Raw genomic sequence first — 57553 nt, 5'->3', positions numbered from 1 at the left:
GTAAACTATCGAATGCTCTGCTAAAAATACGTTCCATCACAATCGTTTCAATCTCAGTTAAAGCATTAATTTTGGTTGGGGTCGTACCCGCACCGCCTAACAAACGATCCAACATAGCAAATGCGACATTGGGATGAACCTCAAGCACCATTCGACCCTCTAAAGGCTCCGCTTCAAAGATGTTCAAAATGGTCATTTTCGGGATCGAACGAATAAATTCGTCGTAGGGCAGTTGTTCAACCTGGACAACACTAATCTGTACGAACGTACGGAGCTGAGCAGAAAAATACGTTGTTAAAAATCGTGCAAAGTTTTCGTGAATCCGGGTTAAGCTACGAATATGATCCTTTGAGAAACGTACTGCTCTCTTAAAGTCATAAGCCCTTACCTTCTTCTGCGTTTCCTCTTTCTTAAGTTCATCCGCATCCATTTCGCCTGAGGACAAAGCAGCTAGCAAGGCATCGATCTCATTTTGCGACAGAACATCAACCATTCGAGTCACCTCCTTTAAGCAAAATCAAAAGCGAGTTATTGAAGTACTTTATCGGTTATCCAAATTTGCTTGATTTTACCCTCATGTAACAATGGGTTAAGCTTGTTCATTAACGTAGAAGTTAAACTATCTGAACCTTTACTGCCTTCAATTTGTTCCTTTGTCAAATCCCCTAGCGCTTGTACTATTGTGCCTTTAACAGCAGATTCAAGCAAACTATCAAATTCCGTTTTTGACTTCGAGTTCTCTAACTCAAAAGCGAAGCTGATTTTAATAAAATTCTGACTGCCAGATAAGTTAGTCAAAATGTCTTTAATAATAGCTGTGTTTGCCTTTACAGCCTCAGCTGATGGCGCTTTCGTTGGCTTCACGCTTGCAACAGCTTCCTGAGCTTGTACCGCAGGGTCTTTGGATTGATTATTTTTCTCCATAAAATTCCACAAAACAAAGGCAGCCGTCAAAATCAAAGTAATTGCAATTAATATGGAGACAATGAGTATAAAAATTTTGTTCTTAAACACTTACGAACCCTCCGCATCCCTGGACTTTATTGTCGCTCGTACTGAGCCAATCTCCTGCATGTAGGTCCGCACTAAGCTTACCACAACCTCTGCTTTTTCGAGTACTGTGATTTTCTTGCCTGTTGTCAACGTGATCATTGTGTCTGGAGTCTCTTCAATAAGTTCGATCAGTATAGCATTCAGGATAATAGCTTTACCGTTTAAACGAGTGAGAGAAATCATGTTTCTCCTCCTGTATCAGGATAAGGGGAGTCTAGCTCCCCGCTTTCACATCAACTTAAGATTAACGTTTAAGATTAACGACTTCTTGAAGCACTTCATCTGAAGTTGTGATAATCCGCGAATTCGCTTGGAATCCACGTTGAGCAATAATCATTTCGGTGAATTCACCCGTTAAGTCAACGTTCGACATTTCCAGTTGTCCTGAGATCAGTGTCCCTGTACCCGTTTCTGGATTACCTGGTGCACCAACTTCAATTGCACCTTCTGGGTTCGCATTAGCTGTCATGCGATACAAATTCCCACCAATTTTCTCAAGACCTGCGGGGTTAATTACTTTAACAACTCCAACTTTTTGACCTGTAGCAACCGTTTCACCAACCGTGTTAACACCAATGATATCACCGTTTTGTGCAATCGAGAATGAAACAATATCATCTGGAAGCACAATCGGACCCGCACCTTCAGCACCCATGACATGCAGTCCTTCAGCATTTACAAGGTTTCTGGTTGGATCTAAGGTAAAGTTACCTGATCTTGTCAAATAAGGTGCATCTACCTGCTCAGTAGTCCCTACGGCAAAAAATCCATCCCCGTTAACACGCAAATCAGTTGGGACATTCGTTGTCATCGCACTTCCTGCTGTATGTACAGTATCAATGGCAGCCAAACTAACTCCTAAACCTACTTGCTGAGCATTCACACCACCGCGGTTCTCATCGGCAGCACTAACTCCTGCAACGGTTTGACTAAGAATATCTTTAAACATAACGCGACTGCCTTTGAATCCGATGGTATTTACGTTTGCGATATTATTACCAATAACATCCAATTTTGTTTGAAAACCACGCATACCTGAAACGCCTGAGTACAAAGATCTTAACATCTAATAGGCCTCCTAATCGGATTATAAATAAAGTGAGCTGCTTCAATCGCTCCACAGCCCCAGGCTTCCTTCACGGTCGAGCCTGATGGTCAAGAAATAATAATGGCACTATCTATTTGTGTAAAAACATGTTCATTCATTGCGTTTCCATCAAGCGCCGTCACAACAGTTCGGTTAGGAACATTAACAATTAAGGCATTGCCACCCAGAATCATAAGCGCATCCTTCGCACCTTTAGCAGCAGCTTTGTCGATTGCTTTGTTGAGCTTATCCAATTGCTCTGGCTTTAATTGAATGTCTCTCTCTTTCAGTCTAACCTCTGCATGATGACTGAAACGAACAAATTGCTCCTGAAGAAGTTTCTGAAAAGTTGGAATACCGGGATTGGATGCCGGTTGCTGTACAGGTGTTCGTCTCGTAGACGCAGGAGAAACCGCATTAGGATAAAGCTGCCCTATGGATATTCTCTCTGTCATTTGGTTTCTCCAACATTCTCAATTTTCTTGAGCTTGTCAAGAGAAATTTCCACTCCCTTCACATTGGCGTATTGATTTCCGTCTTTAAATGTAATGGAATCAATAACACCAGACTTTTCGACAGATGCTCCAGATGAGTCAATATCCGTCCATGTGATCGATTTCCCAATCAAGCCTGAAACAAAACCAAGAGATTGACGCATTAGCTTCATTTCACCGGCCATGTTCGTAAGTTGCTCTACGGATGTGAATTGCGCCATTTGTGCAATAAACTCTTTATCTTGTAAAGGTTGTGTCGGATCTTGATTTTGAAGTTGTGTAATCAAGATTTTAAGGAAATCATCTTTGCCTAATGTATTGTTGTCTTTATCTTTGCTTTTTGTATTTTTGCCAGCATTGATCAGATCAGCAACATTACCTGATATCGGGCTTGTAGCCACACCTTCACCTCCAACTACTTCATATTCATTGCTTTTTAAGCAATAACATCGAAGGAGTTTCCATTAACTGCAGTTCGTATTTGAGCTACATTTTCTATTTCTTGATTAAAATCAAGTGAATCTTCATCGTAGTTACTTGAACCATTTTTGCTTTGACGCTGAGATTGACCAAATGTTTGCTGCTGACGTTGATCTTGGAACATACTGGATTGCATGTTTTGATTTTGAGTAACCTCAAGCTTCTCAACTTGCAAACCTTGTGTTTGAAGAGCTTGTCTTAACTGTGGAAGCTGACTTTCCAGCATCTGTTTACCTGCCAAGGAATCAGCTGCAAACTGAGCAATCAATTGACCATCCTGCATCGAGATTCTTACATCAATGTGACCGAGATTTTTAGGGAATAAAGATAGCTTAGCTTCGGAAATACCTTCAGCCATCGTAATCTTCATGTTCTTCAATACATGCTCTGTCATTTCTTCAGTAAAATTCGCTGCATTGATCGTTGTTGTTGGCACTTTATCAACTGGGATAGTAGCCTGTTGTGCTTTCTGCAGATCACCGATCGTAACGATTGTATTTGTTGCTGTAGCGGTTTCAGTTGGCAAATCAACAAGATCTACAAATGATTCTTCGGATTTTGAAGTAGACTCGATTACTGGTGCGTGAAGTACATTCTTAATTGCTAAAAGCTCAAGTTTTGACTTTGTAGGTTGCACGATTGTCAATAAATCTCCATCACTCTTCTGCTCAACACCAAGCTTTTTCGCCTGTTTAACGTGACTAGCTCTGTCAACAGATGAGGTGTCAGTTTTACTTCCATCTACTAAACCTTCAATGGTCTTAGGCATATTCGTTGTTGCAGCAGTTATTGATGTTGGTCCCTTCAGAGTCGCCATTAGTTCTGGAAGCAAAGGCCCAATAGTACTAAGTAAGTCCTGGTTCAAAAACTTCAAAATTGCGTTGTCTGGCTGCTGTTTAGTCAAAGTTGTCAGGGTAAGCAAAGTATTCTGAGCCTGTAAGTTTAATGTATCTGCGTGCTGAAGATTCAATCCATTCGGTAATGTGAAAGCCGCGTTAGATTGTGAATCGCCAAGTGTATTTAACAACTGCTCAGCATCTTCGAACCACTTCTTTACATTGGGATCTTGTAATATTTGTTCAGCAAGCGCAGGATTACTGTTCATTGCCTCCAAGAGCATTTCTGATAGAGGTTGATCTTCCGTCCCCTGTTCGACCTCCTGTACAGCGGCACCTTGAAGGGGTAATACCAAGCTTTGAAGCATTTGAAGCAGCATGTTCAGAGAAAGAGCTGGATCGGAAACATTTACATCACCAGAAGCACTCTCTTGTACAATTTGACCATCTAATACTTGATTAAAAAAAGTATCTTTGGTTGCCGAACTTGCTTTGCCTGTTGCTGTTGAAGCAGCATTATTTCCTGTAGGTACTATTGGCATTTGTACGTCCATTTTTTTCACCTCCCTTCGTGAAATCAATGACATTACTGAACAAGTTTAGCTGTAATTGAAGCTGCGATTTCTTTATTTGCGTCTGACAAAGAAGACATGACTTTAGAACGAGAAGCGTTATCCATTCCACTGAGAATAGCTAACACTTTATCAGGATTAGATTTATTCATTTCCAGTAGAACATTTGAAGCACTTTTCGGCGTCATGTTGGCAAAAGTTTGCCCAAGATCTGTTTTACTTACGGATGTTCCGGTCTTGGTCGAGTCTTTCGCTCCATTCGTTGCCAATCTCTCTTGCAAAGCAGCGATTTGTTTATCTCGAGCTGGAACAACATCCTTAACCCCAATTGAAGCCTCAGCTGCTTTAATCGGATCCATTTTCTCAAGAATTGCTCCACGACTATCTGCTTTCATCATTGAAAAAACTAGTACCATTTCCTTAGGTGTCAATGCTTCAATGATAGGGGCAGCTTTACTTGGATTCATTTTTGCATACATACTCGCAAGTTGAGTAATTTGATTGTTGTATTCTTCTTCAGTTTGTGTCTTATTCTTCAGCTTCTCTTCCAGTTCGGTTAACTTCGCCTGAGCATCTTTCAGTGATAGATCCTTCTGCTCAGTTGTTGAATCAGCTTTCTGCAAAGCCGATTGAAGTTCAGCAATTCTTGCGTTTAGCTTAGTAATCTCTTCATCTTTATTCTTGATGCTTTGCTCAGAAGTCGGCACTTTACCATCGCTGGTAACTACTGCTTTTTCTTTGGGAGCAGGGACGATTGCCCCAATGATCGGTGTATTGTGCAGCGCCTTCTGTATACTGCTCTTGATATCATAATCAAATATTGACAACAGTACGAAGAGCAAAACTGCCGTAAACACAAAGGGGATGACAAACCATATCAGAAATCGTTCCAGTGCACTATAAGATGCACCCTCTATGCTTGTATCGGCCATCTCCTCTTCCCTCCTTTACCTTCCTCAATACGTGAGTCGTCTGAAACGGTTGGTGGCCATTTCATCTAGAGCTTCTTGCTCTTTTTTCGCGACAAAAGATTGAAATTGGTTGTAAGCCTTCTCTCTTGCTTTCGACCATACCTTCTCATCAATCATTCTTTCTGAAAGATGTTCCTGCTTTTTGAGCACGACATGCTGTGCTTGCTGCACATCCAAGTGCTTGCGGGCGATCTGATGATCAACATGATTCATGTAATTTTGCATCAACAGCATCTTGGAGATGGATACCGAACTGCTAGATACACTTGCCATTTCGTTATGAAGGCTATCTTTTTGCTCAAACAATCCATGCAAACTCGTTTCTTCGTTCCTTAGTTGCCCCATTGCCTCAGACAGTATCCACTCTGCCTGTGTTCGTTCATTGTTTTTCAAATCGACAATTTGCTGGAAAGAATAACGAAAATTCATTCAGGAGCCTCATCCCTTATAAAATTCATGAATCAAACGTTCTTGAGCTTCTTCAAACGTTAACTTTTCAGAGGTTTTTTGCTTCGTGAAATCCCATATTGCCTCGATATTATCCATTGCGATATCAATATTTGGGTTAGAACCTTTTTGGTATGCCCCTATATTGATAAGATCTTCCGAATCTTTATATATAGAAAGAAGTCGTTTCAATTGATCAGCTGCTTCCATGTGTTCAGTAGGAACAATTTCTTTCATGACTCGGCTTACGCTGGATAAAACATCGATGGCTGGGTAATGACCCTTATTAGCAATGCTGCGATTTAGGACAATATGTCCGTCCAAAATACCTCGTACAGCATCAGCGATAGGTTCATTCATGTCATCCCCATCTACAAGCACGGTATAAAATGCGGTAATGGAGCCCTTTGGCCCCGTACCTGAACGCTCTAGAAGCCGTGGAAGCATTGCAAAAACCGATGGCGTATAACCACGTGTAGCTGGAGGTTCTCCAACGGCAAGTCCGACTTCACGCTGTGCCATAGCAAAACGAGTGACTGAATCCATCATCATCATGACATTTAAGCCGCGATCTCGAAAATACTCGGCAATACTAGTTGCAATCATCGCACCTTTGATTCGGATCAAAGCGGGTTGATCCGACGTTGCAACAATCACAACGGATCTAGCAAGTCCTTCAGGACCTAAATCTCTTTCGATAAAGTCTAGAACCTCTCTACCACGCTCACCAATAAGAGCAATAACGTTGACATCAGCGGATGTATTACGGGCAATCATTCCCATCAACGTACTTTTACCTACACCAGAACCTGCGAAAATACCGACACGTTGTCCCTTACCAATTGTTAGTAAACCATCAATACAGCGAACACCAACCGAAATTGGATTCAGAACGCGTGGACGTGTTAGCGGGTTACCAGGTACATTATTCGTTGAATATTGGGCCATTCTAGAGGGCAGGAATGAACCATCTAAGGGTTGTCCCAAACCATCTAATACCTTACCAAGCAGCTCATGGCCAACTTGAACAGTAAGCGGCTTTCCGGTACCTACGACATCGCATCCAGGACCTATGGCATCCAAATCACCGAGTGGCATCAGGACCACTCTATTGCTGCGAAATCCAACGACTTCAGCCTTTAGCGGCTTGTTAGACTTGTGCGGATATATGTAGCAAAGATCACCAATGCTCACATCAGGACCTTCTGACTCAACTGTCAGCCCGATCACCTGCGTCACTTTACCGTTCACTCGAATTGGATCAATCGTATGCAGATGCTCCTTGTACTTATCAGCATTTGGCAGCTTGCTGCTCATAACTCGGATACCTCACTTTGAGTTGCCAATTGTCTTAGCGCCGACTTGATCTCTTTTAACTGAGTATCAATTCTCGCATCAATGCTTCCAAATGAGGAACGTATCACACAGCCTCGGTCTTGTACCGTAGAGTCCGGGATAATTTGTAATTCCGCTTGTGAATCAATGGAAGTTAGTAACTCTTCGCGTGCATCTTGAATGTACGCAAACTGTGAAGGTGCTACACAAAGCGCGATAATCCCTTTTTCTCGTCTACGTGAAAGAACCATCTGAATTAAATCAATTACCCATTCTGGGTTTAAAGTTAACTGACGCCCAATTACTTTCTCAGCAATCGAAGTGCTAAGCTCAATTAAGAAGGGTTCTGATTCTTGAATGATTTGCTGCTTAAGCTTGTAAGCTTGTTCCAAAATGGCTCGAGCTTCTGATAACATCTCACCGTATTCTTGTCGGAGATTATCTTCGGCTTGAACAATTCCTTGTTCGTACCCTTCTTCAAATCCTGATTGTCTGGATTGCGCGATGTGCTCTTTATCTTCAGCACGGCGGCTCTCCCACCAACTCGTGATTTCTGCATGCGTTTGTTCTCGAAGTGCAGTACACTCCTGCATAGCCTGATCGATTTGTTCATGGGCAAAAGTCTCAGCGTCTTGAAGGATCTGCTCCTTCATACTTGTAGCTTCTGTCAGTTCCTGCTGCTGTTCAGGAGTCAATTGATTGGCTTCATCCGTTAACATACCTGAGCGTAATAATTCAAGTGGTGAAATCGTTTCTACTAATTTCTTATCATCTAACGGAAAATAAGCAAATGATTTAATGACATTAGACAATAATATCATCTCCTCCACCACGTGCGATGATGATTTCACCAGATTCTTCTAAGCGGCGAATCGTTGCAACAATCCGGGTCTGAGCTTCTTCAACATCACGTAAACGTACGGGTCCCATAAATTCCATTTCTTCCTTAAAGGTATCCGCCATACGTTTGGACATATTCTTGAACAAGGCATCGCGAACTTCTTCGCTTGCAACTTTAAGGGCAAGCTGTAAATCAGCATTCTCAATGTCGCGAATAATTCGCTGAATGGAACGATTGTCAATATTGACAATATCTTCGAAGACAAACATCCGTTTCTTAATTTCTTCCGCAAGTTCCGGATCCTGAATTTCTAGGGAATCGAGAATGGTACGCTCTGTACCCCGATCGACACCATTCAGAATTTGAACAATAGAAGCAATACCACCTGCATTTGTGTAATCCTGAGTTACAGTTGAAGATAGCTTTTGTTCAAGAACGCGTTCTACCTGACTAATGACTTCAGGAGAGGTGCTGTCCATGAGTGCAATACGCTTAGCAACATCAGCTTGCTTTTCCTGTGGTAGCGACGACAAGATGATCGAAGCTTGATCAGCTTGCAAATAAGACAATACCAAAGCGATTGTCTGAGAATTCTCATTTTGAATGAAGTTAAGAATTTGAGCAGGATCTGCTTTTCTTGCAAAATCGAAAGGTCTCACTTGCAGAGTTGCTGTCAGACGATTGATAATATCAAGCGCTTTTTGTGATCCCAATGCCTTTTCCAAGATATCCTTGGCGTAAGCAATACCACCTTGAGAAATAAACTCTTGGGCTAAGCAGATCTGATGAAATTCAGATAAAATGGCTTCTTTTTCATAAGAATCTACTTTTCTAACATTCGCAATCTCTAGCGTTAACTGCTCAATTTCTTCTTCTCGCAAGTGTTTAAATATTTGAGCAGACACCTCAGGGCCTAAACTGATCAAAAGAATGGCTGCCTTTTGTCGTCCGGTTAACCCTTGCAGAGCAGCTTTGGCCATACAAGTGCACCTCTATTCGTCTACTAACCAAGTACGAAGCAAATTGACAAAGTCTTCTGGTCGCTTTTTGGCAAGAGTCTCTAGCTGCTTGCGTACTTGATTGTCATTAGTAACATTTTCGATATCAATCGTTGGAAGCTCTGCTTTGCCTGCTGCAATATTCATTTCTTGTTCCAATTGTTGTTGTGCAGCTTTTCTTCGTTTTCTAATTGCAAACCCTGCAATTAGTCCAATTGCTAGCGCCGCTAAAGCTAAACCTGCATACGTTAAGTATGTTGTTGTTTTCGAAGCGAGTGTGTCCGTTGGTCTTGCAAAAGAATGTGCGAATACAGTAACTTTTTTCTGTAAATCTTCGTCTGTATATGTAACCTTATTATCCGCTAAAGCAGTTCTTACAATGTTTACTAGTGCACTTTGCACCGCAGCCTTGGTCTCAGCCGTCAATGAGTTGGGATCATCTTTAACCGGAGGCTCAATTCCTACATTAATACTTAAGTCTTTCACAACATAAGGCGTAGAGATAATATCATTCGTAATTCGATTGACTTCATAATTGACAGTCTTATTATTTTTCTCTGAGTTAGAATTGCCTGAACTGGCCGCCCCAGGATATCCTGGAACATCTGTAGTCCCTGTACCTGGTACACCACCTGTATCAGCACCATTGTTCTGATAAGACTCGCTTGCTTCCTGCAGGGAAATTTCCAGCCCTTTTTGATCCACTTGATTCGGAGCGCTGACAAGCTGCTCTTTGCTTTTCTTTTGATCAAAATTCATGGTTGAGAATACACTTACATTCACTTTGTCACGGCCAAACATCGTACCCAGCATCGTATTGATATTCTTCTGTAAATCATTTCGGAACTGGTTATTAATATCCGCTTGACTAGTGACTAAACTCGAGGATGAGGTTCCGCCGACCTTCGAAGATACAAGACTCTGTCCATATTGGTCTGAGATCGTAATATTCTCTAGAGGGAGATTCTTAACACTGTGAGATACTAAATTATAAATCGTATCAACCTTTGCTTGATCTAATGTATAGCCCTGTTTCGTTTGCACGACGACAGACGCCGTTGCTTTCTCTTGCTGTTGCTGTAAGAAGGGTCCTTCTTCTGGAAGTGAGATGAGAACTTTAGAACTAGCGATTGCTTGATTAGCGTTAATCAACTGTTGAAGCTCGCCTTGTATCGCGTTCAAGTATTTCACTTTGAATTCGTTGTCTGTAATGCCAAATGAACTGCTGTCGCTAAATGCACCAAAGCCTAAAGAGCCGTTCTTATTTAAACCTTGGGACTCTACACCAAGCTTTACATTTGCTACTTCGCTTGTTGGTACTTCGATACTTTTACCATCAGCACTAAGATGATACGGAATCTTTGCGGTATCTAGATAGGACTTGATGGCTGAAGCATCACTTGGCTGTAACTCCGTAAATGCGAGTGAATACTCCGTTTTTGATAGATTAATACTTATTATTGCAGCAGTAAGAATCAGTAGGACAATCGTTGCTATAAAAGTGATTTTCGTAGTTCTACTATATCGATTCCAATATTGCTTCACCTTTTCCCAGTACTGGAGCAGGTTCTCGTTCACTCTGTCACCTCATCGAACCAAAATTTAGCAGCATCTAAGTCAATCACAGCTGCATTCTCATCATTTCTTGGTAAGCTTCAAGGACTTTGTTTCTGACTTGTACAGTCAACTCAAGTCCTAGCGATGCTTTCTCAGAGGCTATTGTCAGTTGATGAACATCGGAAAGCTCACCTTTGATGAAACTCTGATTCAAATTATCCACTTGCTTTTGTTGCGTGTTTAAGTTTGTCATGGCGTCATTCAGGAACGAACCGAATCTTTTACCAAGATCAGCAGCCCCTTCACCGGAGTTATCCTTTGGTTGAATGGAACTCATGATGTTTAGTGGACTGTAACTTATTTTGTCAATCATGATGCAACCTCCTGTAGTGGTTATCTACCAATCTCCAATGCTTTGGTTATCATTGATTTACTTGCATTAAGGGCGGTTACATTCGCTTCATAAGATCTAGTAGCTGAGATCATATCGACCATTTCTTTAAGCACATCGACATTGGGCATATAAACAAATCCATTCCCATCCGCATCTGGATGAGTTGGGTTATATACTTGCTTCAATGGTGACTTATCTTCAAAAATTTTATTCACCCGCACACCTTCACCTGTACCATCAGCCATTGCTGAATTAAGCGACTGCGCAAAGCTGGGTTGTGACTTCGTTTCAAAAGCAACTAACTTCCTTGTATAGGGAACCCATTTCCCATCTACGAACTTTGCACGTGTTGTATCCGCATTCGCTATATTAGAAGAGACAACATCCATTCTTAATCGCTGAGCAGTCAGTGCCGATGAACTGATGTCAAATCCATTGGTTAACCTCATTGGTTATTACTTCCCTCCTAGTACTGTGCGCATTTTTTTGAATTCGCTGTTCATTTGCTGAATCATTGCATTGTATTTAAGTTGGTTTTTTGCCATTAACGACATTTCATAATCCATATCGACATTGTTCATATTATTGTTAATTGCTGTCGATTCATCTGTTTTTAATTCTGAATTTGGCAGATTTGTGGATTTCCCTATTAAGAAATGCCTAGGGTCTGTCCGATAACCTTCTATAGAGGGTGTTGAAGAATTCATCTGACCTTGTAAAAGTTCTTCGAACACAACATCCGAACGCTTAAAGAAGGGTGTATCCGCATTGGCTACGTTGTTTGCTACAACCTTTTGTCTTAGAGTCGATGCATCAAGCGATCGCTCCATCAAGTTCCAACTTGGTTTGTCTAACAAAGACATTTCGATACCCCCCGTCTATAGAATATTTGACATATACTTCAACATTGTATTTATCGATTCCTTCTTATTTCGACATTATTTTCATAAAATAATTCGAAATGGTCCTTATTGTAGAAATATGTAAAACATTCGTTGACCTTTCTTATCATCTAAGATATTACGATAACTTACAATAAGAAAAAAGCCCTATCTTTTACAAGACAGGGCTTTTCTATATGTTTATCTATAATTTTGTTTTTAATTGCTCGATACTTTGTATTAATTGCTCATTTAAAATACGGATATAAGTGCCCTTCATACCAAGCGAACGAGTTTCAATAACTCCGGCACTTTCCAGTTTGCGAAGTGCATTTACAATAACTGATCGAGTAATGCCTACCCGATCGGCAATTTTGCTAGCTACCAAAAGACCTTCCTTACCATCTAATTCTTCAAAAATGTGTTCCACTGCTTCCATTTCACTGAAAGATAAGGAACCGATCGCAACTTGAACGACTGCTTTGCTTCTAGCTTCTTCCTCTATTTCTTCAGCACGTTCTCTTAATATTTCCATCGCGATTACTGTAGATCCATATTCCGCCAGAACTAAGTCATCATCAATGAAAGTTCCTTCACTACGACTTAAAATAAGCGTTCCCAAACGAGAGCCACCACCAATAATTGGTACTAAAGTAGTATGCGTATATGGAAACATATCTTTCATTTGCTCCGTGTAATAGAAATATGGACTATCCGGCTCTGCTGTTGAAGATGTTTCCTCAATCTTTAACAGCAGATTATTGGACTCCATCGGAAATCTGCGTTCAATTAATATCGTTTGATTCATTTCTGGAGAAACAGGATCATTCGTTACCGCATATCCTAAAATTTTGCCTTTGCGGCTAACGACGTAGATATTCGCAATAACAATATCACGCAGCACCTCGGCCATATCCATAAAGCTAACTGCATTGCCAGCTTCTTTTTGCAGCAAGCGATTTAGCCTTCTTGTTTTATTTAATAAACTCATTTAAATGCCTCCTACTTACTTAACCATGCGGTAGTTCTTTATTATAAGATATATTGACTTAAATCTCGGTTTTGTACAATATCACCAAGCTTCTCACGGACATATTCCGGGTTAATGACAATGGACTCCAATGTAATCTCAGGCGCTTCAAAGGATAAATCCTCCAGCAATTTTTCTAAAATGGTGTGTAATCGCCGAGCACCAATATTCTCCGTATTCTGATTAACCTCAACCGCGATACGTGCAATTTCATAAATAGCTTCGTCTGCAAACTCAACCGTTATACCTTCCGTTTGCAATAATGCTGTATATTGTTTTGTTAATGCATTTTTAGGTTCTTTTAAAATAGAAACAAAGTCTTCTAAGGTCAAGTTACTTAATTCTACTCGAATCGGGAATCTTCCCTGAAGCTCTGGGATTAAATCAGAAGGCTTAGCAATATGGAAAGCACCTGCACCAATAAATAAGACATAGTCCGTCTTCACAGGCCCATATTTGGTCACAACTGTTGAACCCTCTACTATCGGTAAAATGTCTCGCTGAACACCTTCCCGAGAGATGTCCGGTCCGCTTCCGCCGCGGCTATTGCTAGCGATCTTATCGATTTCATCAATAAAAATAATACCGGACTGTTCGGCACGGTTAACAGATTCCTGGATCACTTCATCCATGTCAATCAATCTTTGCGCTTCTTCTTGAGCTAACACTTTCCTAGCTTCCTTTACAAGCAGCTTACGTTTCTTCATTTTTTTCGGAAGAAGATTGCCGAACATCTCCTGCATATTCATACCAGCCTGTTCATTGCCTTGACCAGCCAGCATATCCATCATTGATGGTGAAGAGTCTTCCACTTCGATTTCTACAACTTCATTCTCTAATTTACCATTAGTCAATTGCTCAGCGATTTGAGCCCTTTTGGCGGCAAGTGAAGGATCTGGAGCACTTTCTTCTTGATCTGGTTGGTTTTGCCCTCCAAACAGCATCTCAAGAGGATTACGCTGTGTTTTGGAACGCGTAGGACTTGGCGCAAGCAAGTTAACAAGACGCTCGTTAGCGAGCTTCTCAGCACGGTCTTTCACTTTTTCCATCCGCTCAGCCTTAACCATACGCACGGAAGTTTCGATCAGATCACGTACCATTGACTCCACGTCGCGACCAACATAGCCGACTTCTGTGAATTTGGTGGCCTCTATCTTAATAAATGGTGCGCCTACCAATTTAGCTAATCTGCGCGCAATTTCAGTCTTTCCAACGCCGGTAGGCCCGATCATGAGTATATTCTTCGGAACAATTTCATCCCGCATAGCCTCGTCCACGAGGTTTCTCCGATAACGGTTTCGCAGAGCAATAGCAACCGATTTCTTCGCTTTCTTCTGACCTACTATGTATCGATCCAATTCTTGGACAATTTGTTTAGGTGTAAGGGAGCTGTTTGCCATTTTGTACCCTCCTAAAAGTTTTGCTTTAGCAAAACTAACATCGTAAGCATTAACTATTCAATCGTTAACTATTCAATCTCTTCCACAATAATATTATGATTCGTAAAGACACATATTTCAGCTGCAGTTGTTAGCGCAGCGTGGGCTATTTCCTTAGCACTAAGCGACGACGCATGGCGGTGCAGCGCTCTTCCTGCAGCTAATGCGAAGCTGCCGCCAGACCCAATAGCCAATATACCGTCATCAGGCTCAATCACTTCACCATTTCCTGAAAGCAGTAGTAAACCGGTTGAATCCATAACGATCATCATTGCTTCAAGCCTCCGCAGAACGCGATCTTGACGCCAATCCTTCGTAAGCTCTACCGCAGCACGCTGCAAATTACCGTGGTGTTCCTCCAGCTTACCTTCGAATTTCTCAAAAAGTGTAATCGCATCGGCAACAGAACCAGCAAAACCAGCGATGACTTTCCCTCTATGTAAACGCCGAACTTTTTTGGCCGTGCTTTTCATAATCATGCTGTTGCCAAATGTCACTTGCCCATCTCCAGCAATAGCTCCCTTGCCTTGATGACGAATGGCAAAGATTGTTGTCGCATGAAACGTAGCTTGATTAGGATCCATCTCTTCTCACCTCTCAAATGGAATCATACACCATGAAAGTTACTCTGTACGTTGGTTTCGGTCTCATAAATGAGATAAACCTCTAGCGAGGTCAATTCGAGATATGACCGCATCTAGAGGTAAATGTATGAGGAAACGAATGAAAAATGCTACAAAACATAATTATAGTAACATAGCAAAGAGTCCAATTACAACCTACTCTGCATATGTTTTCTTAAAATTCTGAATACTTTCCAAAGCACGGTTAGCCAGCTTCTCGTATTTCTCTTTTTTATTGCGAATTCGTTCGGGTAATTGTGGAAGCAAACCAAAATTAGCATTCATCGGTTGAAAATGTTTGAAATCAGCTGTTGTAATGTAATGTGCCATGCTGCCGAGAGTCGTTTCCTCCGGTACAACCAAACAAGGCTGCCCTTTAGCTAATCGCCCCGCATTGATACCAGCTATCAGACCGGAAGCCGCTGATTCCACATATCCTTCTACACCCGTCATTTGACCTGCAAAAAACAGATTCTCACGACGTTTAAATTGATAAGTAGGGTCAAGAAGCTTCGGAGAGTTTATAAACGTGTTACGATGCATAACACCATAGCGTACGAACTCTGCTTGCTCTAACCCTGGAATCAGGGACAACACCCGTTTCTGCTCTCCCCATTTCAAATGGGTTTGGAAACCGACTAAGTTATACAAAGTTCCGGCTGCATTATCTTGACGGAGTTGAACGACAGCATGCGGCATCTTGCCTGTATGTGGATTTATTAAGCCGACTGGTTTCATTGGCCCGAACAGTACTGTTTGTCTACCGCGTTTCGCCATGACTTCTAAGGGCATGCAGCCTTCGAAATAAATTTCTTTCTCGAATTCTTTCAGTTCAGCAACCTCAGCAGTTATTAAAGCTTCATAGAAAACATTGAACTCTTCTTCTGTCATAGGACAGTTAAGGTAAGCTGCTTCCCCTTTATCATAACGAGAAGCCAAGTACACCTTATTCATATCAATGGAGTCCTTCTCCACAATCGGAGCTGCTGCATCATAAAAATACAAGTACTCCTCACCCATTAGCTCTTTAAGTCCTGCAGAAAGAGCAGGTGAAGTTAATGGACCTGAGGCAACAACTGTAATGCCTTCAGGCAAGGTTTGAACTTCCTCATTGCGAACCTCTATGAGCGGATGGTTACGGAGCGTCGATGTAACAGCTTGAGAGAACCCGTCACGGTCAACAGCTAATGCGCCTCCTGCTGGTACAGCATGCTCATCGGCACAAGATAGAATGAGCGAATCCATACGTCTCATTTCTTCCTTCAGTACTCCTACCGCGTTGGTAAGTCCATTCGAACGTAGTGAGTTACTACAGACTAGTTCAGCAAATTGATCAGTTATATGTGCTGGGGTTTTACGGACATTACGCATTTCGTATAAAGTAACAGGCACGCCCTGACGGGCAATTTGCCAGGCGGCTTCACTTCCAGCCAATCCTGCACCGATGACTGTCACTCTTGGATATTCTGGCAAAATCGGACACCTCTAATCTTTCATATCATCTGAATTATCTTCACTAACTTCTTCTTTATGATCACACCCGGTACATTGAATATTCACGCCGTTCTTGCTTCTTTTCTCGATCATCATCGAGCTGCAAACAGGACATGGCTTATTGACCGGTTTATCCCATGAGACGAAGTCACAGGTTGGATACTGATCGCAACCATAGAAAACTCGCCCCTTTTTGCTTCTGCGTTCGACAATTTTCCCGGTATGGCAAGTTGGACATGTAACACCAATATCTTTAATGATCGGTTTCGTATTGCGGCAATCCGGGAATCCTGAACACGCCAAGAACTTACCGAAACGCCCCATTTTATAGACAAGATGTTTACCGCACTTCTCGCAAATCTCATCCGAAATTTCATCCTGGATTTCGATTTCCTTCATTTCCTCTTCTGCGAATATAAGCCGCTTCTCAAAGGATGTGTAGAACGTATCCAGAACTCGAACCCAGTCCTCTTTTCCCTCTTCTACGAAGTCAAGCTCTTCTTCCATATGAGCCGTGAACTCGATATCAAGAATTTCAGGAAAAAACTCCTCCATCAATTGGATAACTAATTCACCAAGCTCCGTAGGCATGAATTTCTTCTCTTCGATTGCAACATACCCACGCTTCTGAATCGTCTCCAGTGTCGGTGCGTACGTACTCGGACGCCCAATGCCCATTTCCTCTAACGCCCTAACTAAACGCGCTTCCGTATACCTTGGAGGCGGTTGAGTAAAGTGCTGCTTCGGATCCACGCTTTGCTTCTGCAAGGAATCACCCTTAGTCAGAGGCGGCAGCAATTTGTCCTCTTCTGTCGTCCCGTCGTCATTGCTCTCGACATAAACCTTCATAAATCCAGCAAATTTCATCTTAGAACCATTCGCTCTAAATAAGGTTTCACCAGCTGTTAAATCAATGGTCATCGTATCCAAGACGGCTGAAGCCATTTGACTTGCTACAAAACGATCCCAGACTAGCTTGTACAGACGATATTGATCTTTACTGAGAAACGCCTTCATTTGATCAGGTTCTCGAAGAACTGATGTTGGTCGAATACCTTCATGCGCGTCCTGCGCGTTAGCATTTTTCTTCGTGTACTGGCGTGGTGTCTCCGGGTAGAAGGCAGGACCATATTTATTAATGATAAAATCCTTGGCTTCTTCTTGAGCAACCGGCGAAATACGGGTTGAATCGGTACGCATGTAGGTAATTAAACCAACCGTGCCTTCTTTTCCTAAGTCTATTCCTTCATATAACTGCTGTGCCACAGACATGGTCTTCGACGCACGGAAATTAAGTTTCCTCGCGGCTTCCTGCTGCATAGAACTTGTAATGAAAGGAGGAGAAGGATTACGTTGGCGTTCTTTCTCTTTTACTTCTTTCACTGTAAAAGCATCACTGCCCATAGCAGCTAGAATCAGATCAACATCCTCTTGCGAGTGCAGTTCCTTTTTCTCACCGTTAATGCTGTGATATTTTGCTTCGAACATGGTTTTACCAGCATCCAAAACAACGGTAATGGACCAATATTCTTCAGGTTCGAAGGCCTTAATCTCATTCTCTCTGTCATGTATCAATTTAACCGCAACCGATTGAACTCGGCCTGCAGATAATCCTTTTTTTACTTTCTTCCAAAGTAAAGGACTGATTTTATAACCAACGAGTCGGTCCAATATGCGTCGAGCTTGCTGTGCATTAACGAGATCTTGATTAATTCGACGCGGCGTTTTGAAGGCATCCTTAACCGCATCCTTCGTTATTTCGTTAAATACAACACGGCAGAGCTCTTCGGGACCTACATCCAAATAATGAGCTAAGTGCCAGGCAATTGCTTCGCCTTCACGATCCGGATCCGCCGCCAGATATATTTTTTTCACTTTTTTACTCGCATCTTTTAATTCTTTAAGTATAGAACCCTTACCGCGGATTGTTATGTATTTAGGCTCAAAGTTACGATCCACTTCTACGCCAATTTGGCTTTTCGGAAGGTCGCGAATATGACCCATCGAGGCTTTTACGATAAATTTACTTCCCAAATATTTGCCAATGGTTTTGGCTTTTGCTGGTGACTCAACTATGACTAAAGAATCCGCCATGGATCGTCCTTCCTCCCCTCTTGGTTTCAAGGTAAAGTCATTGGCGAGAAGAAAAGCTTCGTATTAGCCTATGCTAGTATGTAAGTAGAACCCGGAAGCTGTTTAATCGCCTTTTTCATTACCAAAGATAACAGAACTGCATGCAAATGTCCAAACGTAAATTGACCGTCCTCTAACAGAGCATCAATCGAGACGGGCTCATTCGACAACTTTCGAACGATTTCGCCTTCCTCATCCGTAAGCGAAAATGTCGGCAAAGGCTTCTTCATGGCACCCTGATCTCCCTCGCTCAACATATGTTTATAATCTTCTACAATCTCCTCAACACGGGTAACCAATTTAGCGCCATCCTTTAGTAGCTTGTGGACACCACTACTCTGGTTAGAGTCAATAGGACCGGGAACGGCGAATACATCTCTTGATTCATCCACCGCAAACTCAACTGTAATCAGTGATCCACTATCTTCTGCTGCTTCCACAACCGTAACGCCTAATGACAATCCTGCTATGATTCGATTTCGCTGCGGAAACATTCCTGGCCGCATGCCCGTGCCTATAGGATATTCAGAAATGATGACACCCTCTTGTTCTATATTTCGATATAATAATGCATTTTCACGCGGATAAATTTGATTAATCGCACATCCAAGAACTGCAACCGTTTTGGATTTACCTTGCAATGCACCAATATGTGCCTTGCTGTCAATCCCCCTTGCCAGTCCACTTACGATACCAAATCCTGCTCTTGAAAGGGCAGCTGCCCACTCCTCAGCAATCTTCTTTCCATAAAGCGTAGGAGTACGTGTTCCCACTATACCGAGGAGTCGCCCATTCAATAATGAAACATTCCCTTTCACATATAACACCCAGGGAGGCTGCGCAATTTCTTTAAGAATCGGAGGGTAGTCCTCATCTAAAAGTGTGAGAATTTGAATGGAGTGCTTCTTATATAACAGAAGCTTTTGCTCAATAAATGTCGGTGTAAGACACGTGGCAATTTGTTCAGCAATGGAAGTTCGGATACCTTTTGAGGCAATCGCTGCAGCTGAAAGCTCAAACAGCACATGCGGATCAGGGAAACGGCTCAGGAGCTGAAGAATGGTTTTCCAACCAACGCCCTCGAGCTCGTGAAGGCCAAACAAAATGAAACGATTATCCATAAGTATATACACTCCCTTCTTGAATAACAAATAATTGCAAAGTCAAGAAAAACAAAAAACCTCCCAAATCCCTGAATCAGGGAGATGGAAGGTTGCTTACCTTCGTTAGAAAAAACTATTTTTTTGTAATAACTTTATCCAGCATGCCTTTTTCTTCAAGCACGCTAACAAGTGTGGATCCCATCTCGGATGGTGTAGCCGCTACACGGATACCACATCTTTCCATTGTTGCAACTTTCTCAGCTGCTGTTCCTTTACCACCGGAAATAATCGCGCCAGCATGGCCCATGCGTTTTCCTGGAGGAGCTGTTTTACCGCCGATAAAGCCTACAACTGGCTTCGTCATGTTTGCAGCAACCCACTCAGCCGCTTCTTCTTCTGCCGTACCGCCGATTTCACCAATCATGATGACAGCATACGTATCTGGATCATCGTTAAAGCGTTTAAGGATATCGATGAACTCGGAGCCTTTAACAGGATCTCCACCGATACCTACAGCAGAGGATTGTCCAATGCCGCGAGTTGTCAATTGATGAACGGCTTCATAAGTTAGTGTCCCGGAACGGGACACTACACCTACGTGCCCTGGCGTATGAATGTAACCCGGCATAATACCGATTTTGCACTCGCCTGGTGTGATAACGCCCGGACAGTTAGGTCCGATTAGAACGGTTTTCTTGCCTTCCAGGTAACGTTTCACGTTAACCATGTCAAGAACAGGAATACCTTCTGTGATACAGATAACCAGATCAAGTTCAGCTTCGATAGCTTCAATGATTGACTCTGCAGCGAAAGCTGGTGGTACATAGATAACGGATGCCGTAGCACCAGTTGCATTTTTAGCTTCGATAACGGTGTTGAAAACTGGAAGCTGAACTAGCTCACCGTTTTCTAATGTGATATCTACTTTTGTTCCGCCTTTACCTGGGGTTACGCCACCAACCATTTGTGTGCCGTATTCTAGACCGCCTTTGGTATGAAACAAACCCGTAGCGCCGGTAATCCCTTGAGTAATGACTTTTGTATGTTTATTAACCAAAATACTCATGATCTTTTGTTCACATCCCCTATATTATTTGAAACCGCTCGGGTTTAATTATTTAACTAAAGCAACGATTTTTTGTGCGCCATCTGCCATGGAGTCAGCAGCAACAATGTTCAAGCCGGATTCATTAAGAATCTTTTTACCAAGTTCAACGTTTGTTCCTTCAAGTCGAACAACAAGCGGACGAGAAAGTCCAAGCTCTCTGGCAGCAGCTACAACACCATCAGCAATTACATCACAACGCATGATCCCACCGAAGATGTTAACGAAGATCCCTTTAACTTGCTCATCGGACAAGATGATTTTGAAAGCTTCTGTTACTTTCTCTTTCGTAGCACCGCCCCCTACGTCTAGGAAGTTAGCCGGGTCTCCGCCGTAGTGCTTGATAATGTCCATAGTGGCCATAGCAAGTCCTGCGCCGTTAACCATACAACCGATGTTACCGTCAAGAGCAATGTAGCTCAGGTCATACTTAGAAGCTTGAATTTCTTTCGCATCTTCTTCTTCGAGGTCACGAAGTTCTACGATATCTTTGTGACGGAAAAGAGCGTTGGAATCAAAGTTCAATTTGGCATCAAGAGCCATAACGTCGCCAGAACCAGTAACAACCAAAGGGTTGATTTCGGCAATGGATGCGTCTTTCTCTACGAATGCTTTATAAAGAGCAAGCATGAATTTAACTGCTTTGTTAACAAGTTCGTTAGGAATATTGATGGAGTAAGCAAGTCTGCGTGCTTGGAAAGCTTGAAGACCGATCGCAGGATCCACAACTTCTTTGAAGATTTTCTCAGGAGAATGCTCAGCAACCTCTTCAATCTCCGTACCGCCCTCTTCAGATGCCATCAAAACGACGCTACCTGTTGTACGGTCAACAACCACACCAACATAATATTCTTTCTTAATGTCACAGCCTTCTTCAATCAACAGGCGTTTAACTTCTTTGCCTTCAGGACCTGTTTGGTGAGTGACAAGAACTTTACCAAGAATTTCGCTTGCATATGTACGAACTTCATCGAGGCTTTTGGCTACCTTAACGCCGCCTGCTTTCCCGCGACCTCCGGCATGAATTTGCGCCTTTACAACGACGACGGATGTTCCGAGTTCTTTCGCTGCTTCAACAGCTTCGTCAACGGTAAAAGCAACTTTTCCGTTAGGAACGTTGACTCCGTACTGTCTCAGGACTTCTTTGCCTTGATACTCATGGATATTCATTTCCTAAAATCCTCCTATCAGTATGGACTTTCTAAACGTGCTATACAGGGAAAAAGTGTAATTTCCTATTTGTGTAGTGCACGAAATAAATCTTGCTGCCGGAATTAGTATCACACTTCTTCACAAGCCCTAACCATTGTATCACTAATTTTCGACAGTTTCCTTATTTTTTTCGTTAATGCGTTAGAAGTTTCCTTTCACACTGAAAAACTTTAGCTATCACTTCAACATAAAAAAAAGACGTATTTTCAATAACTGAAAAATACGTCTAGCTTCGACTTTTTAGTAGAGCGGCGTTGTCGGTGTATTTATTCGCGGTTCACGCTCCGCTTGTTTAATGAAGCGAAGCTCATTACCCGTGAAACTGCACACCAAGCATTGAATCGTAGGTTCTGGCTCTGGTATTGCGTCAGGATCCTTGAATTCTGTAATATTTCCTGATAAAGCGTCCTTCAAAAACGACTGAGAATAGCTTGTAATTACACTAAACTTGATACGATTGGAACGACAATTGGGACAAAAATATGGTTTCTCCTGCATATCATCACCTCTAGTTCCAGTATGTGCAAGCCGTGCATTTTTAAAACGTACGCGGTGATCATTTCCGGATTGCGTAATTTTACCATTATCGTATACAATAAGGGCAAAGTATAAAATGGATCAATAAGGAAGCACCTTTTATCCCACTTTATGACAGCTCGATATAGCTGCGTAACTATGGAGAGGAAGGTGTTTTTATTATGTATGGCAAAGTCATGAGCGCTTGCTTGCAGGGAATAGAAGGACAAACGATAGAAGTAGAAGTCGATATCTCAAATGGCTTACCACAAATTAACTTGGTTGGTCTCCCCGACTCGGCAATTCGGGAATCGGTTGAAAGAGTTCGCTCCTCCATCAAAAATTGTGGGTACACATTCCCCATGGATCGAATTACAGTCAATCTCGCACCAGCAGATTTACGCAAAGAAGGCTCATCATTTGATTTAGCCATTGCGGTAGGAATTCTGATTACAACCGGTCAAGTGCCAATGGACAGCTTTCTGCACACTTTGTTTCTAGGTGAACTTGCTTTGGATGGTTCTCTTCGCCCCATACCGGGCGTTCTTTCTATGGCGCATGCCGCGAAAAAGATAGGGATAAAACGCGTCTGTCTTCCTTTCGCGAATGCTCCTGAAGCTGCTTTAATTGAAGGTATTGAGGTGTGCGCGATAACTAACCTTTCTGATTTCAAGTCCTGGAACAAGCAATCTCATCACGAATTTATATTTAATGGCATTAATTATAAAGGTAGTGAATTTTCGACAATTTCTGCCGAAGAACACAACTTTGTCGAAGATTATGCCGATGTCAACGGACAGCATCAAGTGAAGCGTGCCATGATGATCGCTGCAGCTGGGATGCATAATATTCTATTAATCGGTCCTCCTGGAACGGGGAAAACGATGCTTGTTAAGCGCATGCCCTCGATTCTGCCACCTATGTCTGACCAAGAAGCATTAGAAGTCACGAAGATATACAGTGCCTCAGGAAAGCTCATTGATCGCTCATCTCTCATGCGTACAAGATCCTTTAGAGCCCCGCATCATACAATTTCACCCGCCGGACTTGTCGGAGGTGGAACAATACCCAAACCGGGAGAAGTTAGCTTATCTCATCGCGGCATTCTTTTTCTAGATGAACTGCCGGAATTCACGAGAACTGCCCTCGAAGTACTTAGACAGCCGCTTGAGGATCGTCATGTTACAATTGCAAGAGCAAGAGCGGTTTACACTTTCCCCTCTCACTTTATATTGGCTGCCACCATGAATCCATGTCCTTGCGGGTATTATGGAGCCGAAACAGAAGCTAATGCTTGCATCTGTAGTCCTGCTAAAATTGTTCATTATCGTTCTAAGATATCAGGCCCCTTGCTTGATCGCATCGATCTTCATGTCGAAGTACCTAAACCAAGTTACACACAACTAAAGGAACGAACCAATCACTTGTCCTCAAAAGAAATGTTAATGCAAATTATGCGGGCACATCAAAGACAACAACAACGCTATGCAGGATCTGGCATCCAATATAATAATGAATTGAGCGGTAAGCAGATGAGACAAATTTGTCATCTCACACCAGAAGGTGATCAACTGCTAAGTGCCTCTTTTGAAGCTTTGGGACTTAGTGCAAGAGCTCATGATCGCATCCTCCGGCTAGCCCTAACCATTGCTGATCTTGAGGAATGTGACAGCATCCAGCCGCAGCATCTGGCGGAGGCGATCCAATACCGTAATTTGGATAAAAAACAGCGGATTGAAGAGATTGAAATCTGATGTTATTAAAGATTGAAAACATCTAAACATGTTTATACTAAAAAAAAGAGCCTTTCGACCCGTTGTCATATCGACAAACGACTTCAAAACGCTCCTTCTATGTGTTCAATATGAGGTGCTGCGCCATCCACGGATAGCTCTACAGTGATCACATCAAATTGAATGGATTGCTCGTATTTTTGAAATCGATGCAAGTAAAATTGTGCTGTCTCTTTGACTTTCAATTGCTTGCGATAGTCGACGGATTCTTTGGCTGAGCCAAAACGGCCTGAAGGGCGCCTCGTTCTGACCTCAACAAAAATTAACTTATTGGCTTTCTCTGCAATAATATCAAGCTCGCCAGTACGGCAGCGCCAATTACGTGCCACAATTCGGTATTCACGCTCACTTAGAAATGCTTCTGCCAACTCTTCACCAAGCTTCCCCAACTGCTTCCGGTCATCTTTACGAAGTTCCGTCATCCATTATTCCTCGACGATCTCATTCGGTTATCTGAACGATAGATAAAACTTAATACCTCAGCGACCAATTGATACAGTTCCGGGGGGATTTCTTGATCCAAATCCAGCTTAGACAACACTTCAACCAAAGAGGAATCCTCTTGAATAGGGATCCCATTCTCCTTGGCTTTCTGAAGAATGGCTTCTGCCATGTGCCCTTTCCCTTTCGCAATGAGGGTTGGGGCTTTTTGCGCTTCAGGTGAGTAGCGAAGCGCTACAGCCTTCTTAAGAGGAGTCGGTTGCGGATCCTCGGATGCATTCCTTTGCTTAGTCATGCTCGGAAATCCACCCCTTTGTAGACCTTTGGCTGATAGAGCGCTCGAAGATCTACTCTACCATCAGATGCCCCTTGCTTGGAAGCTTCATTCTCCACAACAGGCGGCAGCGGATATGGCGAGCATTTTAATGAGATAAATTGATAACCCGCTTTATGCATGGCTGCTGTAATTTCTTCTTTGGACTCCTCCATTAAGGGAGCTAAGGCAGGATGATCGTTGTGGATGTTCAAAGATACGATTTTATTTATGACATGCACATCGAGTAGTGTATTGCCCATCACTTTCATTTGGAGGTCGAACAGCAAACGACAATTGCTCGCGTCTACTTCCCCGCGCTTCCCTTTGCGGGATTGGATGTGAATGGCGGCAGATTGCTGGCCAGTGCCATCCATGAAGGGGACAAACAATGTCATATGTGCAAACATAGAGCTCTTGTCACCTGTCAACATGAGTTGTTGCCCTGTGATTTGCCCAAGCGCTTGCTGCGCCGCCTCTTTGAGCGGCGCTGGCGTGTCATCAGAGGCTGTAAGCTGCAGCAGCAGACTCTTCAGTGTGTCAGCAGCAGGCTTGACGGGGTCGTCCTGCTGGGATGCTGTGGCGATCAGATTAGGCAGCTGATCGTCCGAGTTATTGCGCCCCCGTAGCATAGCGTCTGAGCGCTCATCTAGCTTCACCGCTAGATGAGACTCGTGCTCCACGCCTACAGCTTTGAGCATGCGGCTGATCCAGTTTGGCTCTGGATCAGCCTCGACCTCTTGAGGCGCGCTATTATGCGCCTCTATTGTTGCCGCCTTCTGCTTCGCAGGCGGCTCTGGTTGTACCTGCGAACTCGCCGCGGGCGGTTCGCCTTCACTTGCAGGCTCAGCGCTGCGCGCCTGAGCCTCTGGCGAGGCCGCCCCCGCTGCGCGGGCGGCCAGGGGCCCCGCCGCCGGCTGCGCCGAGGGGGCGGAAGCGGTCTCCGCGCGTGGCGCAGCCGCCGCGGGAAGCTCCGCGCCCGCAGCTGCTGCTGCAGCGGGCGGAGCTGTAACGGCAGCGGCCGCAGGCGCACTGCCGGGCACTACTGCAGGCGGCGACCCTGCGGGAGCCGCCTTAGCCCCACCGCCAGCCTGCGGAGCAGTTGGCGTAACAGCGGCCGGCGCCTCCGGCCGCGCAGGCCACGTAGCTGCAGCGGAAGCCCGCAGCTCCTTGAGCAGCGATACCACCTGCTTCGCGGTATCCGCTGCCGGATGTGCCGGATCTTGCTCAAGCAGGGCTGTCGCCTGCTGCTCTAGCTGCTCCAGCACCTTACCGACAGGTTGCCCCGTGGTAACCTGTCTCAAAGCCCCCACTGTCGCCTCTGTGAGCGGCAATCCCTTTTTATAGGCAAGTACAGCCGCCTGTGCCCATTCTTCCTTATGGACACCCTCAGGCATGCTGCGCATTACAGCCTCAAAAGCCTTCACATTCTCCTTTGATACCGGAACGCCTTCCTGCTGCATCTGCTGCACCATTTGACGATTCCCAGCCGTATCTTTTATCGTGAATGCCTTTAACAGCTCACTGAGCGAATCCTCCGTAATTTGTACATCTGATGCCGTTAGTGGCTTGAGCAGGATCTGACCACCACTGGATTCGGGCTGTACTTGCAGCATCGTAACATCCCCTTGCTTAAGGGGTGTTTCCAACTTGGCACGCACCTGCACACCGCCAATATTAATCAACGCTTCTTGGTCACTGAGCAACTGAAGCACAACACCTTTAACAATTTGTCCTACTTTTAATTCAAGCACCTTACTTTCAGATGCTGTTAAATCACCGACTAAACTGCGAATTAAACCACTAATATTCATGGCGTTCACCTCAAATCTTCCTAAACACTTATGTATATTATCGGCGGCTTGTTGCCTTTTCGTTACTATAATAAGTTAAATGAGATCCAATTCCAGCTGTTCAGACTCGAGCACAATCTCTTTCTCTTCCAATTGCGCCATCACTTTACGTATAAATAATTTCCGATGCAGCGGTGTAGGACCATACCGCAAGAGCATCTCTCTATGGTGCTTTGTTGCATATCCTTTATGTATAGCAAGTCCATATTCGGGAAACTGTTCATCCCAATCCACACACATGCGATCTCGGGTAACCTTAGCAATAATCGATGCGGCTGCAATGGATTGACTAAGTGCATCTCCATGAATGATCGCGGATTGTTCTATGTCCACATCAACGTTCTCCGCATCCACAAGAAGAAAATCAGGTGCTATGTTTAACTGCTCCACAGCCTGCTTCATAGCAAGCCTGGCCGCCTGTTTTATATTGATCGCTTCAATTCTATCCACATCCACAATGCCTACACCAACAGCTAAAGCTTCCGCCATGATTTGATCATAGAAGATATCTCGCTTCTTTTCAGAAAGCTTCTTGGAGTCGTCCACACCCTCCAGCACATATCCCATCGGAAGTATAACCGCAGCCGCGACTACATCCCCAAATAAACAGCCTCTGCCTACCTCATCAATACCCGCTATTAGAGTAAAACCTTGCTCCCACAGTTGTTTTTCATGCTCCAGCAATGGCTTTCGCCCCTTTCCATCTCCTCATTATATAGGATTGGCACTTGGTCAAGCCACACCCTTTTTTTTCAATGTACATATGTAAAAAAGAAAAAGCCACCCCCGAACCCGCTTGATCAGCTGAGTCCAAAAGTGACCGTTTCCTTCTTTACTTATTGACCTGACTACCTTTTATCAAGGGGCCTCTCCAAAGAAATGCGCCCCATCTTGCCTGCTCTAAGCTCACGAATAATGATTAATGAGGCTTTGTCCAAATCCACTTTGCCCCCACTCACAATCGCTCCACGCTTACGACCGATAGCTTCCATGACTTTGACCATTTCCTGTATGTCGTCCAAATCCTCTGGAAGATCTTGAACCCCAAATCGTTCTTGAATACCAGCTCCATAATTCTGAACCATGTATTTAACGACAAAGAGTGCAATCTCATCTAAATGAAGCAGCTCTTCTTTAATGGCGCCCGTTGCTGCCAATCTCATTCCAACCATTTGGTCTTCGAATTTCGGCCACAAAATACCTGGCGTATCGAGCAAGTCCATTTCGGTTCCAACTTTAATCCATTGCTGCCCCTTCGTAACACCAGGCTTATCTCCGGTTGCCGCAATTTTCTTACCTGCTAACTGATTAATCAGCGTGGATTTTCCAACGTTTGGAATACCTACGATAAGCGCTCTTACTGCGCGGGGATTGATCCCTTTGCGAAGCTGGCTCTCAATTTTGTGTGCCCAAAGCTGCTTAACTCGCGGCAAAATTTCTTTGACGTGCGTTCCTGTTGCTGCATCAATCGGCAATGCCGGTAGGCCCTGATCAGCAAAATACTTAACCCAATCCGCCGTAACTTGTGGATCTGCCAAGTCATTCTTGTTAAGCAGAACCAAGCGCGGTTTACCTTTTAAAATCTCATCTACCATCGGGTTCCGGCTTGAAAGCGGGATGCGGGCATCCAAGAGCTCGATAACAACATCAATCAGCTTAAGCTTTTCTTCTATCTGTCTTCGAGCCTTGGTCATGTGACCGGGAAACCATTGAATGGTCATTCTACTTCACCTCAAAAATGTATGAAACTAATTTTGCTCACTGGCCAAAAAATAACTTCAGCGCGACCTACGATTTTGTTGTAAGGTACGAAGCCAACACTTTTTGCCCGGCTATCTTTGGAATTCGGACGGTTATCTCCCATTGCAAAGATTTCACCTTCGGGTACTTTCGTCTCCGGGAAATCTGACAATGTATTATAAGCATGCCCTTCTTTATTCGCTTGTTCAATCGCTTCTTTAATGAAAGCCTGATCAATCTCTTGACCATTAATGAACACTTTGTCACCCGTAACCTTAACCGTCTCACCAGGAAGACCAATTACGCGTTTAATGTAATCCTTACCTTCCGGAGCATGGAATACGATGACTTCTCCGCGTTTAGGTGAGCGAATATCATAAACAATTTTATTGACAATGAGTCGTTCACCTGTTGAAAAGTTCGGACGCATGGAATCTCCATCAACAATAAAAGGAGAGAACAGGAACCAACGAATGATAATCACGAGCACTCCCGCGATCACTAAGGCTTTAATCCATTCCCATGTTTCGCTTTTTGCTGTTTTAACGGGAGTCGTTTCCGTTGTTGTTGCCGGCTCTATGTAAGGCTGTTCTTGATTCTTGTGTTCCATCACTGATTGCCTCTTTTCCAGTTTTGGTTTATATCTATTATGTACCATGAAAATGAAAAGGAGACTTGCCTGAACAAGCCCCCCGTTTTCTTATCGAATTTCTTTAATTCTTGCTGCTTTACCACGAAGACCACGCAGATAATAAAGTTTCGCACGACGAACTTTACCACGGCGAGCCACTTCAATCTTGTCAATCTTCGGAGAATGGAATGGGAAAGTTCTTTCCACACCCACACCGTAAGAAATTTTACGAACTGTAAACGTTTCGCTGATTCCACCGCCGTGGCGTTTAATAACAACACCTTCGAACAGCTGAATACGCTCACGTGTACCCTCGATAACTTTTACGTGTACTTTAAGTGTGTCTCCTGGACGGAAATTAGGAATATCCGTACGGAGTTGCTCTTTCGTAATCTCTTGAATAAGATTCATAGTTGACTCCCTCCTTCCACACAGGTGTTCATTCCGCTTATTGGCATAGTCGTTCTTAGTTGTTATGCGTAGAGGACCACCAGACTCGAACTGTTGAAAAATTCACAACAGAATATATATTATCATAGACAGGAAAGAAATTCAATAGAGAAGTTTTTGGGGACTTACTCCTCTTGCTTCCGCCCGTTCCATTCAACCACCCAAGCTTTTTCCTCTTTAGATAATTCTCTTCCTACAAGCAAATCCGGACGACGTTCTAGCGTTCGGAACAGAGACTCCTTACGGCGCCAACGCTTCACATTTTCATGATGCCCTGATAACAGCATCTCAGGCACGTCCCAGTCCCTAAACTTCGCAGGTCTCGTGTAGTGAGGATACTCCAGCAAACCTGTAGAGAACGAATCTGTTACAGCTGACATCTCATTGCCGAGCACACCAGGCAGCAGCCTCACTACGCTGTCTATAACGACCATTGCGGGTAGCTCGCCGCCTGTTAATACATAATCACCTATGGACAGCTCATCCGTCACTAGATACTGCCTAATACGCTCATCATAGCCTTCATAATGACCACAAATAAACACGAGATGCTGTTCATTAGACAGCTCCTCTGCTTTCTTCTGAGTGAATGTCTCCCCTTGCGGGCACATGAGAATCACTCGCGGCTTCACCGGGTCTTGTCCATCCTCTTGATGTATGGGCAGATTCTCAACAGCAGCAAATATCGGCTCTGGCTTTAAAACCATCCCTCCACCGCCACCGTATGGATAATCATCTACAGTGTTATGCTTATTATTGGAATAATCTCGAAAATTAACCGTGTTGAGAGCAACAATCCCCTTGTCACGTGCTTTCCCTAAAATGCTGGATGAAAACACACCCTCGAACATTTCCGGGAATAGGGTCAATACATCGATTTTCATTCCATTAATCCTTCCATCAGATGAATACGAATCGTTTTGTTGGCAATGTCCACATCAAGTATCACATCATCGATGACTGGAAGCAGCAACTGTTTGCCTTTGGGCAAAGAAACGACCCATACATCATTAGCCCCCGGTGTCAAAACCTCAGAAACAAGTCCAAACTCTTGGCCTTCTTCTGTTACGACTTTACAGCCAATGATCTCGTGATAATAATATTCTCCTTCTTCAAGAGGCTGTTGTTCCTTCGCTTCAATCTTGAGAAGAGAGCCTTTGAATTTCTCAACATCATTGATGTTAGAGAATTGGTCAAACTGCAAGATAAACATATTTTTATGTAAGCGGGAGGTTTGCACCGTCACCGGCGTTTGCTTATTTTGAGAATCTACAATAATCAATGCGTTTCCTTTATCAAAACGCTCAGGAAAATCAGTTTCTGGAACTACTTTTAGCTCTCCACGAATACCATGGCTATTCACAATTCGACCAACTGTCACAAGTTTTTCGCTCATATGCGCTTGCCAACCTCCACATTAATTTACCTTCAAAAACCATACAAGAAAAAGGTTAGGAACTAAATCCTAACCTCATTTCTTATGAAACGATTTCAACGGCTACCCGTTTCGTTTCTTTCACTGCTGCCGACGTGACAACCGTGCGGAGCGACTTCGCAATCTTGCCCTGCTTGCCAATCACTTTACCGACATCGTCGGGATGGACAGAAAGCCTGTACTCGATCTTGTCATCTTTCTCCACCACAGCGACACGTACTTCTTCCGGATGATCAACAAGAGCCTTAGCAATAACGGTGATAAGATCCTTCATGAACCCACCCTCCGAAAGATAACAGATTACTTCTGCAATTTCAGCTCGTGAAACTTAGTCATCAGACCTGCTTTTGAGAACAGGCTGCGAACTGTATCGGACGGTTGAGCGCCAGTTTGAAGCCATTTCAGCGCTTTCTCCTCATCAAGAGTTACAGCTGCTGGTTCAACAATTGGGTTATAAGTACCGATTTCTTCGATAAAACGACCATCACGCGGGGAACGGGAATCCGAAACCACCACACGGTAAAAAGGAGCTTTATGAGCGCCTACACGTTTAAGACGAATACGTACTGCCATGAAAAATCACCTCCTACTTAGAATAAAATGCTTATTTAAAAGGGGAATTTAAATCCCTTGCCTAGCTTCTTCATTCCTTTAGCACCCTTAGCACCTTTAGGTCCCATCATGCCGGAAAACTGCTTCATCATTTTGCGCATATCATCAAACTGCTTGATGAAACGGTTGACCTCTTGCACCGAGTTGCCACTGCCTTGAGCAATCCGTTTGCGACGGTTCGCATTGAGAAGTTCAGGTTTGCGTTTCTCTTCGGTTGTCATCGACTTCACAATAGCTTCAACACGTGCCATTTGTTTGTCGTCAACCTTCATATCTTTCATACCCTTGATCTTATTAGCTCCTGGCAGCATCTCAAGAATTTGATCCAGAGGCCCCATCTTCTTCACTTGCTCCATTTGATCAAGGAAATCTTCGAAGGTGAATTCGGCGTTGCGCATTTTGCGCTCCATCTCTTTCGCCTTGTCCATGTCGATACCGGATTGCGCCTTCTCAATCAAGGTAAGCATATCGCCCATACCGAGAATTCTTGAGGCCATACGATCAGGGAAGAATGGTTCAAGAGCATCCATTTTCTCACCGCTAGCCACAAACTTAATTGGACAACCTGTAACAGCTTTAACAGATAACGCCGCGCCACCGCGGGTATCACCATCAAGCTTGGTCAGCACAACACCCGTAAGCTCAAGCTGTTGATGAAAGCTTTCTGCGACATTGACTGCATCTTGCCCGGTCATCGCATCGACAACCAACAAAATTTCATCAGGTTCAACAGCAGTTCGAACATTTTTCAGCTCGTCCATCAGTTTTTCATCAATGTGTAAGCGACCCGCGGTATCGATAATGACATAATCATTACCGTTATCTTTAGCATGCTGAAGCCCTGCTTTAGCAATGTCGACAGGATTTACTTGATCCCCTAGTGAAAATACCGGAACATTGAGCTGTTCTCCAAGAACCTGCAGCTGTTTGATCGCAGCCGGACGATAAATGTCACAGGCTACAAGAAGCGGTCTATGGTTTTGTTTAAGGAGCATCTTCGCTAGCTTTCCAGAGGTTGTTGTCTTACCTGCCCCTTGCAAACCTGCCATCATAATGATAGTCGGCGGTCGATTCGAACGAGCTAGCTTACTTTGCGTACCGCCCATAAGTGCGGTGAGCTCTTTGTTGACGATATCGATAACGACCATGCCTGGTGTGAAGGATTTCAATACTTCTTGTCCGATGGACTGCTCCTTCACCTTAGCAATAAAGTCTTTGACTACTTTAAAGTTAACGTCCGCTTCAAGCAACGCCAATCGTACTTCGCGAAGCGCTTCGCCTACATCTTCTTCCGTCAGCTTACCTTTGCTTCTCAGCTTACCGAAAACGTTTTGCAACCGGTTTGCCAATCCTTCAAATGCCATGCGCTTCACCTCCTGCTTCTGGACTTTCTATGTTTTAATCGATCCCTACTATTGTATCAAAAAGCTCCGTCGTTTTCCTCTTTAGCTCCGGTTCGCAATCATCAAGCACCTGAACCAGTTCCGCACGCAGCTTCATGCGTTGTTCGTGCTTATGTACCAGATGCAATTTACTCTCATAATCCTGAAGAGTTGACTCTGCACGTTTAATATGTTCATAAACCGCCTGGCGGCTAATTTCAAAATTCTCAGCGATCTCTCCGAGTGAGTAATCATCATGAAAATACAGTTGGAGGAACGTTCTCTGTTTATCGGTCAACAGCGGTTCATAGAAATCAAATAGCAAGTTAACGCGATTCGTTTTCTCAAGCATTTGATCGATAGACATGATCCACCTCCGTAAAGGTTGCACGCTTGACAGCAGCACAACAGAACCTATCATACTGAATTCCAAGATGAATGTCAAGCATTTAACCTTGTCAGTAATGAACAAAAAATCCCCCTCTAACCAACAAAAGGCTGAGGAGAATTTTTCACATATTAGAGAAGAAAAAGATTAAGCATTTTCTTCTTTATCCTCGCCGATCCATTTGCCAAAGAGGGCGTGTACGAACTGTTCGGAATCAAAGGGCTGAAGATCATCCATTTTCTCCCCGAGGCCAACGAATTTCACAGGAAGTGATAACTCTTGACGGATCGCTACAACGATACCGCCTTTGGCCGTACCATCGAGCTTGGAAAGCACCAACCCCGTCAGTCCTGTTTTATCACCAAAAAGCTTGGCTTGGCTGAGTGCATTTTGTCCCGTAGTTGCATCTAAAACGAGAATTACCTCATGAGGAGCATCTGGAACTTCACGCTGGATAACGCGATAGATCTTATTCAGTTCCTCCATCAAATTCACTTTGTTTTGCAAACGACCCGCTGTATCACATAACAAGATGTCTACACCACGCGTTTTCGCTGCCTGCACCGCATCAAACATGACGGCTGCAGGGTCGGAGCCAGATTGCTGTTTAATCACATCAACACCAACACGCTCGCCCCAAGTTTCCAACTGCTCAATTGCACCGGCACGGAATGTATCACCTGCAGCCATTAATACTTTTTTTCCTTGAGATTTAAACATGTGTGCCATCTTACCGATTGTCGTTGTCTTCCCTACTCCGTTCACACCAACAAACAAAATGACGGATAAACCATTTGGATTTAATTTCAGTCCTGCATCAGCGTCACCTTTTAATAGCTCAATCAACTTTTCGGAAAGGATCGGCTGAAGCTCCGCGGGATCTTCAATTTTGCGTTTCTTCACCTCGGCGCGAAGCTGATCGATGAGCTTAAGCACTGTATTCACACCCACATCAGCGCCAATTAGAATTTCTTCAAGCTCTTCATAAAAGTCTTCATCTATCTTCTTGCGGCGGCTAAATAAATCATCCACACGATCGACGAAGGCGTCTCTTGTTTTCGTTAGTCCTTCTTTGAACTTATTCGTGACCGCTTCGGCCTTACTGGAAATACTTTCTTTTAATCGTTTAAAAAAGCTCATGGTTCCTCCTAATAAAATAACATTCAACTTAATTATGATGCGGACATTGCGGCTTCTTCATCCTCTAAACGAACGGACACGAGCTTGGAGACACCGCCTTCTTGCATCGTTACACCATACAGCACATCCGCTTCCTCCATCGTCCCCTTACGGTGCGTAACTACGATAAATTGCGTCATCTCAGAGAACTCGCGCAAGTATTCGGCAAAACGAGATACGTTCGCTTCGTCCAAAGCAGCTTCTACCTCATCTAGTACACAGAATGGAACCGGCTTTACGCGTATAATCGAGAAAAGCAGTGCAATCGCTGTGAGAGCTCGCTCTCCACCTGAAAGAAGCTGAAGATTTTGCAGCTTTTTACCAGGCGGTTGCGCAACGATCTCAATACCTGTATCCAGCATATTCTCCGGCTCAGATAGAATCAAATCCGCACGGCCACCACCGAACAATTTAGCAAATACGACGCCAAAGTGTGAGCGGATCGCATCAAAGGTGGTCTTAAATCGTTTGGACATTTCTTGATCCATTTCACGGATGACCTGATAAAGCGTGGTTTTGGCTTCGATCAAGTCATTTTTCTGAGAGTCTAAAAATTCATAGCGCTCTGAGACCCGCGCATATTCTTCAATAGCACCGAGGTTCACATCACCAAGAGAAGCGATTTCGCGTTTAAGTTCACGCACTTTGCCCTGCGTACCTTGGATATCCTCAGGAACTGGATAGCGCTCTTTTGCTAACTCATAGCTAAGCTCATATTCTTCCCCTAGCTTCTTCAGCAGGTTTTCTAGCTCAACATCCAATCGAGTAACACGAACCTCAGTTTGATGCAGACTTTCTTCAACCTGTTTCAGCTGAATACGTTGCGTCCGGGTCTCATTCTCTCCTTGCTCGAGCTTATGTAACCAATCAGCTCGCTCAGCACGTTTGAAATCAATTTTTTCTGAGCATTGCTGCTTCTTTATTTTGAGATCATTAAGTAATTCAACTTGAAGTACAGTTTCTTGATCCAGTGCTGCCATATCTTGCTCCAACTGCTTAAGCAGACCGCGGTTCATTTCCATTTCCCGCTCAGCTTCGCCGAGATCCTGCTGCAGTCGACGCTGTTGATCTTGGAGTGACTGTTTCTCTTGCGAAATAGAAGCAACCTTGACTTTCAAATCCGTCAACTGGCTTTGAAGTTCTTCCTTCTCCGACTCACTCGCTTTACGGGAGTGTTCGGCATCGCGAATCGCTTTCTGTAAGGAAGCTTCTTCTTCCTGCAGTTCAGCCAGCGCTGCTTCGGACTCGACTTTCTTCCGTCCAAGATCGGCCTGCTCTTCAAGCAGCGAACCTCGATCTTGACTATCCAGCGTTAACTGTTCTTCAACCGTGCGGCTTTCGGACTCAAGCGGATTCAATTCTGCCCGAATTTGCTGCTCGGTAATACGTTTTTGCTCACCCTGCTGACGGAGCTGTTCGATCGTCATCATATCATCCGTAATCTCGCGCTTCATTACGCTGGATTGGCTGCGCAAACCGCTGAGCTGCTGCTCAGAAGTTTTAATCTCCTGATCCAGCTCCTCAATTTGGCGTTGACGTCCAAGCAGATTCGTTGATTTCTTCTGCAAGCTTCCGCCTGTCATCGAACCACCAGGGTTCACGACGTCACCTTCCAGCGTCACAACCCGATAGCGATACTGTGCCTTAGCAGCAATATGGTTCGCATCTTCTAGACTCTGCGCCACAACAACATTCCCAAGCAGGCTTGAGAAGATGTTCTGGTAGGTGGACTCAAATGAAACGAGATCAACCGCAAGGCCGACAAAACCTTTGGAAGATTTTAAAGCACTAAGCTCACTGTCGGAAATCGAGCGTCCGCGAATAACATTCATAGGCAGGAACGTAGCTCGTCCCATTTGACGGCGTTTCAAGAAGGCAATGGCTTCACGTCCATCCGCTTCAGTCTCGACAACGATATTTTGTAAGGCGCCGCCGAGCGCCGTCTCAATCGCAATCTCAACGTCTGCAGGTACCTTAACAAGTTCGGCTACGGCCCCGCGAATACCACGCAAATCCTTACGGCTCTTCGCTTTTAGAACTTCTTTAACACCCTGCATGAAGCCATCGTAATCGTTGGCCATCTCTTTCATCGTGTCGCGGCGGGAGGTCAACGCATCCAGCTTCTGCTCCCATTTGCGGACCATGCCTTGTGCTTCATCGAGCAACCCTTGCTTGCTTTTCAAGCTTTGGGTTAACTGTACATACCTTTGTCGTTCATTCTCAATTTCACTAACCGTTTGTTCCAATTTAGCCGTCAATTCCTGCTTACGGATCGAAATCTTCTCGCGCTGTTCCGCCCATTTCTGACGTTCTTCATCAAGCCTTTCCAAACGACGGCCGATACTTTCCGTTTGCTGCTCAGCGTAACGAATCTCGTTCCTTGCCTGAGCCATTCGGTTCAGTGTTTCCAGCAATTCGCCTTTCAACTGATCTTCAGGTGAGGAGCTAATACCGCCATTAACCCCAAGTAACCGCTGTTCTTCCGCGGTCAGCTTCGCTTGAAACTCAAATAGCTGGGCGCCAATTTGGATGATTTTCTCTCGCTGCTGGCTCAGCTCATCTTCTTTATCTATTTTACGCTGCTCTTGCATAGCGATAGTCGTGCTTAGCTGCTGATGATTGGCCAAGTAATTCTTATTACGCTCTTTGAGCACTTCGCCATGCCCTTCGCACTTCTCGAAATCTTCGCTCAGCTGGAGTAGACTTTCTTGAAGCTTTTCCAGCTCCTCCTCTAACCTGCGAGTTTCCCATCGATGCTTCTCCAAGTGCGCATCATGCTGATTCACAATCGTAGAAAGCTCTGTTTGTTCCTTGACTAGCTTCTCTAGCAGCTGCTTCGCATCATTCCATGAGATGTAAATCTGATCAATCTGATGTACATACATAGCAATCTCACTGCTTTTCAGCGTCTCCCGAAGCTCTTTATAACGAACCGCCTTCTCAGACTGCTCGCGAAGCGGTTCGACTTGATCCTCAAGCTCAGAAACCAAGTCGTGAATCCGCAGCAAATTTTGCTCGGTGTCACTCAATTTCTTCTCAGCTTCACGTTTACGTGATTTATATTTAACAATCCCCGAAGCCTCTTCAAAGATCCCTCGACGATCTTCCGATTTCGTACTTAAAATTTCTTCAATACGGCCTTGCCCAATAATCGAATAAGCTTCTTTCCCTATCCCTGTGTCCATGAACAATTCCGTTATGTCTTTCAGGCGGCAGGGCTGCTTATTAATTAAATACTCACTTTCCCCACTGCGGTGCACTCTGCGAGTAACCGTCACTTCATTGAAATCAAGTGGAAGGGATTGCGACGTATTATCAAGCGTCAACGAGACTTCCCCATAATTGACTGCTCGGCGTGCATCACTGCCTGCAAAAATAACATCTTCCATTTTACCGCCACGTAAGGACTTTGCACTTTGCTCACCTAATACCCAGCGGATACCGTCCGAAATATTGCTTTTTCCACTGCCGTTTGGGCCTACAACCGCGGTAATACCGCGTACAAATTCCAGTTCCGTACGGTCAGCGAAAGACTTAAACCCGGATAATTCAATCCGCTTCAAAAACATGGTCTCACCTCAGAAATTATTGTAACATATCCCTTATAAAAATAAGAGAAAAAAACAAAAAGGCGGCCGCAGCCGCCCCTTTAAGCCATATGCATTACCGCTGAACGGTCACATTCAATTTCGACAAAGCTCCAGCAGCAGCCTGCTGTTCCGCTTCTTTCTTGGAACGTCCTGCTCCGGTTCCCAGAAGGTCGGCATCCATGTGCACTTCAGCTACAAACTCACGTTCGTGAGCAGGCCCTCGTTCATTCACAATGCGGTATTCCAATGAACCCATATTGTGATGTTGGGTATGCTCCTGCAATAGAGTCTTGTAATCAATAATTAGCAACTTACCTTCACTGGAGATTTTTGCGAAAACGTGCTTTTTGAGAAAACCTTTTACGATATCCAAGCCTTGATCAAGGTATAAAGCACCAACAAAGGACTCGAAAACGTCGGCAAGGAGCGCCGGGCGTGACCGCCCTCCAGTTAACTCTTCCCCTTTACCGAGTAATACAAAAGCACCGAAATCCAAATCTTCAGCAAACGTAACAAGTGACGGCTCACAAACGATAGACGCCCTGAGCTTAGTCAATTCACCTTCTGAACGCCCTGGATAAGAATCATATAAAAATTCCGAAACCGTTAGTTCGAGGACAGCATCCCCTAGAAACTCCAGTCGCTCGTTATCTTTATGCCCAGCAATACGATGTTCATTGACATAAGAAGAATGGGTAAAAGCTTGCTGAAGCAGCTCTTTTTTCCGAAATGAAATCCCAATTCGCTGCTGCAATTCTTTAATATCACGGTTCATTGCCTTTATTCACCACCCAGAGAGAATGATATTCCGTTATCTTTCTTCGTAGGAAGGCAAATTATGCTTCAAACCTTTTCAAGATAATCGTTGCATTATGTCCACCAAAACCAAACGAGTTCGACATCGCAATGTCAACCTTTGCTTCACGAGCTGTGTTTGGCACATAATCCAAATCACATTCAGGGTCTTGGTTGACCAAATTGATTGTTGGTGCAATTAAGCTATTAGAAATGGTTAAACCACAGATAACAGCTTCTACACCGCCTGCAGCGCCAAGTAGATGGCCCGTCATTGATTTCGTCGAGCTAACAGCTACTTTGTAGGCGTGATCGCCTAAAGCTTTCTTAATAGCCGTAGTCTCCGATCTATCTCCTACTGACGTAGAAGTTCCATGAGCATTGATGTAAGAAATCGACTCTGGGCTAATGCCCGCGTCTTTAATCGCTTTGACCATACAACGTGCTGCCCCGTCCGGATCTGGATCTGTCATGTGATAAGCATCACCGCTCATCCCATAACCAATCACTTCGGCATAGATGCGTGCCCCACGCTTCTGCGCATGTTCAAGCGATTCCAAAATCATCACGCCTGCTCCTTCACCCATGACAAAACCATCGCGGTCTGTATCAAACGGGCGGCTAGCCAAATGAGGCTCTTCATTACGAGTTGACATTGCACGCAAAGCACAGAAGCCAGCCACACCAATTGGTGTAATCGTTGCCTCAGCACCGCCGCAAATCATTACGTCAGCATCACCACGTTGAATCATTTTGAACGAATCACCAATGGAGTGTGTACCTGTCGCACAGGCAGTAACTGCCGTGGAGTTCGGTCCTTTTGCCCCTGTGATCATTGAAACTTGACCAGATGCCATATTCGCAATCATCATCGGAATAAAGAAAGGAGATACGCGTTTCGGACCCTTCTCCAAAAGAATTCTATGCTGTTCTTCCCACGTGTTCAAACCGCCAATTCCTGATCCTACCGATACGCCCACGCGTTCAGGATCCGTATCTTCCTTCACATTCAAATTCGCATCTTTTAGCGCATTAATCGCACCAGCTACAGCGAATTGAACGAAACGATCCATCCGACGAGAATCCTTACGATCTACATAATTCTCAATATTAAAATCTTTAACCTCAGCAGCAATACGAGTCGGGTACTCGCTGACATCAAAATTCTCGATCAAACTGATTCCGGATTGACCGGAAGTCAGATTGCCCCAAAACGTTTCTAAATCTTGACCAAGGGCAGTAACTACGCCCATACCTGTAATTACAACTCTGTTCATTTGTACCACCTTCTATGTAGTAAAGCATCATTTTTTATTGTTTGAAAATGGAGAGAAAGTCCCGTCTTGATTAGAAACGGGACTCGGTAGACTATTACGTATGAGATTTTATGTAATTCGTAACTTCTCCTACAGTCGTAATCTTCTCAGCATCTTCATCGGAAATTTCTAAATCGAACTCATCTTCTAATTCCATTACTAATTCAACTACATCGAGAGAATCAGCACCTAGATCTTCTTTGAAAGATGCTTCGAGGGTGACTTCAGCTTCATCAACCCCTAGACGATCGACAACAATTCGTTTAACACGATCCAATACGTCGGACATCCGGTTCACCTCCTCTTTGGTATTATACGAGAATCTCTGACAGATTGCCAGTAGTCAATTTTGAGATTCTCTTTCTGGTAAAACTTACATGTACATGCCGCCATCCACATGGAGTGTTTGGCCTGTCATGTAGGACGCATCGTCTGATGCTAGGAAGCGAACAACCTTTGCAATTTCCTCAGGTTGGCCAAGGCGTTCCAGTGGAATTTGCTTCAACATTTGCTCTCGCATCTCGGATGACAACTTGTCCGTCATATCGGTTTCGATGAAACCTGGCGCTACCGCATTCACGGTAATACCTCGAGAGGATAGTTCTCTCGCAGTCGCTTTGGTTAAGCCAATAACGCCTGCTTTTGCTGCTACATAGTTGGCCTGACCCGGGTTACCGAGCACACCCACTACAGAAGATATATTAATAATTCGACCGAAACGCTGTTTCATCATCGGGCGAGTAACGGCTTTTACACAGTTGAACACACCCTTAAGATTTGTAGCGATGACTTGATCGAACTCTTCTTCCTTCATCCGCATGATTAAATTGTCTCTTGTTATGCCAGCATTATTCACAAGAATATCAATTTTACCAAAACTTTCTAGCGTTTGCTTCACTAAATCATCAGCTTCCTGAAAACTGCTTACGTCGGCACGCAGCTTAATAGCTTTGCGTCCCATCGCTTCAATCTGCGTAACAACTTCTCCAGCAGCAGCTTCACTTCCTGCATAGTTCACAACAACATCAGCGCCATGCTCAGCCAAATGCAAGGCAATCGCTCGGCCAATACCTCGAGATGCCCCCGTTACCAGTGCCACCTTACCCGTTAACATGATTGTGTACCTCCTGCATGTACTTTTCCAAAGCTTCTAGGCTACCGATCGACACGGTTTTCACCGTTTTGTCTACCTTTTTGATCAGACCGGCGAGAACCGTTCCCGAGCCAAGCTCAATGAACGTATCGACGCCTTGGCCGATCAGATAAACAATAGTGTCCTCCCATAATACGGGGGAGTACACTTGCTCCACGAGCAGCCCGCGAATATCGCCAGGCTGCGTGACAGGACGAGCCGTTACGTTGGCTACAACGGGCACGGCTGCATCACTCATCTCGATCGACGCAAGCACCTCTGCGAGGCGCTGCGAGGCAGGCTTCATGAGTGAAGAGTGAAACGGCCCGCTCACCTCGAGCGGTATTGCACGCTTCGCTCCAGCTTCTTTGCAGCGTTCAACAACCGCTGCAACGCCCTCTTTACTGCCCGAGACGACAATCTGTCCCGGGCAGTTCACATTGGCGAGCTCCACGACGGAGCCGCCGCTTGTGATAGCCGTGCATAGTTCCGCAAGCGCTTCGCGCTCGGCTCCCAGCACGGCTGCCATGGCACCCAGACCGCCAGGGACGGCCTGTTCCATGAACTCTCCGCGGGCCCGCACGGTGCGGACCGCGTCTTCGAACGCAAGCACGCCCGCTGCGACCAGCGCGCTGTATTCACCAAGACTATGTCCAGCGACATAGTCTGGTTTAATGCCCGCAGCCTTGAACGCTTCCAGACAAGCGATGCTTGTTGTCAGCAGCGCAGGCTGCGTGTGATATGTGATCTTCAATTGGTCCTCTGGACCTTGGAAGATCAGATCAGATAACGAAAAGCCTAGCGCTTCGTTAGCGCGCTCAAAATAAGCTCTAGCTGCAGGATGATTCGTGTATAAATCATACCCCATACCCACGGATTGCGAGCCTTGACCTGGAAATACAAATGCTATTTTACCCATACGAGAAAAGGATCCCCTTCCGCGATAATTTTCAGTAATTAATTATGTATTTTTACTTAAAATTCCATTAATTTGCCAGGCGACTATTATTCAACCACCCTTATTGACACTATCCCCTTGGCTCAGTTTTTTAGTTCTTAAGTTCTTAAGTTCTTTATTAACTTTAACAGCGCCCACTCATTTTGTTTACTGAGTCTCGGGGATAGTGCGAATAGCATCACTCGAAAAACTCTTACTAGTTGTAAGACTTACAATCGATTGTTCATTTATCCAGCGCTACCCTCGGTTCCGTGGAGAAGAAAAGAATGGTCTTTTTCTAGTCAACTGAGCCTTAGGGATAGTGCCAATAATATCACTCGGAAACTCTATCAGTTGTAAGACTTACAATCGATCGTTCATTTATCCAGCATGACCTCTGTTCCGTGGAAAAGAGCAAAAGATGGTCCTTTTCCTGACCACTGAGCCTTGGGGATAGTGCTGATAGCAAAAGACTACCAAACCAAGGCAGCAGCGCCCCACGTTAAGCCGCCGCCGAAGCCGACTAGCACGAGACGGTCGCCTTCATTCAATCTGCCCTGCTCAACTGCTTCAGCGAGAGCTACCGGGATAGAGGCGGCGGACATGTTACCGTACTTGTCTAGGTTGATCATGCATTTGTCGTCAGTCAGTTCAAGACGATTTAGAGAAGCTTGAATGATTCTCATATTCGCTTGGTGCGGTACAAGCAGATCGATGTCTGTTTTTTCCCAGCCTGCTTTGCGCAGCGCTTCATCAGCTGCATTGCCCATGATCCGGACGGCAAATTTGAAAACTTCAGCTCCGGCCATGTAAATGTAGTGCAAACGTTGATCGATGGAGGCTTGTGAGGAAGGATAGCGTGACCCGCCACCTTCAATTTTCAGGAGCGGACCTCCTGTGCCATCAGCACCCAACTCAAACGATTTGAAACCTCTATGTTCAGGCACTTCCCCAATAACAACGGCTCCAGCGCCATCGCCAAAAAGAATGCAAGTGTTTCGGTCTGTATAGTCAGTAATTTTGGATAAACAATCAGCGCCAATGATAAGTGCATGTTTATATGTACCTGTAGCAATGAAGTTAGAGGCATTAGCTAGTCCATATACGAAGCCTGAACAAGCTGCTGACAAGTCAAAAGCTGCTGCTCTTTTGGCTCCCAGCTTTTCTTGGAGAATACATGCCGTTGAAGGGAATGCCATATCAGGTGTAATCGTCGCTACTATAATTAAATCAAGTTGGTCTGCCGTAATCCCTGCATTAGTCAGGGCAATTAGAGCGGCTTCATAACAAAGATCAGATGTAGCTTGTACTTCTGATGCTATTCTTCTCTCACGTATACCCGTTCTAGTCACGATCCACTCATCATTCGTTTCGACCATGGTTTCTAATTCTTGATTTGTTAAAATTCGTTCTGGTACATATTTACCCGTTCCGAGTACCCCAACCGGTATTAAGTTCATGTTGTTATATCTCTCTTCCCGTGGCTAATTTCGGCAGATATCGTGCCAACCAAATCATTTTGTAAGGCAATTCTCGCTTGACGAACTGCATTTTTAATGGCATTCGCATCGGAGGAGCCATGGCTTTTTAGGACCAATCCATCAATACCTAAAAACGGGGCAGCCCCATGTTCGTTATAATCCAACTTTTTGCGGAATTGTGTAAGTCCTGGTTTCAAGACAGCCGCTGCAAATTTAGTGAAAAAGGTTTTGGTAAACTCTTGTTTCAGTGCTGAGAAAATAGTAGACGCAGCGCCTTCCAATGATTTCAGCATGATATTTCCCGCAAATCCATCGCACACGATGACATCGCATTTGGCACGAAGCACTTGAGAGGATTCGACATTTCCCACAAAATGAATAGGAGCTTGTTCCATTAAAGGATACGCCGCTTTCGTTAATTCATTCCCTTTGGTCGCTTCTGTACCCACATTCAGCAGGCCTACTCGAGGCTTGGCGATACCATGTACTTTGGAGCGGTAAATACTGCCCATAATGGCGTATTGAATCAGCTGTTCAGCTGTGGCATCCATATTAGCTCCCAGATCGAGTGCAAGCACACCGTTTCCATCCATGGTAGGAATCATTGGCGCTAGTGCAGGACGTTCAATCCCTGGAATTCTTCCTACGACTAGCAATCCTGTCGTCATCAAAGCACCTGTATTCCCTGCGGAAATCATGGCTTCCGCTTTCTTCTCACGTACCAGCCTTCCTGCTACCACCATGGAAGCGTCTTTTTTGCGGCGAACGGCCTTAACGGGCTCATCTTCTGCTTCAATGACTTCTTCCGTATGATGGATAGTTAAGTTCGCTGGCCTTTCTGTGAGGTGCGCTTCAATCGCGGCGCTGTTGCCGACCAGAATGATATGAACATCCTTCCATTCTTTGGCCGCTGCGAGTGCACCTTCCACTACGATTTTAGGGGCATTGTCGCCACCCATTGCATCAATCGCGATTCGCATGCAGCTTGTCCTCCCTATCTAGATGTTGCTCTTTCTTCGAATGAAAGATCACAAAGTTGCCTCGAAAAACCGTTTCATCGCCAACATATGAAAACACCTCAACTCTTGCTTTCCCTTTGGAAACGGAACGCACATAGGCTTTGGCGATACATTTCTCTCCGAGCTTTACAGAACGAATAAAACGAATGTCTGCAGAAGCTGTTAAAGCTATGGGATCGTCGATGACGGCAACCGCCAGGGAGTTCGCTTGCGAGAAAATATGATGTCCTCTTGCAATTTTGGTTCTTGAGAAAACATGATCTTCTTTAATTTCAAAAATCGAGATACCGCTTTGATCCAGCTGTAAATCAATCACTTCTCCAATTATTTCATCAATTGGCAGTGAGCGTACATGATCGTACGTTTTGACAGCCATATGCTTCATTCGTTCCCGCAGCTCAGGAATGCCGAGTTCCAACCGATCCAAGCGAACGGTTTGAATACTGACCTGAAACGTTCGCATCAGTTCCTCGTCTGTCATAAAAGGGTTAGCTTCAATGGCTTGAAGCAATTGCTGCTGCCTTTGTCGTTTAGGAAGGCGTTCGATGGCGAGCACCACCTTATCTCGTGAGATCTCATCTTATTACCAGATACTAAACTGTAGTATATTAAATTTATAGCCAAAAAGAAAGCAAAAAAAATAGCACCTCACACTAGGATGAAGTACTATGTCCAATCTTATGCTTTTACGATCTCTCTACCTTTGTAAGTTCCGCAAGACTTGCACACACGGTGTGCTAGCTTCAGTTCTCCACATTGTTCACATTTCACCATGCCTGGAACTTCCAATTTAAAGTGAGTACGGCGCTTGTCGCGACGAGTTTTGGACGTTCTTCTTTGAGGTACTGCCATATTCAAAACACCTCCTTATACGAATTTCAACGATGCCTTATTCTTTGTTAAAAAAGTCCGCGAGACCTGCAAGCCTAGGATCAATCTTCTCCTGCTTACAGCCGCAATCACGTTGATTGCGATTCTCTCCGCACACGGGACAGAGACCTTTGCACGCTTCGTCACAAAGTGGTATGTACGGTAAACCGACCACTACATTTTCTACAACGTAAGGCTCTAAATCGACTTTATCTCCAACCACTAAATGAATATCCTCGTCTAGATCCGGATCTTCTTCTTCTGGTTTTTGCATGAAGACTTCCTCAAAAGGAAGTTCGATTGTTTGGTTAGTGTGCGATAAGCATCGTGAACAAATTAACTCCAAGTCTAGCTTTAACGTACCGTTAACTTTTGCTGCTCCATCTTCATACACGGCTTGAAGATCAACGTGTACGGGACCATGACCAAGGATATCTTGACGTCCTTCAAACGGATCGGTCAAGGCCAATTCTTCAGTCATATGAACCTGCCCTTTAAGAGATAGCTCTCTAAAACGAATTTGCATGTTTTTTTCACCCCAAACAAACAAAGATTATTATATCTAGTTTGTATGCCTTTTGTCAATTTAAATTATATTGTTTTTACTAGATCTAGCTTATTTCGGAGGCAATGCTGCTAGAAATTTGAGCGCATCTTCCATTGTGCCGATTTCGACAATTTTCATTTTGGTCTTAATTTGATTGGCTCTCTCAACAGCTGCTGTGTAATTCTCGATTTTGGTACCATCTTTATAAGTCATATCTTTTGGTGCAAAGAAATAATCGGCCTTTTCCCGATCCGCGGCAATGATCTTATGCTGTATACCGCCAATTGGACCTACAGTGCCGTCGCTTTCAATCGTTCCTGTCCCTGCAATGCGATAACCCTTGGTGATATCATCTTCCACGAGTTGATTGTAAATCTCTAAGGAGAACATTAATCCCGCCGAAGGACCGCCGATCTCACCAGCCTTAATGGATACTTGTTGATCCTCTTGGTCTGCTTTTACAGCCTGCATATCCGCCGGTACAACACCGATGCCTGCCCGCGGCTCGCCCTGCTCCCCTTCCTGCTTAGGAAGCGCACCAAGCGTCAGCGTAGCTTGCTGCTCGACTTGTTTTCTCGAATACGTAATAACAATTGTTTCTCCAGCTTTTTTACCTTTAAGTGAGTCCAATAAATCTTGGGCGACCTTCACTTCTTTATCTCCAGCTTTTAAAAGCACATCTCCCGGTTTGAGAACCTTTTCTCCCGATAGGCCAGGCAGCGTCTGGAGTACCATAACCCCTTCATGATTGATATGAAAGGGAATTTTCGCTTGCGTGTAGGCCGCTTGAATAGCACTCGCTTGGGATGTCAACATAACATACTCTTGGCGCTGTGAGTACTCTTGTTCCGACTCACCTTTACGTAAAACACTCGTTTTGGGCTGAATCTCTTCATAAGGATGTACGAGACCGATTAAATAATTCACCATGTTGGCATCGGCAACTCGTACCGTGGTTAGCATCAGAGTCCCCTTTTCGGCATCAGAGCCTTTGGGGATCGTTACCATTGGTTTAATTTCTTCCGCTGTCCCTGGCATGAATATAAAAAAAGGAAGTCTTACAAAAAACAATAAATAAACAATGACAACTCCGACAATCGCGGAGATTAAATAGCGCCTAGTCGCCGATCTTTTCGGATATCGATACGAATCATTCGACCATGTGCGAATCGTACTCTCTTCTTCGTTCTCCATGCAGGTTCCCCTTCCTGATGCCTTCTACAAGTGGTGTCTTTAGCTATACCTCCAAGCGAAAGCTTGGTCTAAACCCGCATGCTCTAGCGTACAATTGAAGCATGTTTAAAGGACGAGGTGATCGTATGCAGCCTAAGAATGTAAGATCCAACTCCAAACTCACAACGCTGGTACTGGGGTCTTTGGCTGCCCTTGTAGTCGTTTCTATCATTTTATTCCCGGACAAGGCATTTCAGTCTTCGCTCGAGGGACTTACAATTTGGTGGAAGCTTGTATTTCCAGCACTGATGCCTTTTCTCATTATGACCGAGCTGTTAATCGGTTTTGGTGTTATTCAAGGGATAGGCATTCTTTTAGAGCCGCTGATGAGGATAGTATTCCGCCTTCCCGGTGTAAGCGGGTGGGCGCTAGCATCAGGTCTTATAGTAGGATTTCCTACTGGAGCCAAAATTACAGCTATCCTGAGAGAAAAAAACCTCATCTCCCAAACAGAAACAGAACGATTAACGGCACTGTCCCATTTCTGCAGCCCCTTATTCCTAATTATGGTCGTTGGCGTTGGCTTTCTGCACAGCGCTAAGCTCGGCTTCATACTTGCAGTAGTCCATTATGCCTCGGCTATTTTAACAGGATTCCTGATGAGAAACTCCAACAAAGCAAAGCAGCCTTTAGCTGACTCCCAAGAACTCCGAATAGCCACCTTGCGGCCTAATCATCAAGCATCCGCTTCCGTCTGGAAACTTGCCTTATCCACAATGCGCCAATCTTATTTACACGATGGACGTCCCTTCGGCAAACTGCTCGGGGATGCGGTAGCCTCTTCGGTGCAAACCTTAATGCTAATTGGCGGTTATATGATGATTTTTTCCGTACTGATTAATGTAATTAACATAACTCATCTTACGGACGTATTTCGACCCGTCACACACTATTTACTTAGTTTTATGAATGTCCACACTGATACCACACCTCTTTGGCTCAAGGGGATTCTGGAAATTCATCTGGGTGCCTATGCTTTTAGCCAAGCACAAGGCCTCTCCTTACTCCCGCAAATGGCGCTCCTAAGCGCTTTTCTTGGCTGGGGGGGCTTGTCTGCCCACGCACAAGTAGCTGGCTTTCATCAAAAAACGGATGCCCGTTATCTATTCTTCTTCCAGGCCCGTGCTCTGCACGCTGTACTTGCTTTGGTATTAACCGTTCTGCTTTGGAAGCCGCTTCATCTGCTTTTGCTGGATTCAGAGCCCAGTTTTCTATGGTTAGACAAAGCTAAAAGCGAATATCCTACGGCTGCCTTTCCACTGAACGGCGAATCGGCATGGGGCCTATGGGGACCAATGCTGACGCAGTTCCTTCTATTATTCTCTTTGATGATGATTATTTCAATTATCCTGAGGACTTTCAAAAAGAGAGCTATTGATTAGTAGCCCCTTAGATTCTAGGGAATTTCTTTTTCAGTGCTTCTTCCACCTCAGCCGGAACTAGATCTTCCACTGGTCCGTGAAACTTAGCAATCTCTTTGACAATACTTGAGCTCAAGTACGAAAACTGAGGTTTCGAAGTCATAAAGAAAGTTTCTACATCTGGATTCAGCTTGTGATTCGTAGAAGCCATCTGCAATTCATACTCAAAGTCAGAAACCGCCCGAAGTCCACGAACAATTAGTCGCACATTGCGAGCTTTCATATAATTGACCATCAAATCTCTAAAACCATCCACCTCTACATTCGGCAGATCCTTGGTCACCTTCCTAATGAGCTCCATCCGTTCTTCCAATGTGAACAGAGGATTCTTGGATGTGTTATTCAGTACAGCTACAATCAACTTATCAAACACTTTTGCCGCTCTATGTATAATGTCAAGATGGCCGTGTGTAACAGGATCAAAACTGCCTGGATAAACGGCAACTGTAATTCCGTGTTCTTGCCTCATCATGCTGTTCATCTCCTTAAAAGCTTGCTCATATTTATTCTGCTGATCCTTTGTAAATTGTGACAGCGGTATCTCCGTAATCGGATCTTCGCTGCTGCTTAAATCCTCCGATGGTATTTTCGAGGACATCTTTAGCATCGTGTTCCACAACTATCGTGGTATTCAATTGAACGATCGACTGCTCTTCCATCGTGTTTATCAGTTCCGCGATTAATTTCATTTTATACGGAGGATCGAGGAAAACGAGTTCAAATTGCTGCTCCCGCTTCGCTAACGCTTTTAACGCCCGAGTTGCATCCGTTCGGTAGACCTCAGCTTGGTCCTTGAGACCTGCGGTAACTAAATTATGCCCAATCGTGTCGATGCTTTTCTTCTCGATATCAATGAAGACAGCCTTATCCATCCCGCGGCTAAGCGCTTCAATCCCGAGTCCGCCTGTACCTGCAAATAGATCAAGTACTTGTCCTCCTTCAAAATAAGGACCAATCATACTGAAGATCGCTTCTTTCACTTTATCCGTTGTTGGCCGTGTGCTGGTACCGGGTACAGCTTTTAACGACCTGCCTTTGGCGGTGCCTGAAATCACTCTCATCTTACGTATTTCCCTTCTAGCTGGCTCATTCTTTTGCTATCGTACCACAAGCTCTAATCGGACACAAAAATTTTATCCCTGTGATGTATAAATTTCCCGTAAAACGGTCATCCTTGAACTATCGACATCAGAGAATGTCGTAGACAACCGCGGAGAAGACTTACGTTTCCCCATAAGCTCTTCGTCCGGTTTCTCCTCTCCCATGAGGCGGCTGCGCAAGCAGTCGCCGTTATTATTTTATAGCACAAATTTTAAAAACCCTTATTTTATAAGGGTTTTTTTGAGTTTAACAGGTATGATAAATCATAAAATACACGGTACAAAAAGATAAATCGATCGTTTACTCGGAATCCTTCGTATCGTTGGCGTCCTCCTCCGGCAGCTGTTCCTGAACGACTTGATCTAATGAATCGATAGACACCTGGGTTTTTACCTCAGTTGGCTCTGGCCGACTACGGCCATACAGTCGTACATAGATCTGCTCAATCTCCTCGCCGGTTAGATCGCCTTGTTTTAGCAGCTCCGATGCAATGGTGTGGACGAAGTCGACGTGTTCCCTTACTAAATTTTTTACTTGGAGCATCTGATCCTTCAGAAGCTCGTTAATCTTTGGCCGGAGTGCCTTGAGTGCATCAGCCCGAGAGCCCGTCGCAAGCCAACTGAACAGCTCATCGCCCATACCAACCATACCGAGGTAGGCGCCTGCCATCTCTGTAGCCTGCTGAAGGTCGGAGGTGACACCGTTTAATTTCTTCCCTAAGAACACTTCTTCCACCGCCCGGGCCGCCAGACAGACTTGGATCTCCGCTAAGATTTCACTATCGCTTCGGTTATACCGTTCATGCGTCGGTTTGGTGGCAGCGAGACCGAGCGCGCCGCCCCGGCGGATGATTGTCACTTTCCAGACCCGGTCGTGGGGCTTCAGTAGGTACTGGGCTACAGCATGACCGGCCTCATGGTAGGCGACATTCCGCTTCTCGTCGTCTCTCATGGAGCGGAGCGGCTGTTTGAGTCCCCACTCATAGGTCTCCATAGCAGCCCGGAAGTCCTCGTAACTGGCTTCCTGGGCTCCCCGTTGGTGGGCGATAACAAGCGATTCATTGACGATGTGTTTGATCTGTGCAGGGCTGTAACCGACCGTATCGAGCGACGCCGCTTCCGGAGTTAGCGTAGAGTCCCGTTTCACCTTTCGGAGATAGTATTGGAAAACGTCCACCCGACCGTCATAGTCGGGGGTATCGACCCAGAGCTGCCTGTCGAAGCGGCCGGGCCGAAGCAGTGCGGGGTCAAGTACATCGGGCAGGTTTGTCGCAGCAACCGTCAACACCGCCGGTCGCTCTGCCTTTTTGCGCCGCAGACCCAGCGAGCGAAGCATCTTGGAAATCTTGGAGTTGTCGATGTTCGGCGGGTCCATCTGTAAGAGCAGCTCGTTGAGCAGACCAGAGCCGCCGCCCATGCCGAACATTGCTCCTCCTCCACCTGCTCCCGTCTGGCGACTCATTCCGATGGCGTCAATCTCGTCGATGAAGATGATGCACGCGCCGTACACAGTCGCCAGCTTCCGGGTCTTCTTGTAGAGGCGCATCACCTTCAGGTTGCCGACGCCGAAGAACATGTTTTGAAAGCTGGGTGCCGAGGCATAAGCAAAAGGCACCTGTGCTTCGTTAGCGATCACCTGTGCGAGGTAGGACTTACCGGTACCTGGAGGTCCGCAGAGCAGTAAGCCTCTGATCGCCTCGCCACCCATTTCCTTGAACTCCTTTACGCCCTTGAGCAGAATGACGATCCGTTTGGCATTCTCAACGATTTCGGGATTACCCCGGTAATCATCCCATGTGGCTCCAGTCTCGCCAGGCAGAATCCAGTACGTGCGCCCCCGGGCCAGGAACCAGAAAAGGGCTACGAACTGGACAATCATGAACGTTATGGCAAAAAGCAACTGCATCACAATACCGATAATAGTCAATGCGATATTCCAAGATGTCGGCCCTCCTGCCCATATCAGCATGCCGGTAAAGACGAGCGCTGCGAGCCACAGTATGAACGTTCGCCACTTGATCCACTGATATCTCTTCATGGACTCACTTCCTTTAAGACGGTTTGTATTATATCTATGTAAAACCACAGGCCTCCCAGAAAGAAGGCCAAAGTCTTGTTTATCGGAATTTTCTTTTAATGTCCAATAAATACTTGAGAATTACAGCGATACCACCAACGAAATAAAATATCACCAGAGTCCACCCCGTAGGATCAGTTGGAATCAAGGATAAAACAATCTCTAATGGCAGGATATAATATAGGACATCTTTCAAATAACCTAATACAAAAGTTGGATCAAAAGAGCCTTTCCAAAAGGATTGGAAAAAGGCGATTAGAAAATCAATGATCATTAATCCAAATATGGCCCACATGGTGTACATCATCCAGTCTGCAAGTGTAAATGTCATTTATCATCACCACCCTCCTACATACTATGCTAGGATTACTGACATGATACAGTTTTTCATCAATCTGCCCATTCGCTTTACGTGTCTGTAATAGAGACTTACAGTTTTGAATTAAGAAAAAATAAACGACACCACTAGGGTGTCGTTTATTTTAGTCCTTCATTTCCTGATCTCTTTGCCCGTCTGCCTCCTATTCACATGCCACACCGTCATTATCAAGGTCTAACTTACTGCTGTACCCAGGATCACCTCGATGAAGAGGAGCTTTGCCGGCAGCTTTAACTGCTGTACAGTTTGGATAGCTAACGTTACTATTTGATGTAGATGATGCAGGTGCTTTTGATGGCTGTGTTTCTTTCGCAGGTTCCTCTGTTTTCTTCATTACCTCTGGATGATATCCATCATCCTTCGCGTAGTTCTCTATGCTCCAGATGCCAGTTCCCGCCTGCTGTGCTTTCTTTTGAATTTCTCTGAATTTATCAACGTATTTTACATCGGGTTGGTAGATGGCTACTCGGGCTAATCCCTTTTCTAGAAGCAGCTCGTTTACCATTTTATCATCGAGCCAAACATACATAAGCAGCCGGCCATAACTATCACGTTCTGAGACGTCTTTTTCAAGTTTTACTTCTTTACCTTCAAGCATATCGGTTGTAAATTTCGATGCCTCCGGGCCGAAAGGTTCTACAGGCTTCGATGGATGTTTGGTTTCAGGTGTGTCAATCAGGACGAAACGAACCGTTTCCTTTTTGTCACCGATCAACACATTAATTGTGTCCCCATCTACTACCTTGGTTACTTTTGCCGTTATGTACTTGTTAGCTTCTGCTACAGGTGCAGTTGTCGTCTGTGTAGTTGCCATAGCGCCTATTAAAATAATGATAGCCCAAACTGCCACACCGCCAAGAATAAGTTTGTTTTTGGTTCTTTTCATCAGAAAAAAAATGCCGATGTATGGAGCTACTAAACATAGGAGAACTAAAAACCAAGTTGTCTGATACCACTTTTGCCGAGACATGGATGCACACCTACCTATTTTTTATTAGCAAGTAAATTTTTATTTCAATACCCCGTTTGGGGTTAATGAATTTAAAACCTTGTATTCCCTCCTGCATACTTCATGTGATATGATAGAAACAAGAACATACATTCTATTTATTTCGCATTCATCTTACAGTCAGAAAAGAAGGTATCCTATGCAAGATCACACAATTTTTGAGCGTTTGCGTAACAAATATGCGGATGAAGACAGGGCCAAGCTGGTCATGCTGCAATTAAGAACGTTAATGCAACAGAAGAAAAAGAAGAAATGGTATCAAAAATGGAAGACGCCGACAAAAACCCAACCATCGAGTTGGAACGAATAACAGGCATCAACTTATTTGCAGCAAATCCGGAACATAAATAGAAGCTTTCCTTTCGTAGCAGAACTACTGAGGAGAGCTTCTTCGCCTTTAGTTGCTTCTTTTTCGTGAATAATACAATACACCGAGATAATGCGCTCCTGTAAATAGGGTGAGAATTCCAAAGAACAACAGGAACCCTCCTTCACGATCACGGAAGAAAAATTGCAGTACGAAAAGCGCAAGTGATATTTCGCTCCAGAGAAGCGTTCTTCTTTTGAGCTGGGTTAGATCCGCAGTCGATCTGCTTATTTTGCGAAGATTCATGAATGTAAGACCAGCGAGTACGATTACACCAATGATGATCACGAGAATGTAACTTGAATTGCCTGACATGTGACTCCCCCTATTTCCGATGGTTCAACTTTATCTTCTATTAATAGTAAGAACATTATATCTAAGATACATGGAATATGGCTAGATGTCTATTTCGAATTGTCCCTTTAAAAAAGGATTTCAGCTTCTTCCGTGGAACATATTTGGAATGTGTTGTCTAAATCTCACAGCGAGGAGCTTACACCATGTCTACCCTGTCATTTAAAGAATTAGAAGAGTCTGATATTCCCCTTCTGATGGATATCTACAATCATTTTGTCCTACATACGACTGTTTCTTTTCACACGGAGCCCGTAGAGATATCAGAATTTACAGAAAGTGTAGTTCATCCAAACCCGCGTTACCAAACTTATGTGATAACATTCGATGGGATCCTTCAAGGATATGTACAAGTCATGCCGCACAAGAAAAAGCAAGCCTATGACACCACTGGGGAAGTGACGATCTATTTGAATCCGGAATGCGTGGGCAAAGGATTGGGCTCAGCAGCCATTCAGTACATTGAAGCAGTTGCCAAAGAGCGCGGCTTCCACACTCTGATCTCCACCATTTGTGCGGATAATAAACCTAGTATTCATTTGTTTACGAAAAATGGCTATACGCAGTGTGCACATTTCCGCGAGGTTGGCTTTAAATGGGGTCAATTTCTCGATATCGTTACCTATCAGAAAATCATATAAGAGGTTTATGGGGTTAGTAAACTCCAGTTCAACCCCCCGTCTGTCGTTCGCCACAAATCCCTAGCATCCAAAAGCCAGCCACTTGTCGCAGTAGGAAAACTTAGGTGTAAACTCGCAGCAAGCGGCTGGAAAGTGCTAGGAAATTCATGTTGGCTCCACGTTTTTCCTCCATTAAATGTCCGTAGGAATTGCCATGTTTTCTCACTACTTTGTGGATTCGTGTGCATGAGAATGAACCCATTTTGTGAATCCGTAAAAGAAAGGGCCTGCGGCGCAAAGAAACTCGGCAGCCTGCCTGTTTCTTGCCATGTCTCCCCGTCTGTCATGTGATACAGGATCGACACTTCTTTATCCTTCTTGCTGGGCCCAATAAACCAACCCTCGATGACTGAACGGAACGTAAACACGCTCTTCTCTTCTATTGGCATTGAGATGCGGCTTGATGCTGACCAAGTCAAACCCCCATCTTGTGTGCGAAGGAGCACCATGTCTTTCCCACTCTGGAACGCAATCAACCCTTGATGTCTGTCAAAAAAGCGAAAAAACGGCTCTACTCCCCTAGACTCTAATCCAGGTAAGTCCTGTGCGATTACCTCCCACGTTTGACCACCGTCTAAGGTTAATCGAAGTTCTGATTTTTCATCAGAAGATTCACTGGTAAGCAGCCAACCCGTTTGAGGATTAACAAAAGAAATCGCGCTCAACATGATTGTTTGAGGCAATCTACTCAGAGCCCGCCAGGTCAACCCACCGTCGCTGGATTTCAAGAATTGAAGATCACGGGCGCTGGAAGCGACACCATAGCCATGAAGCTCATCCACGAATGAGATCGCTTTGGTTGGTTTTACATGTATAGGTTGAACTTGATCTTGAATACCAATTTTTTCACCTGCTACGACCGAAAAACCATTGTCACGTTTTTGAGTTAGTGAAGTCATTAGATGGGGAGACGGAGTTGAGGCTTCCTCATGAAAGCAACCTGCGCACAGCAGAAAAACCAGCAGTACAACTAATTTTTTGTTGTTTATCAAGGTTGTCATGGACTCAATCCTCTCCTTTCTCTTTGCTAATTCTGCTTTGGGTATATGTAATGACGGTCCATGATCCAAAATAGTTCATGTCCATTTACTGCAGCCATAGCGTACGGGATACTTCAAACAGACTTTAGAGTCTGTTTGATTCCGTTATTTTCACTGGATAGGATGTCCCTTCTTGACAAAAGCTAGAGTATATTCATAATGCTCGGAGGGGATTGCCATGACGAAATGGCTTTGGTCCATCGCCATCGTAGGCTTGCTAGCGACAGGCTGCGGTGTGTCAAAAAACAAGCCTTATTACGATCAACGCTCTACACAAAATTCTCATGTGGAAGAACAAGATTTAACAACAGATTCTAGTGCCAACAACGACGAAATTGATACTGAGACTCTTATCAGTCCAAGGAGCATGAATAGTCCCCCCTCTGCTGGGACACCTACGGCTTCCGTTCAACCTAAAGCAACACCTACTGTTATAACGTCCAGACCATCGCCCAAACCTAGCCCCAAGAAAGCAGCAGTACAGCCAGAAGCTTCAAAGAAGCCTTCTGTTCCTGTTCAAAAAAATCAAGGCCAAGCTAGAATTTCTCAGAAAAAGCTTACGCTCTCTCAACTGGTTATGAAATATCCAGATACCTTTATGCTGCGCGGCTCTGCTCAAGAAAAGAAAGTGGCACTAACCTTCGATGACGGGCCTGACACCCGTTTTACTCCAAAAGTGCTTGATGCGCTTAAGGCGAGCCAAGTTAAGGCGACCTTTTTCGTTCTTGGCGTTCAAGCTAATGCTCATCCCGATATCATTAGGCGGATTGTCAAAGAAGGCCATGTCATCGGGAATCATTCCTACAGTCATGCGAACCTGCCTAAGCTGACGGCGGACAAATTTCAAAGTCAGATTATCAGCACAGAGAGCGTGCTGCAAGGCTTAATCGGCTACGCACCTAAGCTAATCCGCCCGCCGTACGGCGCGATAAATGAAGAGCAGGTCAGATGGATCGCTGACCACCATTATTTGATCGTGAATTGGAATGTCGATTCCCTCGACTGGAAATCGCTGAATTCCGATCAGGTGCTGAACAATATCATGCAGCAAACGAAGCCTGGTTCTATCATCCTTCAGCACTCCGGAGGTGCTGATAGTCAAGATTTGTCAGGGACGGTACAGGCCATTGGACCGCTGATTAGTAAGCTTAAAGCAGCAGGTTACACGTTTGTAACCGTACCTGAGCTGCTTCACGTCACAAAAAGCAAATAAGCCGGAAAGCGCATCTTGAGGGTGCGCAGCCGGCTTATTCTTTTTGTTAGCTTATCCTTGAAGCTCCGAGAGCCTCGTCTTGATGTCTCGGATGATCTGAAGCTGCGCTTGGGCGTTCTCTGGGCTCCACGCCCCCTCACTCATAAGCTGCGCCAGCGTTAACTCCAGCTGGCGC

General features: G+C 44.6%; 64 protein-coding genes (2 of these 64 only partly in view). 5 read left to right on the top strand and 59 right to left on the bottom strand.

Translation table 11 applies throughout. From position 1 onward, the window contains the following. The 25 genes from fliM to QFZ78_RS02240 form a co-directional block, all read right to left on the bottom strand. Positions 1–493 carry the beginning of a flagellar motor switch protein FliM gene (gene fliM / locus QFZ78_RS02360; RefSeq protein WP_171688257.1) on the bottom strand. Its footprint begins 506 nt before the window's first position, so 493 of the gene's 999 nt are visible here — the first part of the coding sequence; its start codon is at positions 491–493; the stop codon falls past the left edge of the window. Positions 494–528: 35 nt separating this feature from the next. After that, the gene (locus tag QFZ78_RS02355) at positions 529–1014 is read right to left on the bottom strand and encodes a flagellar basal body-associated FliL family protein (protein ID WP_307545114.1); all 486 of its coding nucleotides are present in this window, start codon (positions 1012–1014) and stop codon (positions 529–531) included. Beyond that, positions 1015–1236, bottom strand: coding sequence for a flagellar FlbD family protein (locus QFZ78_RS02350; protein ID WP_029195364.1), 222 nt, complete (start codon positions 1234–1236; stop codon positions 1015–1017). 61 nt (positions 1237–1297) lie between these two features. Continuing rightward, positions 1298–2119, bottom strand: a complete 822-nt coding sequence (gene flgG / locus QFZ78_RS02345) for a flagellar basal body rod protein FlgG (RefSeq protein WP_307545113.1) — start codon at positions 2117–2119, stop codon at positions 1298–1300. Positions 2120–2208: 89 nt separating this feature from the next. Further along, a complete protein-coding gene (locus QFZ78_RS02340; RefSeq protein ID WP_307545111.1) occupies positions 2209–2595 on the bottom strand; it encodes a TIGR02530 family flagellar biosynthesis protein in 387 nt (128 codons plus the stop codon). After that, a complete protein-coding gene (locus tag QFZ78_RS02335; protein WP_373460111.1) occupies positions 2592–3035 on the bottom strand; it encodes a flagellar hook capping FlgD N-terminal domain-containing protein in 444 nt (147 codons plus the stop codon). The genes QFZ78_RS02340 and QFZ78_RS02335 overlap by 4 nt, the downstream gene beginning before the upstream one ends. Before the next feature lie 35 nt (positions 3036–3070). After that, positions 3071–4504: a flagellar hook-length control protein FliK gene (locus QFZ78_RS02330; protein WP_307545109.1), complete on the bottom strand. Its 1434-nt coding sequence runs from the start codon at positions 4502–4504 to the stop codon at positions 3071–3073. A gap of 32 nt (positions 4505–4536) precedes the next feature. Further along, positions 4537–5454 carry a MotE family protein gene (locus QFZ78_RS02325; protein ID WP_307545107.1) on the bottom strand — a complete coding sequence of 306 codons (918 nt, stop codon included), beginning with the start codon at positions 5452–5454 and terminating at the stop codon, positions 4537–4539. 24 nt (positions 5455–5478) lie between these two features. Next, on the bottom strand, positions 5479–5922 hold the full coding sequence (gene fliJ / locus QFZ78_RS02320) for a flagellar export protein FliJ (protein ID WP_307545105.1): 444 nt from the start codon (positions 5920–5922) through the stop codon (positions 5479–5481). Positions 5923–5931: 9 nt separating this feature from the next. Then, on the bottom strand, positions 5932–7257 hold the full coding sequence (gene fliI, locus QFZ78_RS02315) for a flagellar protein export ATPase FliI (RefSeq protein WP_307545103.1): 1326 nt from the start codon (positions 7255–7257) through the stop codon (positions 5932–5934). After that, positions 7254–8087, bottom strand: a complete 834-nt coding sequence (locus QFZ78_RS02310) for a FliH/SctL family protein (RefSeq protein WP_307545100.1) — start codon at positions 8085–8087, stop codon at positions 7254–7256. The genes fliI and QFZ78_RS02310 overlap by 4 nt, the downstream gene beginning before the upstream one ends. Continuing rightward, complete coding sequence (gene fliG, locus QFZ78_RS02305) at positions 8080–9096, bottom strand: flagellar motor switch protein FliG (RefSeq protein ID WP_171648839.1); 1017 nt, start codon at positions 9094–9096, stop codon at positions 8080–8082. Before fliG ends, QFZ78_RS02310 begins: the two co-directional genes overlap by 8 nt. Positions 9097–9108: 12 nt before the next feature. Further along, a complete protein-coding gene (gene fliF, locus QFZ78_RS02300) occupies positions 9109–10692 on the bottom strand; it encodes a flagellar basal-body MS-ring/collar protein FliF (protein ID WP_307545098.1) in 1584 nt (527 codons plus the stop codon). A gap of 43 nt (positions 10693–10735) precedes the next feature. Continuing rightward, positions 10736–11044 carry a flagellar hook-basal body complex protein FliE gene (fliE, locus tag QFZ78_RS02295; RefSeq protein ID WP_171648836.1) on the bottom strand — a complete coding sequence of 103 codons (309 nt, stop codon included), beginning with the start codon at positions 11042–11044 and terminating at the stop codon, positions 10736–10738. A 20-nt stretch (positions 11045–11064) separates the two neighbouring features. Continuing rightward, positions 11065–11514 (bottom strand): flagellar basal body rod protein FlgC, encoded by a 450-nt coding sequence (gene flgC, locus QFZ78_RS02290; protein ID WP_171648834.1) that lies wholly within the window; start codon positions 11512–11514, stop codon positions 11065–11067. Between the two features lie 6 nt (positions 11515–11520). Continuing rightward, positions 11521–11928, bottom strand: a complete 408-nt coding sequence (gene flgB / locus QFZ78_RS02285) for a flagellar basal body rod protein FlgB (RefSeq protein WP_307545095.1) — start codon at positions 11926–11928, stop codon at positions 11521–11523. 223 nt (positions 11929–12151) lie between these two features. Beyond that, positions 12152–12937 (bottom strand): GTP-sensing pleiotropic transcriptional regulator CodY, encoded by a 786-nt coding sequence (gene codY, locus QFZ78_RS02280; RefSeq protein WP_029195350.1) that lies wholly within the window; start codon positions 12935–12937, stop codon positions 12152–12154. Positions 12938–12978: 41 nt separating this feature from the next. After that, positions 12979–14376 carry an ATP-dependent protease ATPase subunit HslU gene (gene hslU, locus QFZ78_RS02275; protein WP_307545094.1) on the bottom strand — a complete coding sequence of 466 codons (1398 nt, stop codon included), beginning with the start codon at positions 14374–14376 and terminating at the stop codon, positions 12979–12981. Between the two features lie 68 nt (positions 14377–14444). Then, positions 14445–14999, bottom strand: coding sequence for an ATP-dependent protease subunit HslV (gene hslV / locus QFZ78_RS02270; protein WP_047672807.1), 555 nt, complete (start codon positions 14997–14999; stop codon positions 14445–14447). A gap of 195 nt (positions 15000–15194) precedes the next feature. Beyond that, on the bottom strand, positions 15195–16511 hold the full coding sequence (gene trmFO, locus QFZ78_RS02265) for an FADH(2)-oxidizing methylenetetrahydrofolate--tRNA-(uracil(54)-C(5))-methyltransferase TrmFO (protein WP_307545092.1): 1317 nt from the start codon (positions 16509–16511) through the stop codon (positions 15195–15197). A gap of 12 nt (positions 16512–16523) precedes the next feature. After that, positions 16524–18626, bottom strand: coding sequence for a type I DNA topoisomerase (gene topA, locus QFZ78_RS02260; RefSeq protein ID WP_307545090.1), 2103 nt, complete (start codon positions 18624–18626; stop codon positions 16524–16526). Positions 18627–18694: 68 nt separating this feature from the next. After that, positions 18695–19786: a DNA-processing protein DprA gene (gene dprA / locus QFZ78_RS02255; RefSeq protein ID WP_307545087.1), complete on the bottom strand. Its 1092-nt coding sequence runs from the start codon at positions 19784–19786 to the stop codon at positions 18695–18697. 115 nt (positions 19787–19901) lie between these two features. Further along, on the bottom strand, positions 19902–20834 hold the full coding sequence (sucD, locus tag QFZ78_RS02250; protein WP_029195344.1) for a succinate--CoA ligase subunit alpha: 933 nt from the start codon (positions 20832–20834) through the stop codon (positions 19902–19904). A gap of 48 nt (positions 20835–20882) precedes the next feature. After that, on the bottom strand, positions 20883–22043 hold the full coding sequence (sucC, locus tag QFZ78_RS02245; protein WP_307545085.1) for an ADP-forming succinate--CoA ligase subunit beta: 1161 nt from the start codon (positions 22041–22043) through the stop codon (positions 20883–20885). A 282-nt stretch (positions 22044–22325) separates the two neighbouring features. Then, the gene (locus QFZ78_RS02240) at positions 22326–22583 is read right to left on the bottom strand and encodes a hypothetical protein (protein WP_307545083.1); all 258 of its coding nucleotides are present in this window, start codon (positions 22581–22583) and stop codon (positions 22326–22328) included. 200 nt (positions 22584–22783) lie between these two features. Between QFZ78_RS02240 and QFZ78_RS02235 the strand changes: the two genes are divergently transcribed. Next, entirely contained in the window at positions 22784–24355 is a 1572-nt protein-coding gene (locus tag QFZ78_RS02235) for a YifB family Mg chelatase-like AAA ATPase (RefSeq protein ID WP_307545081.1), read from the top strand. A gap of 83 nt (positions 24356–24438) precedes the next feature. On the opposite strand, the gene QFZ78_RS02230 is transcribed toward QFZ78_RS02235, so the two are convergent. The 26 genes from QFZ78_RS02230 to QFZ78_RS02105 form a co-directional block, all read right to left on the bottom strand. Next, on the bottom strand, positions 24439–24816 hold the full coding sequence (locus QFZ78_RS02230) for a YraN family protein (protein WP_307545079.1): 378 nt from the start codon (positions 24814–24816) through the stop codon (positions 24439–24441). Next, entirely contained in the window at positions 24813–25130 is a 318-nt protein-coding gene (locus tag QFZ78_RS02225; protein WP_307545077.1) for an EscU/YscU/HrcU family type III secretion system export apparatus switch protein, read from the bottom strand. The genes QFZ78_RS02230 and QFZ78_RS02225 overlap by 4 nt, the downstream gene beginning before the upstream one ends. Further along, complete coding sequence (locus tag QFZ78_RS02220) at positions 25127–26962, bottom strand: hypothetical protein (protein ID WP_373461093.1); 1836 nt, start codon at positions 26960–26962, stop codon at positions 25127–25129. The genes QFZ78_RS02225 and QFZ78_RS02220 overlap by 4 nt, the downstream gene beginning before the upstream one ends. Before the next feature lie 75 nt (positions 26963–27037). Then, complete coding sequence (locus QFZ78_RS02215; RefSeq protein ID WP_307545072.1) at positions 27038–27685, bottom strand: ribonuclease HII; 648 nt, start codon at positions 27683–27685, stop codon at positions 27038–27040. 164 nt (positions 27686–27849) lie between these two features. Further along, on the bottom strand, positions 27850–28722 hold the full coding sequence (gene ylqF / locus QFZ78_RS02210; protein ID WP_307545070.1) for a ribosome biogenesis GTPase YlqF: 873 nt from the start codon (positions 28720–28722) through the stop codon (positions 27850–27852). Positions 28723–28733: 11 nt separating this feature from the next. Then, on the bottom strand, positions 28734–29351 hold the full coding sequence (lepB, locus tag QFZ78_RS02205; protein ID WP_307545068.1) for a signal peptidase I: 618 nt from the start codon (positions 29349–29351) through the stop codon (positions 28734–28736). A 90-nt stretch (positions 29352–29441) separates the two neighbouring features. Next, complete coding sequence (gene rplS / locus QFZ78_RS02200; RefSeq protein ID WP_028558249.1) at positions 29442–29783, bottom strand: 50S ribosomal protein L19; 342 nt, start codon at positions 29781–29783, stop codon at positions 29442–29444. 164 nt (positions 29784–29947) lie between these two features. After that, positions 29948–30706, bottom strand: coding sequence for a tRNA (guanosine(37)-N1)-methyltransferase TrmD (gene trmD, locus QFZ78_RS02195; RefSeq protein WP_307545065.1), 759 nt, complete (start codon positions 30704–30706; stop codon positions 29948–29950). After that, positions 30703–31218, bottom strand: a complete 516-nt coding sequence (gene rimM / locus QFZ78_RS02190) for a ribosome maturation factor RimM (protein ID WP_307545063.1) — start codon at positions 31216–31218, stop codon at positions 30703–30705. Before rimM ends, trmD begins: the two co-directional genes overlap by 4 nt. 82 nt (positions 31219–31300) lie before the next feature. Beyond that, on the bottom strand, positions 31301–31531 hold the full coding sequence (locus QFZ78_RS02185; RefSeq protein ID WP_047672782.1) for a KH domain-containing protein: 231 nt from the start codon (positions 31529–31531) through the stop codon (positions 31301–31303). 26 nt (positions 31532–31557) lie between these two features. Beyond that, on the bottom strand, positions 31558–31830 hold the full coding sequence (gene rpsP / locus QFZ78_RS02180; RefSeq protein WP_056832976.1) for a 30S ribosomal protein S16: 273 nt from the start codon (positions 31828–31830) through the stop codon (positions 31558–31560). 35 nt (positions 31831–31865) lie between these two features. Then, a complete protein-coding gene (ffh, locus tag QFZ78_RS02175; protein ID WP_307545057.1) occupies positions 31866–33233 on the bottom strand; it encodes a signal recognition particle protein in 1368 nt (455 codons plus the stop codon). Positions 33234–33267: 34 nt separating this feature from the next. Continuing rightward, positions 33268–33618, bottom strand: coding sequence for a putative DNA-binding protein (locus QFZ78_RS02170; protein ID WP_307545054.1), 351 nt, complete (start codon positions 33616–33618; stop codon positions 33268–33270). A gap of 168 nt (positions 33619–33786) precedes the next feature. Further along, positions 33787–34779, bottom strand: a complete 993-nt coding sequence (gene ftsY / locus QFZ78_RS02165) for a signal recognition particle-docking protein FtsY (protein ID WP_307545052.1) — start codon at positions 34777–34779, stop codon at positions 33787–33789. 32 nt (positions 34780–34811) lie between these two features. Then, entirely contained in the window at positions 34812–38387 is a 3576-nt protein-coding gene (gene smc / locus QFZ78_RS02160) for a chromosome segregation protein SMC (protein WP_307545050.1), read from the bottom strand. A 94-nt stretch (positions 38388–38481) separates the two neighbouring features. Then, positions 38482–39183, bottom strand: coding sequence for a ribonuclease III (rnc, locus tag QFZ78_RS02155; protein ID WP_307545048.1), 702 nt, complete (start codon positions 39181–39183; stop codon positions 38482–38484). Positions 39184–39244: 61 nt separating this feature from the next. Next, entirely contained in the window at positions 39245–40480 is a 1236-nt protein-coding gene (fabF, locus tag QFZ78_RS02150) for a beta-ketoacyl-ACP synthase II (protein ID WP_307545045.1), read from the bottom strand. Between the two features lie 94 nt (positions 40481–40574). Next, entirely contained in the window at positions 40575–40808 is a 234-nt protein-coding gene (gene acpP / locus QFZ78_RS02145; RefSeq protein WP_028558238.1) for an acyl carrier protein, read from the bottom strand. A gap of 84 nt (positions 40809–40892) precedes the next feature. Next, positions 40893–41633 (bottom strand): 3-oxoacyl-[acyl-carrier-protein] reductase, encoded by a 741-nt coding sequence (gene fabG / locus QFZ78_RS02140; RefSeq protein ID WP_307545043.1) that lies wholly within the window; start codon positions 41631–41633, stop codon positions 40893–40895. Then, entirely contained in the window at positions 41620–42570 is a 951-nt protein-coding gene (fabD, locus tag QFZ78_RS02135; protein ID WP_307545042.1) for an ACP S-malonyltransferase, read from the bottom strand. Before fabD ends, fabG begins: the two co-directional genes overlap by 14 nt. A gap of 491 nt (positions 42571–43061) precedes the next feature. Continuing rightward, positions 43062–44048, bottom strand: coding sequence for a beta-ketoacyl-ACP synthase III (locus tag QFZ78_RS02130; RefSeq protein WP_307545040.1), 987 nt, complete (start codon positions 44046–44048; stop codon positions 43062–43064). After that, on the bottom strand, positions 44045–45049 hold the full coding sequence (gene plsX, locus QFZ78_RS02125; protein WP_307545038.1) for a phosphate acyltransferase PlsX: 1005 nt from the start codon (positions 45047–45049) through the stop codon (positions 44045–44047). The genes QFZ78_RS02130 and plsX overlap by 4 nt, the downstream gene beginning before the upstream one ends. Continuing rightward, positions 45033–45647, bottom strand: a complete 615-nt coding sequence (gene fapR, locus QFZ78_RS02120; protein WP_047672754.1) for a transcription factor FapR — start codon at positions 45645–45647, stop codon at positions 45033–45035. The genes plsX and fapR overlap by 17 nt, the downstream gene beginning before the upstream one ends. A gap of 119 nt (positions 45648–45766) precedes the next feature. Continuing rightward, positions 45767–45940, bottom strand: coding sequence for a 50S ribosomal protein L32 (gene rpmF, locus QFZ78_RS02115; protein ID WP_029195321.1), 174 nt, complete (start codon positions 45938–45940; stop codon positions 45767–45769). 37 nt (positions 45941–45977) lie between these two features. Continuing rightward, positions 45978–46484, bottom strand: coding sequence for a YceD family protein (locus QFZ78_RS02110; protein WP_307545035.1), 507 nt, complete (start codon positions 46482–46484; stop codon positions 45978–45980). Positions 46485–46574: 90 nt separating this feature from the next. Beyond that, a complete protein-coding gene (locus QFZ78_RS02105) occupies positions 46575–47699 on the bottom strand; it encodes a SepM family pheromone-processing serine protease (protein WP_307545034.1) in 1125 nt (374 codons plus the stop codon). Positions 47700–47824: 125 nt separating this feature from the next. Between QFZ78_RS02105 and QFZ78_RS38760 the strand changes: the two genes are divergently transcribed. Then, a complete protein-coding gene (locus QFZ78_RS38760) occupies positions 47825–49120 on the top strand; it encodes a nucleoside recognition domain-containing protein (protein ID WP_307545032.1) in 1296 nt (431 codons plus the stop codon). Positions 49121–49127: 7 nt separating this feature from the next. Here the strand turns inward: QFZ78_RS38760 and coaD are convergent, their stop codons facing one another. The 5 genes from coaD to QFZ78_RS02075 all read right to left on the bottom strand — a co-directional run bounded on the left by coaD (position 49128) and on the right by QFZ78_RS02075 (position 53685). After that, entirely contained in the window at positions 49128–49631 is a 504-nt protein-coding gene (coaD, locus tag QFZ78_RS02095) for a pantetheine-phosphate adenylyltransferase (protein WP_029195317.1), read from the bottom strand. A gap of 31 nt (positions 49632–49662) precedes the next feature. Beyond that, positions 49663–50220, bottom strand: a complete 558-nt coding sequence (gene rsmD / locus QFZ78_RS02090) for a 16S rRNA (guanine(966)-N(2))-methyltransferase RsmD (RefSeq protein WP_307545030.1) — start codon at positions 50218–50220, stop codon at positions 49663–49665. A gap of 340 nt (positions 50221–50560) precedes the next feature. Next, the gene (locus QFZ78_RS02085; RefSeq protein ID WP_307545028.1) at positions 50561–52297 is read right to left on the bottom strand and encodes an AAA family ATPase; all 1737 of its coding nucleotides are present in this window, start codon (positions 52295–52297) and stop codon (positions 50561–50563) included. Positions 52298–52376: 79 nt separating this feature from the next. Next, a complete protein-coding gene (locus QFZ78_RS02080) occupies positions 52377–52667 on the bottom strand; it encodes a hypothetical protein (protein ID WP_307545026.1) in 291 nt (96 codons plus the stop codon). Positions 52668–52857: 190 nt separating this feature from the next. Next, positions 52858–53685, bottom strand: a complete 828-nt coding sequence (locus QFZ78_RS02075) for a thermonuclease family protein (RefSeq protein ID WP_307545023.1) — start codon at positions 53683–53685, stop codon at positions 52858–52860. A 178-nt stretch (positions 53686–53863) separates the two neighbouring features. On the opposite strand from QFZ78_RS02075, the gene QFZ78_RS02070 reads away from it, so the two are divergent. Then, positions 53864–54034 carry a hypothetical protein gene (locus QFZ78_RS02070; RefSeq protein WP_171648775.1) on the top strand — a complete coding sequence of 57 codons (171 nt, stop codon included), beginning with the start codon at positions 53864–53866 and terminating at the stop codon, positions 54032–54034. 87 nt (positions 54035–54121) lie between these two features. Here QFZ78_RS02070 and QFZ78_RS02065 read toward each other — a convergent pair whose 3' ends face one another. Beyond that, positions 54122–54406 (bottom strand): hypothetical protein, encoded by a 285-nt coding sequence (locus QFZ78_RS02065; protein ID WP_307545019.1) that lies wholly within the window; start codon positions 54404–54406, stop codon positions 54122–54124. A 185-nt stretch (positions 54407–54591) separates the two neighbouring features. Between QFZ78_RS02065 and QFZ78_RS02060 the strand changes: the two genes are divergently transcribed. After that, a complete protein-coding gene (locus QFZ78_RS02060; protein ID WP_307545017.1) occupies positions 54592–55086 on the top strand; it encodes a GNAT family N-acetyltransferase in 495 nt (164 codons plus the stop codon). 5 nt (positions 55087–55091) lie between these two features. On the opposite strand, the gene QFZ78_RS02055 is transcribed toward QFZ78_RS02060, so the two are convergent. Beyond that, positions 55092–56126, bottom strand: a complete 1035-nt coding sequence (locus QFZ78_RS02055) for a WD40/YVTN/BNR-like repeat-containing protein (protein ID WP_307545015.1) — start codon at positions 56124–56126, stop codon at positions 55092–55094. Between the two features lie 217 nt (positions 56127–56343). Between QFZ78_RS02055 and QFZ78_RS02050 the strand changes: the two genes are divergently transcribed. Continuing rightward, entirely contained in the window at positions 56344–57378 is a 1035-nt protein-coding gene (locus tag QFZ78_RS02050) for a polysaccharide deacetylase family protein (protein WP_307545012.1), read from the top strand. Positions 57379–57429: 51 nt separating this feature from the next. On the opposite strand, the gene abc-f is transcribed toward QFZ78_RS02050, so the two are convergent. After that, positions 57430–57553 carry the end of a ribosomal protection-like ABC-F family protein gene (gene abc-f, locus QFZ78_RS02045; protein WP_307545010.1) on the bottom strand. Its footprint extends 1724 nt past the window's final position, so only the last 124 of its 1848 coding nucleotides appear in the window; its start codon lies beyond the right edge, outside the window; its stop codon occupies positions 57430–57432.

The organism is Paenibacillus sp. V4I5, from assembly GCF_030817255.1.
Taxonomy (GTDB): domain Bacteria; phylum Bacillota; class Bacilli; order Paenibacillales; family NBRC-103111; genus Paenibacillus_E.
The sequence above is the reverse complement of the archived record's forward strand: the minus strand, read 5'-3'. Positions and strand labels throughout refer to the sequence as shown.

Coding starts and splice junctions, on each gene's coding strand:
- fabD (WP_307545042.1), bottom strand. CDS start 42,570: ATGGGTAAAATAGCATTTGTATTTCCAGGTCAAGGCTCGCAATCCGTG.
- fabG (WP_307545043.1), bottom strand. CDS start 41,633: ATGTTAACGGGTAAGGTGGCACTGGTAACGGGGGCATCTCGAGGTATT.
- fliJ (WP_307545105.1), bottom strand. CDS start 5,922: ATGAATTTTCGTTATTCTTTCCAGCAAATTGTCGATTTGAAAAACAAT.
- fabF (WP_307545045.1), bottom strand. CDS start 40,480: ATGAACAGAGTTGTAATTACAGGTATGGGCGTAGTTACTGCCCTTGGT.
- rsmD (WP_307545030.1), bottom strand. CDS start 50,220: ATGAGAGTGATTTCAGGCACCGCCAAAGGCAGGTCGTTAAAAGCTGTA.
- QFZ78_RS02220 (WP_373461093.1), bottom strand. CDS start 26,962: ATGAATATTAGTGGTTTAATTCGCAGTTTAGTCGGTGATTTAACAGCA.
- QFZ78_RS02240 (WP_307545083.1), bottom strand. CDS start 22,583: ATGCAGGAGAAACCATATTTTTGTCCCAATTGTCGTTCCAATCGTATC.
- QFZ78_RS02230 (WP_307545079.1), bottom strand. CDS start 24,816: ATGACGGAACTTCGTAAAGATGACCGGAAGCAGTTGGGGAAGCTTGGT.
- sucC (WP_307545085.1), bottom strand. CDS start 22,043: ATGAATATCCATGAGTATCAAGGCAAAGAAGTCCTGAGACAGTACGGA.
- QFZ78_RS02065 (WP_307545019.1), bottom strand. CDS start 54,406: ATGTCAGGCAATTCAAGTTACATTCTCGTGATCATCATTGGTGTAATC.
- ftsY (WP_307545052.1), bottom strand. CDS start 34,779: ATGAGCTTTTTTAAACGATTAAAAGAAAGTATTTCCAGTAAGGCCGAA.
- QFZ78_RS02055 (WP_307545015.1), bottom strand. CDS start 56,126: ATGACAACCTTGATAAACAACAAAAAATTAGTTGTACTGCTGGTTTTT.
- rpmF (WP_029195321.1), bottom strand. CDS start 45,940: ATGGCAGTACCTCAAAGAAGAACGTCCAAAACTCGTCGCGACAAGCGC.
- rnc (WP_307545048.1), bottom strand. CDS start 39,183: ATGAACCGTGATATTAAAGAATTGCAGCAGCGAATTGGGATTTCATTT.
- QFZ78_RS02225 (WP_307545077.1), bottom strand. CDS start 25,130: ATGACTAAGCAAAGGAATGCATCCGAGGATCCGCAACCGACTCCTCTT.
- flgB (WP_307545095.1), bottom strand. CDS start 11,928: ATGTCTTTGTTAGACAAACCAAGTTGGAACTTGATGGAGCGATCGCTT.
- topA (WP_307545090.1), bottom strand. CDS start 18,626: ATGGCGGATTCTTTAGTCATAGTTGAGTCACCAGCAAAAGCCAAAACC.
- QFZ78_RS02130 (WP_307545040.1), bottom strand. CDS start 44,048: ATGAACTTAATACCGGTTGGGGTACTCGGAACGGGTAAATATGTACCA.
- rplS (WP_028558249.1), bottom strand. CDS start 29,783: ATGAATCTTATTCAAGAGATTACGAAAGAGCAACTCCGTACGGATATT.
- sucD (WP_029195344.1), bottom strand. CDS start 20,834: ATGAGTATTTTGGTTAATAAACATACAAAAGTCATTACTCAAGGGATT.
- QFZ78_RS02330 (WP_307545109.1), bottom strand. CDS start 4,504: ATGGACGTACAAATGCCAATAGTACCTACAGGAAATAATGCTGCTTCA.
- QFZ78_RS02325 (WP_307545107.1), bottom strand. CDS start 5,454: ATGGCCGATACAAGCATAGAGGGTGCATCTTATAGTGCACTGGAACGA.
- hslU (WP_307545094.1), bottom strand. CDS start 14,376: ATGGCAAACAGCTCCCTTACACCTAAACAAATTGTCCAAGAATTGGAT.
- rimM (WP_307545063.1), bottom strand. CDS start 31,218: ATGAGCGAAAAACTTGTGACAGTTGGTCGAATTGTGAATAGCCATGGT.
- lepB (WP_307545068.1), bottom strand. CDS start 29,351: ATGGAACACAAGAATCAAGAACAGCCTTACATAGAGCCGGCAACAACA.
- rpsP (WP_056832976.1), bottom strand. CDS start 31,830: ATGGCAGTACGTATTCGTCTTAAACGTGTAGGCGCTCATAAAGCTCCT.
- QFZ78_RS02075 (WP_307545023.1), bottom strand. CDS start 53,685: ATGTCTCGGCAAAAGTGGTATCAGACAACTTGGTTTTTAGTTCTCCTA.
- QFZ78_RS02110 (WP_307545035.1), bottom strand. CDS start 46,484: ATGCAAATTCGTTTTAGAGAGCTATCTCTTAAAGGGCAGGTTCATATG.
- acpP (WP_028558238.1), bottom strand. CDS start 40,808: ATGTCCGACGTATTGGATCGTGTTAAACGAATTGTTGTCGATCGTCTA.
- smc (WP_307545050.1), bottom strand. CDS start 38,387: ATGTTTTTGAAGCGGATTGAATTATCCGGGTTTAAGTCTTTCGCTGAC.
- ffh (WP_307545057.1), bottom strand. CDS start 33,233: ATGGCATTTGAAGGATTGGCAAACCGGTTGCAAAACGTTTTCGGTAAG.
- coaD (WP_029195317.1), bottom strand. CDS start 49,631: ATGATGAGGCAAGAACACGGAATTACAGTTGCCGTTTATCCAGGCAGT.
- QFZ78_RS02170 (WP_307545054.1), bottom strand. CDS start 33,618: ATGTCTATCGATCAAATGCTTGAGAAAACGAATCGCGTTAACTTGCTA.
- plsX (WP_307545038.1), bottom strand. CDS start 45,049: ATGCGAATCGCGATTGATGCAATGGGTGGCGACAATGCCCCTAAAATC.
- ylqF (WP_307545070.1), bottom strand. CDS start 28,722: ATGACCATTCAATGGTTTCCCGGTCACATGACCAAGGCTCGAAGACAG.
- dprA (WP_307545087.1), bottom strand. CDS start 19,786: ATGGATAATCGTTTCATTTTGTTTGGCCTTCACGAGCTCGAGGGCGTT.
- QFZ78_RS02060 (WP_307545017.1), top strand. CDS start 54,592: ATGTCTACCCTGTCATTTAAAGAATTAGAAGAGTCTGATATTCCCCTT.
- flgG (WP_307545113.1), bottom strand. CDS start 2,119: ATGTTAAGATCTTTGTACTCAGGCGTTTCAGGTATGCGTGGTTTTCAA.
- fliG (WP_171648839.1), bottom strand. CDS start 9,096: ATGGCCAAAGCTGCTCTGCAAGGGTTAACCGGACGACAAAAGGCAGCC.
- hslV (WP_047672807.1), bottom strand. CDS start 14,999: ATGGATCCTAATCAAGCTACGTTTCATGCGACAACAATCTTTGCCATT.
- trmD (WP_307545065.1), bottom strand. CDS start 30,706: ATGAAAATCGATGTATTGACCCTATTCCCGGAAATGTTCGAGGGTGTG.
- QFZ78_RS02105 (WP_307545034.1), bottom strand. CDS start 47,699: ATGGAGAACGAAGAAGAGAGTACGATTCGCACATGGTCGAATGATTCG.
- QFZ78_RS02350 (WP_029195364.1), bottom strand. CDS start 1,236: ATGATTTCTCTCACTCGTTTAAACGGTAAAGCTATTATCCTGAATGCT.
- QFZ78_RS02235 (WP_307545081.1), top strand. CDS start 22,784: ATGTATGGCAAAGTCATGAGCGCTTGCTTGCAGGGAATAGAAGGACAA.
- fliE (WP_171648836.1), bottom strand. CDS start 11,044: ATGATTGACAAAATAAGTTACAGTCCACTAAACATCATGAGTTCCATT.
- QFZ78_RS02340 (WP_307545111.1), bottom strand. CDS start 2,595: ATGACAGAGAGAATATCCATAGGGCAGCTTTATCCTAATGCGGTTTCT.
- codY (WP_029195350.1), bottom strand. CDS start 12,937: ATGAGTTTATTAAATAAAACAAGAAGGCTAAATCGCTTGCTGCAAAAA.
- flgC (WP_171648834.1), bottom strand. CDS start 11,514: ATGAGGTTAACCAATGGATTTGACATCAGTTCATCGGCACTGACTGCT.
- fliI (WP_307545103.1), bottom strand. CDS start 7,257: ATGAGCAGCAAGCTGCCAAATGCTGATAAGTACAAGGAGCATCTGCAT.
- QFZ78_RS02085 (WP_307545028.1), bottom strand. CDS start 52,297: ATGAAGAGATATCAGTGGATCAAGTGGCGAACGTTCATACTGTGGCTC.
- QFZ78_RS38760 (WP_307545032.1), top strand. CDS start 47,825: ATGCAGCCTAAGAATGTAAGATCCAACTCCAAACTCACAACGCTGGTA.
- QFZ78_RS02050 (WP_307545012.1), top strand. CDS start 56,344: ATGACGAAATGGCTTTGGTCCATCGCCATCGTAGGCTTGCTAGCGACA.
- QFZ78_RS02070 (WP_171648775.1), top strand. CDS start 53,864: ATGCAAGATCACACAATTTTTGAGCGTTTGCGTAACAAATATGCGGAT.
- QFZ78_RS02080 (WP_307545026.1), bottom strand. CDS start 52,667: ATGACATTTACACTTGCAGACTGGATGATGTACACCATGTGGGCCATA.
- QFZ78_RS02185 (WP_047672782.1), bottom strand. CDS start 31,531: ATGAAGGATCTTATCACCGTTATTGCTAAGGCTCTTGTTGATCATCCG.